This is a genomic window from Sphaerospermopsis sp. LEGE 00249 (assembly GCF_014299995.1).
GTDB classification, from domain to species: Bacteria; Cyanobacteriota; Cyanobacteriia; order Cyanobacteriales; family Nostocaceae; genus Sphaerospermopsis; species Sphaerospermopsis kisseleviana.
In genome coordinates this window covers 1-57,671 of the sequence record NZ_JACJUZ010000006.1, presented here as the reverse complement: position 1 = coordinate 57,671, position 57,671 = coordinate 1, and the positions used below count along the sequence as shown (strand labels likewise).

The following is a 57,671-nucleotide window of genomic DNA, read 5'->3' as shown; positions in this document are numbered from 1 at the left end:
ATATCTACCCAAAGGAACGTTAAATTTACCTTGAGAATTGACTCGATATAAACCATTAAAACAGGTTTTATTCAAATAAATAAACCTAGCTGCTTTCTGTAAATCTGTTCCTTCCGAATTAGAACGTATTTTATAATAATAATCTCCATGATTTTTATGATGTTTTTCCTTGTGTTTTTGTAGACGTTCAATTAATTCGTCAACATGATCTCTAACACAGCAATAGGTCGTAATTAAATCAGTATTAATATCAGTTAAAACAGCTTGGGAAAATATGTTTTGTGCTTGGAGATGAAAAAAAACCGCCCCTCCACCTAAAAAGGGTTCATAATAATGCTGGTAATTTGTGGGAAAATATTTTTGATATTGAGAAATCAACCTACCTTTACCTCCCGCCCACTTTAAAAAAGGACGCGGGTAAGTTGTTTGAGAAACTTTACTAATCATATATATTTCTATATTTCTATTAAAATAAAAATTACTAATTACCAATTACCCATTACCAATTACCTATTACCAATTAGTTATTTTATATGAATTGAGCAATTTTCAACCCTATAGACTACAATTAAATTAAATAAGCACCTGAAAACAAACTATAGTTTATAACAAGGCAGTCTATATTCAAATGTTTGATGGATTTTGGGATAACGTATTTCGCTACCCCCGGTACTTGGTTACTATCGTCTTAGGTCTTTTGCTGAATACCTTTCAGCCATTGATGCCTTTTTTAAAACGCCCAGGTACTCTAATAGCAGTGCTTGGTTTATTAGTAGGAGGGTTCTTTTTCGTAACTTTGACTCTCCGGGCGATGCTGGGTTTGAGTACAATCTAAACTAAAACCTGAATAGGGTTTAAACATCAGGACAATTGCTGTAAGTTTTACAGCTATTATCCTGAATTTGCATCTATATCATATCGTAAAACCTCTGTGAGAAGGCGGAATTTATATGGCTACAAATCGCCGCGTTTCCCGCGTTGCTGAATTAATTAAACGGGAAGTTAGCCAAATGTTGCTCAACGGTATTAAAGATGACCGTGTGGGTACAGGAATGGTGAGTGTCACCGATGTAGATGTTTCCGGTGACTTGCAACACGCTAAAATTTTCGTCAGTATTTATGGGACCCAGGAAGCTAAAGCTGAAACAATGGAGGGTTTAAAATCAGCAACTGGTTATGTCCGTAGTGAACTAGGTGCTAGAGTAAGGCTGCGTCGTACTCCAGAAGTGATCTTTGTTGAGGATCGCTCTCTTGAACGTGGTACTAAAGTGCTGAGTTTATTAAACCAACTTCAGCAGGAGCGTCAAACAGAAAGCATTGCAGAAGATGAGGAAAATTTTTCCCAATAGTTAACTTAAATAAGCTGTTGTGCATTTAATTTGTATAAGTGGAACAGGCAAGATGCCTGTTCCACAAGAGTTCAGAATATTAGGATTATACAATTTAGCTGTGTAACAGCTTATCCAGATCCCCGACTTCTTTAAAAAATCGGGGTTCTATCATCTATTTTACGTTTAATTATAGCAGAAGGCAGAAGGCAGGAGGCAGGAGGCAGAAGGCAGAAGGCAGAAGGCAGGAGGTGAAACATCCTTGCGGCTTGGGTTTTGCTTGTTCCGTTTGTACCTCATGGATGTGCAATCTGCTGTATGTTGATGTAATTAAAAATAAGAAACTTAAAAATACTTAATGGAATGATATGATGAATTGTTGGTTAATTAAATTTTGTATCACTGATTACGAAGAGTCACAAATAGAAAGCAGCACAGTTTAAAAATGTTTAAAGAATGTTTAAAAAATGTTTAAAAAATTGTTAACAAATGCTGGCTATAAAATTTAGTGGTGTAACTTAGCCATTGGGATCAGATTTCAAATTTTTAGATGTTGGATTGGCAATAGCCTGATGGATCTAAATTTTGCAAATCTATTGGTCGCACCTGTATGGTATAATGTATAAAAAAGGACAAACCATAACCAATTTCCGGTACAAGATACCAGATATATTTTTTGGTAAAAATCCATGACGGTGTAGCTAGAAAAGGCTTTACAAGGGCTAAAAGTGATTATTGGGAATCTCAATAATAATTTTTTGATACATAATTTTAGAAAATACTAGATTAAATTGTAACCATAGGTATATAGATATTAAAGTGTAAACCTGTTAATAGTAGCTGCAAGGCATTACCAATCAGCCAAATTCTAAATGTTGGGATGCACAATTGGAAATGGAGTTAATATTAATGTTGTGCTTCCTTGACAAACTTAACATTTCTTTAGATAATTTATAGGTGTATAGCGTCAAAATGATAATAGTTCCGTATAGCAAACTACAAAACCTAGCCAAAGGTCTAAATTATTGCCATTTTCTTTCCTGATGAAAATTGGGAATACTATCTAAATGTAAATTTGTGAGTAAAAACAATGAGTGTGAATACGGTGCCTTCTATCAATTACTACTCTCTCGACGTAATCCAGGACGAAGCACGCCAACTGGTGCAGAAGGGAATGGTGAGCCGTCAACAGCCAATATATACACTCTGCCAATACATCCCTGCTAGAGAGTGGGTTTGTGTTGAATATGAATTGGAGAAGTGTGACTTTTTATTGCGCGATCGCATTGGGGATTTAATTGGTCGTGAAGAATGGGAAAACGACTAATTAGAATCAAAGGTTGGTTTTAAATTGGGTGTTGATTTTTGATGTGTGGATCTAACAGGAAATATTTCCCTGTCCATCATCTATTCTCAACTATGAACACAGAACAATTAAAGTCTGAATTTATACTACTTTTCCAGTGAGCGATATTGACGATGGACTGAGCCTCCCCATCGTGATTTTGAATAAGTAGTCATTATTTTATTTATACTTGTCCAGAGTTCATGACTTTGGGCAAGTATATTTTTTGTCAGGAGATCAAGGAGTCAGGAGTCAGGAGTCAGGAGTCAGGAGATCAAGGAGTCAGGAGTCAGAAGGTAAATATTTCTCCCCAATCACCAGTCACCAGTCACCAGTCACCAGTCACCAGTCACCAGTCACCAGTCACCAGTCACCAGTCACCAGTCACCAGTCCCCAGTCACCAGTCCCCAGTCACCAGTCCCCAGTCACCAGTCCCCAGTCCCCAGTCCCCAATCACCTATCCCACCTGTTCTAAATACTGGTTAATATCCTCAATCATGCGAGTGAGTTCAGCTTCTGTGGTTAAGCGAATACCAACATTACGAACTGTTAACAGCACTTTTGCTGCAAAGGGAGTAGGCCAGATATTGGGATTACAAAAAACTTCTAAAAATACCTCTCCTGTGTAGCGATACTCTAAAGGAGGTTGGGGAGTAACTTTACTACCAGGTGTAGGTTTAGCTGCAACAGCTTTGAGACTGAGCATTAATTGATCTATTGCTGCTTTTAATTCTCTTGCTGCTGCGGGTGAGAAACTGAAAGATATAGAACCATCTCCTAGATTTAATGTTAAAGGGGTAGAAGACATAGGGCTTTTTGATTAAAACTTCTTAGTAATTACATATATTATCAATTGAAAATTGAAAATTGACAATTGACAATTTTTTTATGGGTATGGGATTTTAGCTGACTTTATTTAAAATTAATCTCAATAATTGGGCGAAAAATTGAGAGTTTATGGAGAAGAATATTCGTTACTGCGTAAGACTTTGATACATTTTATTTGTGTTTATTTTTGCTTTAGGTCTTAAAGTAGAAATTATAGATCGTGATATGATCAATGTGCTATGACTTACGATAACCGTGCGGAAGTTAAAAAGGTTTTAATTATTACTCTGCTCCTCAATTTATTCGTAATGGGACTCAAAGCATTTGTGGGGTACTCAACAGGTTCTCTGAGTTTGTTGGCTGACGCATTGCATAGTGTGACAGATAGCGCCAATAATGTTTTAGGATTAGTTGCTAGTAAATTTTCTTCCCCCCGTCCAGATCGAGAGCATCCCTACGGACATCATAAATTTGAAGCTGTGGGAGCTTTAGGAATAGCGGCTTTTTTAGGTATAGCTTGTTTTGAAATTCTCCAAGGAGCTATTGAGAGAATTATTAAAGGTGGTTCACCTGTGAAAATATCGGGTTCTGAGTTGTGGTTATTGCTAATTGTATTAGGAGTAAATATATTTGTGGCGTTCTATGAACGTAATGTTGGTAGGCGGGTAGGTAGTTCAATTTTAATTGCTGATGCTACACATACCATGAGTGATGTGTGGGTGACTATTTCTGTGTTGGGGGGGTTAATAGGAATTTGGTGGTTAAATTTTCAATGGTTAGATGTGGTGTTAGCTTTTCCCGTAGCTTTGTTAGTATTTTGGAGTGGATGGTCAGTTTTAAAAGAGAATTTACCTTGGTTGGTGGATCAGATAGCGATCGCACCTGAAGCTATTCATGAGATCGCAATTTCTGTTCCCGGAGTAATTAATTGCCATGATATCGCTTCTCGTGGTGTTTTGGGTCGTCAAGTTTTTATAGAAATGCACTTAATAGTAGATGCACCAGATGTAGAAACTGCTCATAATATTACCGAAGAAGTAGAAAGTCAACTACAACAACGCTTTAGTCCAGTGAGAATTTTAATTCATGTTGAGCCACCAGCATACAAATCTGAAAGTATTACCTTTGAAAATGGAGCAACTTAACGAAGGCAGGGGGCAGGAGGCAGAAGGCAGGAGGCTTATTGTACGGAGATTTAAACCCTGCTCCAAAAACACAAAATTTTTGCCTTGATTCGGTATAATATTAATATGGTTCAATAGATTTTCCATAAACAAAGATTGTAAAAAATTGTGTAAAAAAAATAAATTTCTAAATTCTCTACCAATGTATTTGATTACGTCCTGTGTTTGTAGATAATTTATACATTGATTTTTCCATACTTATCAGTAAGTATAATCATAAATTATGAATCAAATAAATCAGAACAATATCATTAGTAATCATCTCATTAGTAATTTACTGCCCTCGATTACCTATATCATAATGGCATATATGGTGACATCCAAACTTATCCCCATCCAGCAATTATTTTACTGGATCTGAATTTACCAGGAACTGATGGTAGAGAAGTTTTACAACAAATTAAACAGGATGAAAATTTAAAAAAAATTCCTGTCGTTATATTCACCACTTCTTCTAATCCCAAGGATATTGATATATGTTACCAATACTCGGTTGCTAGTTATATCTTGAAACCTATAGATATCAAAAGACTAATTAAAACTATTCAAGTTTTTTTAACCTATTGGCTAGATATTGTCATTCTTCCTGAGACTTTTAACTAATAACTATGGTGCAACCACGAACTGTTTTAATTGTTGATGATTCCCCTGAAGATCGCCAAGTTTATCGTCGTTATCTCCAGCAGGATCAGGAATATATCTACACAATTTTTGAAGAAGAATTGGGACAGGAAGCATTAGCTTTATGTCGGCAGTTTCAACCAGATGGAATTTTATTAGATTTTGTGTTACCCGACTTAAATGGATTAGAATTTATCACCGAATTAAAACAGCAAACTCAGGGCAATATACCAGCAGTAATTATGTTAACAGGGTATGGTAATGAAGCGGTTGCTGTGCAAGCTATAAAAAGTGGTGTTCAAGATTATTTAGTCAAAGGTAAAACAACAGCAGAACTCTTATGTTCAACCGTCAATTCAGCTATTAAAAACGTTAATTTAAGTCAGGAATTACAACGCAGTGAGGAGCGTTTTCGTACTTCTGTAGAAAATATGCTCGATTGCTTTGGCATTTATTCGGCCATTCGCAACCAAAACGGTGAAATAATTGATTTCCGCATTGATTATGTAAATGCAGCAGCTTGTGAATGTCACAGACTCACAAAAGAAGAAATAATAGATAAAAGACTGTGTGAAATACTCCCTGCTTATCGAACTAGTGGTATATTTAATGAATATTGCCGAGTTATAGAAACAGGCAATCCTGTAATGAAAGAATCACAACAATTTATCTGCAAATCTAAACAGAAGCAATTAGCTAGATATTTTGATTTTCGTATTGCCAAAATGAAAGATGGCTGTGTGGTTTCTTGGCGAGATGTCACTGAAAAAAAACAAGCAGAGGAACGGTTGCGACAAAGTGAAGCCAAATTCCGCAGAATTGTCGAATCTAATATAGTTGGTATCTATTTTGGTGACATCGGTGGGCAAATTTATGAAGCTAATGATGCCTTTCTGAAAATATTGGGCTACACCCGTGAAGAATTTGCAAATGGCAGTATTCGTTGGGATATGATGACACCTTCAGAATACAAAAATCTAGACCAACAAAAAATTCAAGAACTACAAACTTTGGGAATTTGCACTCCCTTTGAAAAACAGTATTTTCACAAAAATGGTTCTCGTATACCAGTGCTATTAGCAATTGCCTTGATAGAAGGTGAAAAAAATGGCTATAGTGTCTGCTTTGTTCTGGATTTAACCCAACACAAACAAACTGAAGAGGCATTGCGCCAAAGTGAACAATCATACCGTTACTTATCTGATGCCATACCTCAATTGGTGTGGATAGCGAATACTCAGGGTGAATGCGTTCATGTCAATCAAAGGTGGCTAGATTTTACAGGACAAACCCTTGAGCAAGTGATAGGATTTGGCTGGACTAAAATAGTGCATCCAGATGATATTCCCATTGCGATGGAAGCATGGTTAACAGCTTTACAAACAGGGAAACCTTATGAATTTGAAAAGCGTTTGAGAAGATATGATGGCGTTTATCGCTGGTATTTAGTGAGAGCAGTACCCATTAAGGATGAGTGGGGAAGGGTTGTCAAGTGGTTTGGGACGAGTACAGATATTGAAGATAGCAAGCAGTTGGAGGCAGAAAGGGTCCGGCTTTTAGAAATGGAAAAAGCTGCCCGTCTGGAAGCTGAACAAGCGAACCAAGCAAAAGATGACTTTGTGGCCATGGTATCCCATGATTTGCGATCGCCACTCAATGCAATTTTAGGTTGGGCAAACTTACTGCGAACTCGGTCTTTAGATACACATACTATCAATCGTGCCTTAGAAATTATTGAACGAAATGCTCACTCCCAAGCCAAACTTTTGGAAGACTTGCTGAATATTTCCCGCATCCTACGGGGCAAGCTACAGCTTGAAGTCAGTCAAGTTGATCTGGTGTCTATTGTGAATACAGCTATAGAAACTGCTTATCCCACAGCAAAAGCTGAAAATATTTTCCTAGAATCAGTAATTGCTGAGTCAATTCCACTTATTAGGGGAGATGCTCACCGCTTACTGCAAGTTTTGGGTAATTTAATTGCCAATGCTATTAAATTCACTCCTTCCGGGGGAAGGGTGAAAGTGAAACTGTCACTGGTTGACGATCAAGTTACAAAACTCAAATATACTCAAATTACGGTTAGTGATACAGGAATTGGTATTAGTCCAGAGTTTTTACCCTTCGTATTTGAACGCTATCATCAATGCGATGGGCTATCCCCCACCATAGGTGAACGCAATCATAAAAAAGGCGGTTTAGGACTAGGTTTAGCGATCGCTCGTCATTTAGTAGAATTACACGGAGGTACAATTGAAGCCTCTAGTCCTGGTGTGGATAAGGGCGCTACTTTCACCATTAAATTGCCAATTTCTAGTTAAATGATGGTTGTTAAATTAATATCACCGTCATCATCACTTTCACGAGAAAGCAGTAAATTCAAACTTTCACCAGAATTTAACCAGCCTGATCTGCGATTTTTAGAATACAAACAGATAGATGTACAAGTTTCATCAATTCTCACTGCTGTTAATCCTGGTAATCCCGCTTCCTCTAATTTATCATATATCCAAGCCGCAATTGCTTCACTGGTTGGTGATTCCAAACCCGTAGATTCATTTAAATAATAATGATCTAAATAATTATCTAGTAAGGGTTGGAGATATTTTTTAAGATCTGAATAGTCCATCACCATTCCTTGTTTAGCACCTGCTTGCACTAAGGTATTAGCAGATATATAAACGACTCCACGCCAACTATGTCCATGCAACCGGGCGCATTTGCCGTCATGATAAGGTAACTTATGTGCTGCCTCAAAGCGAAATTCTTTACCTATTAACCATTGATTATTAGTCATTCTACTCCTGTATATTTGATTTTTTCGGTTTTATAAAAGTTTTTCTCCTTGATATTCTGTCCATGCTAAAACTCGTCTTAAACCAATTTTTAAATATTCTTCTTGCAGTTCAATACTAATAGATTTTCTTCCTAAACGTTTAGCTACAGCAGCAGTTGTAAAAGTCCCCGCAAAGGGATCAAGTATTAAATCTCCTTCATTACTACTTGCTAACATCATTCTTTCTATTAATGATTCTGGTTTTTGTGAAGGATGATTTTCATATTCTTTCATTTTATATCTCACACGAGAAAAATACCAAACATTCCCAGGAACTTTTTCTGTATTATAAGCAGTGGGAACAGATTTTCTGTAATCAATCAATTGACGTTGTGAACCAGTTTTTGCTTCAATTTTGATATCATCTGCGTTAAAAGTATAGTTATTTTTATCTTTCACACAATGTAAAATGGGTTCATACATTGACCCAAAGTATTTTTTAGCTTGAACTCCCGAACTATCATAATGCCATATTATCCGACTGAGAATAGTTAATTTTTTTCTCAAGTAAATATCAAAACAAGGCATTGCTTGGGTACTAGACATTACATAAATTGTGCCATTTGGTTTGAGAATACGAACACACTCATCTAACCATTGATAGGACCAATTTAAATATTCTGCTTCAGATTCCCATTTATCATGAAAATCACCAAACTTTTTACCTATATTATAAGGCGGATCAATAATAATTAAATCTACTGATTCTGAGGAAATATGATTCTTTAAAACGTTAATTGTGTCACCATGAAATATGATATTTCCTTGTTGTTCATAAGATTGAATCATACTTGAAATCATACATAATTAGGGGTTGCTGAAAAAGTATTTTTTAGGAGGTAGGAAATAGTTAATCAAATATTCTTCAAGTTCTATCAGGTCTTGATATGATTAAACCGCAAATAACGCAAAGATAAGAGAGTTAATTTTATTTTTTTCCTAATTTCCAATTTTCACCACCTGGTAATTGAGTTAAATAATTATCAATGACTGCTGGCAACTCTTTAACTGAGTAATTATAAGTGAGTCTTAATAAATTTTCTGCTTGTTCAATTATTTGTTCTTTATCTACCATTTCTGTCAGTTGAAAGGGGCTGTAAATACCATTTATTACTTCTTCACTGGCATCTCTAATGGCTTCTTCAAATTCATCTTCTAAGATTGGTTGCCATTCATCTATTTTCACATAATAGGAGGTTTTATTATCCTGTAAATTTATTTTTTTTATTTCTCTAACTGAACCACGAATTGAATTTGCCCAAGAATTAGTTAAGCGTTTTTCTATTTGATTTTTAATCAAATGAATTATTAATCTTACTAGGAATGATTGGATATTCCTAAAAATTGCTTGTCTACTCATTCCCTCTAATTCGTCTACTATAGCTAACGCATCTGTATAACGCTGTTCTAAAATACTATTTCTGAGGTCTATTAATTCTTGTGTCATATTTATACTAGCCTCAATTTACATTCTTGATAATTTCATTTTCACTAGATTTAATATTACCAAGTTTCTTATATTATAGCAGGAGGCAGGAGGCAGGAGTTATGTATTTTGGATTTTGGATTTTGGATTTTGGATTGTTTTTGTTAACTCCAATCTAAAATCTAAAATCTAAAATCTAAAATTTTCTTCCCCTGTCACCTGTCAACTGTCACCTATTCCCATTCTATAGTTCCAGGTGGTTTGGAGGTGATATCAAACACCACACGGTTAACACCTTTCACTTCATTAACGATCCTGGTAGAAATTGCCTCTAACACATCATAAGGTACACGCGCCCAGTCTGCTGTCATCCCATCTTCACTGGTGACTATCCGTAAAACTATGGGGTAAGCATAGGTTCTTTTATCACCCATTACACCCACACTACGAATAGGTAATAATACGGCGAAGGCTTGCCAATAGTCGTGATATAAGCCTCTTTGGTTGATTTCTTGACGGACAATTAAATCAGCATCACGTAAAATATTTAACCTTTCGGCTGTCACTTCGCCTAAAATCCGAATCGCTAAACCAGGACCGGGGAAAGGTTGTCTTTGAACAATTTCTTCTGGTAAACCAATGGAACGGCCTACTTTACGAACTTCATCTTTAAAGAGTTTCCGCAAAGGTTCAACAAGTTTAAATCTCAAGTCTTTGGGTAAACCACCAACGTTGTGATGACTCTTAATTTTCACTGCTACTCGTTCACCGGTTTTCGGGTCAACGTTAGTGTCAGCAGATTCAATCACGTCTGGGTAAAGTGTACCCTGTGCTAAATAGTCAAAGTGACCAAGCTTTTTGGATGTTTCCTCAAAAACGCGAATAAATTCATGACCGATAATACGGCGTTTTTCTTCTGGATCGGTAATACCTGCAATAGCAGAAATAAAGCGATCGCGTGCATTGACATACTCTACGTGAATATGAAACTGTTCTTCAAACAATTTTAACAACCTTTCTGGTTCTAATTTCCGCATAAAGCCTTGATCAATAAACACACAGGTTAATTGATCACCTATAGCTTTATGTAGCAAAAATGCCAAAGTAGAAGAATCTACACCGCCAGAAAGTGCCAATAATACCCGTTTATCTCCCACCCTAGCGCGAATTTCCCGAATTGCTTCTTCTACAAAAGCCGCAGTCGTCCAAGTAGGTTCACAGTCGCAGATGTGGTAAACAAAGTTACGAATTAATGCTAAACCACCCAGGGAATGTACTACTTCAGGATGAAACTGTACACCATAAAATTTTTTATCATGGTCAGCAATGGCCGCACAGGGAGTATTTTCTGTATGTGCTAATAATTCAAACCCTGGTGGCATTTTTGTCACTGAGTCACCATGACTCATCCACATGGTTGTACCATCTTCGACGTTGGTTAACAAGTCCGTGGGATCATCTATATATAATGATGCTTTACCATATTCACCCCGATCCGCTTTGGTGACTTCTCCTCCCAGTTGGTTTACCATCAACTGCATCCCATAGCATACACCTAAGATGGGGATGCCTAATTTCCAAATTTCTGGATCACAATGGGGCGCGTTTTCGCTATAAACTGAATTTGGACCACCAGATAAAATTATCCCTTTGGGGTTGAGTTTCTGTAAATGTTCTGCTGTGGTGCGATAGGATAGCACTTCAGAATATACTTGAGTCTCGCGGATACGTCTAGCGATTAGTTCTGAATATTGAGAACCAAAGTCTAGAATAACAATCATTTGGCGATTTAACTGCCCCAAATTTTCCTGAGTTTGGGGTGCTGCTTCGGTTGGTAGAGTCACCGCTGTATTCATGATGGTGAGAGTGTGTCTTTGATAGTAAAAACGTCAGTTACCATTTTCGGCTTTTTGGGCTAATAGCTTTTTAGGCTAATAATGGTCGAGAAACCTAAAATACAGCAAATTTCATGTTGATGAGGTACACAAGGTTGGGTAAGGATATCCAACCCACATAAGTAAATATTATGAAAGTGTGTACTACATTATACTGATATATTACTGTATATAGATACGACTATGGCCGCACCTATTGAGCCGATAAATTTGGCTTATTATTAACCGCGAAAAATCACTCTGGAGTAGGTATACAAAAAATTATTTATTTGCTTTATTTATGATTATTCATATTAAGTTAACATAATTTTTCCATTAAGACACAACCAGTTTTACTCTTGATGATAATTTCTCGGTTGCGGTCGAAAAGCACAGAACCGCATACTGTGGTGTTAATATCTCGGTCACAATGACTTTTGATATATTCTTGAGAGCGAGTATCAATGGTTTCGGCAATGCTGCCATAAACTTGATCAGTCCAATTACTAGCAGTTTTGCTATCTAAGTCTCGGAGATGTTTTAAAGCTGCTTCTGCGGTGGGACTGTGAAATACTCTATGTATCTCTGAAGTTGGTAAACTGGCGATCGCACAATGGGCAGCTAAAATTTCCCGTCGGCCATCTGCTAGGTGGTGATGGGTGTGAAAAATTCCCCCTGCTAATTTCATTAGTTTACCGTGATAACCAAATAATAAGATTTCTTGGACTCCTAAAAGATTTGCTTCTACTAATAAAGGTCCTAACCAGTTGGCGGTTTTTACCAGTTGTTGCGGGTTTATTCCCTGTTTTTGTGCTAAGTCTAAGCCATTTTCGCCAATACAAAAAACTAAACTTTGAAACTCACTAGCTTTTTTTTGTAAATCACTGCGAAAAGCTGTTAGTTGATCTGGTGTGCTTAAAGGTTGGGAAATACCGCTTGTTCCTAATAAAGATAGTCCTTCAACTACTCCAAAAGCAGCGTTAGAAGTTCTCTCCGCCAGCGATCGCCCTTCTGGTAAAATAATTGTGACGATGATTTTTTCCCCTGGTGCTAAAAGTCGCTGCAAGTTTTCCGTTAACAACTTTTGAGCATAAGTATAAATTGCAGCTTTTTGTTCACCATTAATTTGCTTGCCAACTCCTTCTCCACCTTTAATAACAACACTTTCACCTTCTCCGTGATACCATTCTACTGTTGCCCAAATTGGTGTATTTTTTGTTAAGTCTAGATTATCACCCGGATCACTGCGAGTAATAGCTAAAGCTGCATTTTCCGATATTCCCGCTACTTGTTCAATTGGTATTTCTGCTATTTCAGCAGGTGTAATTAAATCAATATTAATTACATTTAATGGTTGACGATGACGCAACCAATGTAAAGCCGCAATAGCAGCAGCACCAGCAAAAACGGGGAGAGTGTAACCAGAACGGGACATGATAATTGATAATTGATAGTTGATAATTGATAGTTGATAGTTAATAGTTGACAGTTGATTAGGTTATACTAAAAACGGGTTACAGCCTTACTATTTAAATCGCTAAGAGTATTGCTATACAAAGATTTTTGCCTGGGCAAAAGTCTAGCAATCATCCGTTTTTAGTATATTTACTTGCCCTGCTACCCCTGACTTCTCCATCTCCCCATCTCCCCACCTGCTGTCACCTGTCACCTGTCACCTGTCACCTAAACTAAACACCTACTTCTAACAATAAAGCTTCCATAGCTTCCCAAGAAATACCTTGTTGTATATAACGGGGAGATTCAGAATTATAAGGACTGGCTATGCGGTCAATAGCCACAATTATGGCATCATCAGGTAAGACAGGCACATCTGGATCAAAAGCTGTGGGGCGCATCAAAGAACTAGAAAAACCCTTAAACACGGCAATTTTATCTTGTTCATCAGCAATATTGATGGTTACTAATAGAACCTCTTGAGGTCGTTTGACGGTGTATTGTTCTAGCCTTTTACCAATGGAATTATTCATCAAAATGATATTTTACAAGTTAATTGAGTATTTGCATTATTTTGCTACTGTGTGGCGTTTCTGCCATGTTTACCTAGTTTCACTAATACAAAATAGCTGAGATAAACTACATAAATTACTAAGCCAATTATACCCAAAAACCCAAGAAAAGCTGGTTTGCTATTATAATGGAAATAATCTTTAAACATTAATGGTGCTTCTAACCAAACTCTACAGTAGTTAGATTTGAGGGCATTTTCTGAAAAAGCACAGGTTAAGAAAGGTGCAAAACTAATTACACCTAACAGGGAATAAATCGTCATTGCCCAACGCCAAGATGTGAAAATGAATTTCAAAATACTTTTCGGTTGATACTCAATTTCATCGTTGATATCAACCCAAAACCAAAGAGAAATGGGAATGAGAATACGAGCCATTAAACCAGTGATAAAACTGACTGCCAACCCACCAATCATTAAGTAAACTGTGATGGCCAATAAACTGGCAACCCGCCAGTAAATTATTAGCAAGCGTTGTATACCATCTGCTTTTTGTACAAATGCCCAAATCAGAAGAATCAGGGGAATAATTAAGCTAAATAATAATGCTAATCTATAATCCATCCAGACATAGGGGCGAAACCAAAGTTGTGGCATAGTTTTTATTAGTTAATACCGTAGAATTAAGGTTGATTTTGTAAGCATTCATCCGTCAGCTATCAGTATCCTGCCTCCTACCTTCGCTAAAGGAGGCAACAAGCAAAAGACAAAAGACAGAAGTTTTATAATTTTGACTTTTGACTTTTGACTTTTGACTTTTGACTTGATTTGTCTCCTGATCAGGTTTATAACCAGTGATTTGAGAGATGATCAAAACAATCGGGTCTAAAACCGGACTTCGTGCGGCTACGCTAATGCTATTGAAGGACAAAAGTTTTTGGAGGGGGTATAAACCCCATGACAATAACGGACTCCTGCCTCCTGCCTTAGTTAAGAGTGATTAGCTAAATCTCTAGTCCTCGTAAAGCCGACACTCATCTGCTTCTGGGTTAGCATCACAATATGTTTCTAAAGAGGTTTTGGGTTTATTTTGACGCTGGTGAGCAGCTTCCGCTTGCAATTCTTCGACTGCATCCCAAGCAGCAGCACATTCTGCGGAGTTGCTGCCGGAAATATCACAGACAACACGAGCTTGTTCAACTTCAGCTTGAATTGTTTCTTGAATGGTTTTGGTTGTTTCTTGAGTGTTTGTCATTGCGTTAATCTCGCTGGGTTTTGTTTATACTAAGTAGAGAAAATCAAAAATTGCGGTTTTTGCTTTAATGTTCGCTTACTATTCTAACCACTGAGTTGCTCAGTTAGACTGCGATGGTGATTATCGCCTACTAATACAGCAAATTACCACAACTATACCCGGATTTCTCTTAATGTTTTCAGATTTGGCAGGGTATAACTACCGAAAAAGAAGCATACAATATATTTAATATTTAAATGAATATAGGAGTAAACGCCCCATTCAGCTTGTCAATTCTGATAAGATGCAATATCTCCCTCGATAACACAAACTACTAGCCTCAACACAAAAACAAGTCCAGCAATCATGGCAGACCAAATGCAGTGGGCAAATGCCCTATCAACCCGTCATTCTTTGGAAGCAGCTGTTTCAGATGTGGTAGAACAAGCTGTTTCATCTTTAACAGCACCTGCGGATCTGGGGCTGGTATTCATTTCGTCTGCTTTTGCGAGTGAGTATTCCCGACTTCTACCATTGCTGGCAGAAAAGCTGTCTGTACCAGTGCTGATTGGTTGTGGTGCTGCGGGTGTGGTGGGGACGAACTCAGAAAACCAAATTCAGGAAATAGAAGGGGAAGCGGCGATTAGTTTGACGTTGGCGCATCTTCCTGGTGTCGATGTTCGCCCTTTTCATATTTTGGGCGATCAGTTACCTGATTTGGATAGCTCACCAGATGCTTGGATTGATTTAGTGGGTGTGCCACCATCATCTGTACCCCAGTTTATTTTGTTGTCTAGTGCTTTTTCTTCAGGAACTAATGATTTGTTGCAGGGCTTGGATTTTGCTTACCCTGGTTCGGTGGTTGTGGGGGGACAGGTCGGCGGAGGTTTTGGCAGCGATCGCATCGGCTTATTTTGCAATGATCGCCTATATCGTCAAGGTACTGTGGGTGTGGCTTTGAGTGGTGATATTGTGCTGGAAAGTGTTGTCGCTCAAGGATGCCGTCCCATTGGTGAACCATTACAGGTGACTAAAGCTGAACGCAATATTATTTTGGAGTTGGATGAACAAGTTCCTTTGACGGTGTTGCGGAATTTAATTGATCGCCTCAGTGATGAGGAAAAAATGCTGGCGCAGCATTCTTTGTTTGTGGGGTTGGCAATGAATGAATTTAAGCTTTCTTTAAAGCAAGGTGATTTTCTCATTCGCAACTTACTAGGAGTAGATCCAGCCGCTGGGGCGATCGCTATTGGCGATCGTGTCCGTCCTGGTCAAAGGTTACAATTTCACCTGCGGGATGCTCAAGCTTCTGCTGAAGAATTAGAATTTCTCTTGCAAGAATATCAAGCTGAAAATAGCAATCCATCCTCTGCTTTAGGGGCGTTAATGTTTAGTTGTGTGGGACGTGGTACAGGACTTTACGGAAAACCCAATTTTGATTCCCAGTTATTTAGTAGTTATTTCCATGACATTCCTATGGGTGGTTGTTTCTGTAGTGGTGAAATTGGTCCTGTGAGTGGTAGAACTTTCCTCCACGGTTATACTTCAGTTTTTGCAATTTGTAGAAGAAGGTGACTGGTGACTGGGGAAAAATTTTTAGATTTTAGATTTTAGATTGAAGTTAATGAAATACAATCCAAAATCCAAAATCCAAAATCCAAAATTGAATCACCAATTCCCAAGCAATAGCTTACTGTTATTATCTATGGGGCTGGGATGTCCAGTGTGAGTAACTGCACTATATTTTTGAATGTAACGACGGACTTCTAAAGGAAAGTTGGGATAGTCTATTACTGCATCCCCATCGGCGATAGTTGCCCAAAAATCCCGTAAATCTGGGGCTAGTTGCTGTGCTTGGACTAATGGTAGATTTAAGGGAGGTAAAGTTAGTAATTTGATTAAAAAAGGGAAAGAGCGATCGCCCATCCATTGTTTTGATGATTCTTGCAAGTTAGGAAAATCTGGAACTGATTCCACGCGATGAGAAACTATTTGTAACCATTCTTTACCTAGATGATCTCGTTCAAATTCTAAAACACGGTAAGGATGGGGATAACTAACTAATGAACCAGTGGTAATATCATAGACTCCATCACTACAAGCTACATCTTGAACGTGCAAATGTCCTGTAAAGACTAATCTCACTCCATGTTTACGCAGTAACTTTAAAAGTTCTGGAGCATTTTCTAGCATATAACGATTTGCCATTGGATGATTTGATTGATCTGGTAAATGTTCGACAACGTTGTGATGCACCATCACCAAAACTAAATCATTGTTAATTTTTGCTAGTTCTGTTTCTAACCACTGAAACTGCTGCTGATCTAAACGTCCTATTTGTTTACCATCCTCATCAAAGGTGTTAGAATTTAAACCTATTAGCCGCACTCCGGGCAAGATTTGACAATTGTAGTAAGGTTGGTGTGGGTTTTCATAACCAAACTTGTGGTAATAATGGGGAAAATCTACAAAAGCGATTGATTGTTTGTTTGCTGATAATACAGGAACATCATGATTACCAGGAATAACATACACCGGAAAAGGTAGTTGAGCAAGTCTGTTTGCTAACCACGCATGATTTTCTGGTTCACCGTGTTGGGTTAAGTCTCCGGGAATCAGAAGAAAATCTAAATCAAGTTGTGTTAAATGTTCTAGTACACTTTCAAAGGCGGGAATACTGACTTCCACTAAATGAAATCGGCTGGGATGATCCCAAATTGTATGGGGTAGTGCAATGTGTAAGTCACTAACTATAGCAAAACGAAAGTTGATATCCATTGATTTAAAAAAATGTTAAAGCCGAAAGAGTAAATATACCCTTTTTACAAAAGTATAACTCTTGCCTTGTCTAGTTACGTACTAGCAACCAGACTTAATATTTGTATGTTTAACTTTTATTAGCGAAATTTTAGTGACAGGAGTAGTCAGAAGTAGTCAAAGGAGTATTTATTATGGCTGTGATTCGAGTTCGTCAGCACGTTAACCCCCTAGCGAGAAAATTTCAAACCCCTGTTGATCCCCCAGCATGGGAAAAAATCTATGCACAGTATCAACAACCCTTACATTTAGATATTGGATGTGCGAGGGGTAGGTTTTTATTACAGATGGCACAGGTAGAAACAAACTGGAATTTTTTGGGTTTGGAAATTAGAGAACCTTTAGTTATAGAAGCAAATAGGATAGTTTCTGAGTTGGGTTTAACAAATTTACATTATTTATTTTGTAATGTGAATAATTCTTTGAGTCCAATTTTATCTACTTTAAAACCAGGAATTTTACAACGGGTATCAATTCAATTTCCTGATCCTTGGTTTAAAACTCGTCATGCTAAACGGAGAGTAGTACAACCAGAGTTAGTTGAAGAATTAGCTAGTTATTTGGCTGTGGGTGGGGTGGTATTTTTGCAATCTGATCAGGAATTTATTGCCGTGGAAATGTGCGATCGCTTCCAAGAACACCCAGCATTTGAGAAAATGGGTACAGAAAAATGGTTAGCAGAAAACCCGCTTCCTGTGGCTACAGAAAGGGAAATTGCAACGCAAAATAAAGGTGAACCTGTGTATCGAGCAATGTTTGTCAAGCGTTAAATTTCAATTTAAATTACAGGTAAAGTAACTGTGAAAGTTGTTCCCACATCAATTTGACTTTCAAATTTAATTTCACCACCATGCGCTTCCACACATTTTTTCACAATTGCTAAACCCATACCTGTACCGGAAATACCGCTGACATTTTCACCACGATGAAAGGGAATAAATAGTTGATTTTGATCTTTTGTAGAAATACCAATTCCCCAATCTTGAATTTTGAAGGTTGCTGTTTTTTCTTGTCTGGTTAATTCAAATTTTACCTTGCTATCAGGGTAGGAATATTTAATAGCATTACTAAGGATATTTCCTAAAATATGCCGTAATAAATTTTCATCCCAAAGAGTTGAGCTAAAGTCACCAGAACTGGTAAATTCTATAGTTACTTGTTTCTCTAAAGCAGTTAAATGAGTATCTTCTAATATTTGATGACAAAAAGCTTCTAAATTTAAAGGATAAAGTTGACATTGTAATTTGCCAGAATCAGCTTTACCAATAAAGGAAACTTCATCCAATAATTGTGCCATGTTTTTAATTGCGGAGCGAATTATTTTTAGATGATTTAATTTTTTCTCTTGGGTTAATTTTTCATCGTTGTTTTGTAGCAATCCCGCAGCTAAAAGTATCGTATTCAAAGGATTACGAATGTCATGGGAAAGCATGGACACAAATTCAGTTTTAAACTGATATAGTTCCTGGGCTTTTTCCAGTTCAGCAGTTCTTTCTTCAACTGTGATTTCTAATGTTTGATTGACTGTGCGTAATTGTTCTAAAACTTGTTTTCTGGCGATCGCATACTGAACTGAACGCACTAAAACATCTGGCTTTACTTGTCTTTTGACTAAATAATCTTGCGCTCCCTGTCTCACAGCTTCTATTGCTAATTCTTCATCATTGATATTAGTAAGAACAACAATAGGTGTGCTGGGTGCTTGACTTATTAGTAAGGGTAGGGATGATAATCCTTGACTATCAGGTAAGGTTAAATCTAACAAAATTACGTCATAGTTTTGTTGGCTTAATTCATGAAATGCATCTCGTAATCTTTGAACATGAACTAAACTAAACTCTTTTGATGGGGATTGCTTCAAAAACTCTTGTAACAACCTAGCTTCCGCCAAGTTGTCTTCAATTAACAAGATTTTTACCAAGCAAGTTGCAGTCATTATTTTCCAGGAGTCAGGAGTCAGGAGTTCAGGAGTTCAGGAGTCGTAAGGGCGAAGCATTCGGGCGATAAATTATCAATTTTTATCACAGGTTATTTTCCTGTAAGGGCGAAGCATTCGGGCGATAAATTATCAATTTTTATCACAGGTTATTTTCCGAATGCTTCGCCCCTACTTCGCCCCTACTGCGCCCGTACAGGAGGTAGGAGGCAGAAGTTTTTGAATTACAAATTATGAATTATAAATTTATTTTTACCCAATCACCAATCACCAATCACCAATATTATTCTGTTGGTAAAGTGGCGGTACCAAACCAAAATTCCTCAATACCTTTGACAATTTGAAATAATTGGGCGAGGTTGCGAGATTTGGTAATGTAACAGTTTACGTGCAAGTCGTAGCTGTGGTAAATGTCATCTTCGTTTTTGGAAGTTGTTAACACTACCACAGGAATGCGTTTTAATTTGGGGTCAGATTTAATTTCTGCTAATACTTCTCGTCCATCTTTTCTGGGTAAATTTAAATCAAGAAGAATCAGATCGGGGCGTATGGCATCGGCATATTCACCTTCTTGACGCAGATAGGCCATTGCGTCTATTCCATCCCTAACTGTTACTACTTCATGGGGTAGTGAACTGGTTTTTAATGCTTCTTGGATGAGGCGAATGTCGGCTTTGTTATCCTCAACTAAAAAGATTATTTTGTGTATTTCTTCCGTTTCTACGCTCACGATCACGTCCTCCTGCTGGAATGGTAAAGTAGAAGGTTGCACCTTGTCCGAGTTGTGACTCTACCCAAATTCGCCCCCGATGACATTCAATGATTTTTTTACAAATTGCTAAACCCATACCAGTACCGGGGTATTCATCCCTGGTGTGGAGACGTTGAAAGATGACAAAAATGCGATCGCTAAAATGCGGATCTATGCCTATTCCATTATCGCGTACTGAGAATAACCATTCATCTTCTAGCCTTTCTGCACCTATATGAATTTCCGGTGGTTTGTTACTGCGGAATTTGATGGCATTACCGATCAAGTTCAAAAATAGTTGCATTATTTGTGTACTATCAGCCATGACAGTGGGTAACGGATCATGGGTAATGGTCGCGCCAGTTTCGGAAATGCGTTTGCGGAGGTTACTTAATGCTTTTTCTAAGGCTGTTTCTACTTCTGTAACTTGAAATGCGATCGCTTGAGTATCAACTTTGGAATATGCTAATACATCATCAATCAAGGTTTGCATTAAGCTGACTCCCTCGACTGCAAAATTAATAAATTCTTTTGCATCTTCATCCAGAGCAGCTTCATAGCGCATTTCTAATAATTGCACATAATTGGCTACTTGATTCAATGGTTCTTGTAAATCATGGGAAGCAACATAGGCAAATTTTTTCAATTCCGCATTTGATCTTTCTAAATCATGCGCTAGTTGTGCTAATTCATCAGCTTGACGTAATACAATATTTACTATTGCTTTCCGCAATTCTAAAGCTGCTTTGATTTCTACATATTGCCAAGGTAAGGATGTTAATCTAACTGTTTCTTTCCACAGTTCAAATGATTTCCGGGGACATAAACGTAAATTTCCCTGAGTTTGATTAACTTCATAAGCTTTATTCGGATCTCCACCCCAATTAACAGTTTGAATCACCTCCGGTCTAAACCATAATACATAATTCCTTTGAGAAATAGGAATAGCTAATAAACCACTAGCGACATTTTTAAAACTAATCGCATCTGGGTAAATATTAGCCAAAGAATCCGTATAAAAGACTTCATCTTCTATATTATTCTTTAACCATTCTACTAAAAAATTCAGTTCTTCTTCTCTGGGAGTTTCACCAATCAGGGTGTAATTTCCCCCAAAACAAACTGCTGCTCCTGTGGCACTGGTTAAGTCTAAAAGATTAGGTTGGTTTTTCACTAAACCATCAATAAAATTATCTTCTTGAGACATATATTCAACTAAAAGTGATTGAATATAGGTCAAATTCATGCGATAATCATAATCTTCGGTTTCTTCTCTAGCGGAAATTTCAGAAAATATCACTCTCCCTAAAAATTCGCAAGCTTTCCGCAATTCATAGGAAACATATTTGGGTGTTTTATGATGACAAGCAATCAATCCCCAAAGTTTTTGATCTTTAATCAAAGAGATGGTTAAAGAAGCACCAACCCCCATATTATGTAAATATTCTATATGACAAGGTGCGGGACTTCTGAGAATAGAGTTAGTTAAATCAACTGGACGATTTGTAACAGGATTATCAACAGGAAAAATTATCACCGATTCTATATTAGTATCGGGAATTAACCTGATAGAATTATCAATAAATAATTTTCTCGCTGGTTTGGGAATGTCTGATTCTGGATAATGTAAACCCAAGTAAGATTCTAACTCGTCTATTTTTTCTTCCGCAATAACTGAACCATGTCCATCATCATCGAATTTATATAGCATGACTCTATCAAATCCGGTGACTTTCCGCACTTCTTGAACAATTATTTGACAAAATTCTCTGAGGTTTTTTGTGTTTTCTAAGCGATTTATGGATGCTCTAGCTAAATGATAAAAGCTTAAAAAGGGAATATTTTCTTGAGAAATTGCTGGTTCTAATTCTAGAATTAAAAAACCTTCAGAATTACGGTGAAATACAGCATCAAATACTGTGTATTCATCACCTTTTCTCTTAATCCAAAGTTTGGTAGGATTGATAAAATTTAGATTCTGATCTAATAACCCAGATTTAATTCTCTCAAACTGGAATGGATCGATTAAATCTTCTAATTTTTTCTGCACCATATTTTCGGGAGAAATGCCGAAAACATTTAAGGTATTATTACTAACCTGTAATACATTTAATTCTGGTTCTTCTAATATTAACAGAATACCATAGGGCTGAATTTGGCTAGAAAGATGAATTGGTGCTTCTTTCAAGCTCTTGATCTTAATATCTGAAACATTTTGTTCTTGTAAGCTTTGTTCTTGTAAGCTTTGTATTTGTAAGCTGATATCCATCACGATTCCCCTCTATTATCTAGGTGCATCAAGAGTAGAGTTAGCGATAGATGTTTTCACTTGTCAGGTTTATTAACCTACCCAGATGTAACTCTCTTAGCACTTTTCAATTTTCTGTTCAACTAACTTGCAGATGATTATGTAGCGAAGAAACTGAATGAGATGTTAAATTCTAATTTGCTGTTTTCAGACTTTGTGATTACTGCGTTAATTTTTTTTCTGCCTCTTATCATTTCTTGACTTTTTTGTCATTGGGTTTTTGTCATTGGGTAGATTTACCCTAATCTTTAACTGATTAAAGTTTAACAGGTATTTATCCTAACTACAGATAATAAATGTGAAATGAAAGTGATTAAGTAACCACTTTTTATATAGATATATTAAGAAAATATCATAAGAAAATATCAAAGGTTTGATTCTGATTCCATTGAAAATCTTTCCAGATCCGCGACTTCTAAACATTGATCATATTTGATTGAAAGTATCAAAATAAGAAGTTAGGGATCGTGTGCTATGGAAAATCTTTTTAGATCCCCGTTTAATTTTTATATCCAACTTCTAAACCACATCCGTAGGTGATAATCTTCCATAGAAAGAGGTAAACCTAAATAAATAGGTAGCCAAAAAACAAAAGCAACTATAATAGTGAAGGTGATTGTTAGACCAAGTATACGCATTCCTCTATAATAACTGCGAAGACATTGATCAACAAACCAAGCAAGTGCAATAAATGTAAATATCACTGCACTCATATAATGGTAGATGAACACACAGCGAGTTACCTTTACCCAAGGTAATAAATTAGCAGCATAATTGATAACAATATATAAACTAATCCAAGTATCAACGCCTAGATTTTTAGGAATAAATAATCGTTTTTGCTGTATTCCCGGTAGTAAGATTTTTACAAATAACATTCCTACTAAAAATATAATTGTCGCTAAACCAAACCACCATAAAAAAGGATTACCCATTGCATGAACATCATAAACCACTTTCCCCGCACCAGGAGGTAAGGGTGGTCCAAATACAGGAATGGGATCTTGAAAACTTTGAGTGATTTGATAATAATAAGCCATTGGGCGAGTCATTAATGGCCATTTGTACCATGCAGCACAGTAGGGATGTACACTAGAATCATTACCACCTAACTGAAGATGAAACTGTAAAATTTGTTTATGAACTTCTATAAATCCATAACTTGTGTCTAGCTGGAGATGAGGAATCCAAATTAAACTGTACATTAATATAGGGATAATTCCGAGAAAAAATCCCATTTGTAAAATATTGATTTGCGTAATTTTTTGCAGTGGTATTTGTGGGGTATTTTCTTGATTTTTAATTTGATTATGATTGGCTGAAAAGGAGTTGCGTAAATAAGAAAATAAAGGTGATCGTGGTGAAGGTGCTAAAGATTGCAACCAACGAATTATCCAAGCTGCTATCCACATTCCATAAGCACCAGCAAGAAACCATAAACCGTTCCATTTTGTCCCAATGGAAGCACCAAAACTAATTCCAGCTATGAATAAAGCAAACCAACGTTGTTTATTTTGTTTCTCCAAAGCTAATAATAAAAACCAGTGTCCGATTAATCCAAAAATCACTATATAGATATTACTTAAAGCATAGCGAGATTCTACCAAAAATAAACCATCCAAAGCTGTAAATAAACCTGCTAATAAAGCGAAACCACGACGATAACTTAATTGATAAGTGAGGAAAATAACTATTAAGGGAATTAATGAACCTGTAAAAGCATTTGCCCACCGATAACTCCAAGGAGATAATAAAGAACCTGTTGCACCGTTGACAGGATTTTGCCAAAAGGGAATATGATTACCAATCCAAATTCCTAAACCAATGATATATTGACTCAGGGGAGGATGGGCATTAAAAAAGGGAGTGTTGGTAAGATAATTATTACCAAATTGGGCAAAATAAACCTCATCAAATACGAGGGTGTTAAATCTTCCTAATCCCCAAAATCGTAAGATCAATGATAGGATAAATATTGCTGTTGTACAGATTCTAAACCATTTTTTAGTCATTGGTAATTGGTGATTGGTGACTGGGCAATACTGTTAAATGTTAACTATCATCTATGTCCTAAATTTTATCGAAATAATCGGGTCTAAAACCGGACTTGATGCCGCTACGCTAACGCATTTTAAGGCGAAAATTTGTTGGTGTAAATACCAACCCATCCACAAGACAGGGGAAGCGATCGCTCAATTGAACTTTTGATTGAACTTTTGATTGAACTGTTGCAATAAATTCAGTCTCCATCCACCCTGGGCATTAGTACCATCATAGATGACACAAACACCTTGAGTTTCAAAATTTGCCACTGCTAACATAGTCTGTAAAACCGAATCAGGATTCAAACTAATAGTATCAATTCCGACAATATTGAGATCACCTTCTTGCTGTCCTGCAAAACTCGCATCAGGTAAGTCTTCCGCAGTGGAGCTAGAACAGACTACAACATCTGTAGCTGCGTTGTATTCTTGACAAAGAATTTGGTATGCAGTGGCGATCGCATCTCGCAGATCCTTGGGAAAAGGGAATATCACCAATACCATGAGGTTATCGGGGTGATTATAATACTCTAGTCAAGAAAAATGAACAATTATTAGAGATAATAACTGTACATAAAACAGCGGATAGATGCACCATGTCACAATTAGAAAAATTCTTGAAAATGGCAGAAGATGAACTAACCGAGTACAGCACTGATGCCAGGAAGATAGAAAAACTACGCAGGAAGATAAGTTTATCCTTATCACTAGTACAACAACGGCAAATGAAATCGGAATTATTAGCTACAATGCAATCTAGTAAAATTGCAGAAATAGTAGAGGAACAAAGACAAGCCGCAGCCTTACCATTTTGGGGTATTGCTGGCTTGGGTTTATTATTAGGAATTTCTCTGAATCAACCTATCGGTTTATTAGCAGCCATAGTGGGGACTGTAGCAGCTTTTAGAATCCAAAAATGGGGTTGGCAGTTACAGGCAAAACGTCTATTGTTACGCACCTTGGAAGATATAGAGGAACGTATTACTCAACCGAGTAAATAAGGTTACATAGGTTTGTGTATGAATGAAACTCAAAAATCAGAGTCAGAAACCTGATCTATACGGAAAAAACAGTAATCAGGAAAAGTGGCGACTGGTTTTTGGTATCCTTTACTGATTACATAGATTACCAAAACACTAGATAAAATCTAGACAAGGCTTATGTCCTTGCTAAACTAACAATTGTTACTTTGAGACAACGGTTATTACTAAAAGAGTATTGATGGAGCTATTATGACCAAGTATGATAAAATATTTCAGTCAAAAAAAATCTCACAAGAATCATTGAGTCCAGAAGAAGCGGTAGCAGCTATAGGTGTAATTACCGGAATAGTTGATTCTTCCATTAAAGACTTAGATGCAGAAAGTTTAGCAGGTATTCTCTGGGAATTTGAGGTTTTTAATGAATACTCAGCCGAGGAAATGCTAGAAATAGTTGATAGACTGGTAGCGATCGCCGAAAATGAAGGACTAGGGGCATTATTTAACACCGCCAACGCCAGCCTCGTAGATGAAATAGTATTAGATGCCTTTGCTGCTGGGGTAGTATTGCTTTTAGACGACGAAACCCTAACTATTCCCACACCAAAACAGCCGTACATCCAACAACTACAACAAGCCTTAGAACTAGAAGATATAGAAGCAGAAGAAATGATCAAAGAAATCATAGCTGCAATAGAAGAAGCAGAATATCAAGAAGAATATGTAGACATAGAACAGGAAACAATATTATTAGATGAATTTGGGCAAGAAATATATCAATCACCTTTGGGTAATTTTATTGTTCCCATACCAGTTACCCCAGAACAGGGAGGAAAAATTCAAAGTCAAGAAGGAATAGTTGGCTTTTCTGATGATGTTGGAACTTTACTGAGAATTGATTATTATCCTCTTCCAACCGAACATTTAGCAACAATGGAATCTCAGGGACAGGAAACATATCTCCACTCTATTTTAATCGAAAAATATTTACCACAAGCCATTTTTGTTAATGTCCCAGGTGCAGAAATCAAGTATACAGAATATTTACAAGATACCTTAAAAGGTTATTATTATGTATTAGTTGATATGCCCAAAGGTTCAACAATTTCCAAACAAGAAACTAACGGCAATGCCATTAGATTAGATGCTTATCGGGGTTTGTTAGCTTTCATCAATGGTGACTTTTTGTATATAGTTAGCAGTCAGCGGACATTTTTCAATGGTGATAGTCCTGGTCCTATTTTGGATGAAGCGGAGGATATTAAACAGAATATTTTAGAGTTTATCGAGACGATGGAGTTTAGTGAGTAGGTGACAGGTGACAGGCTTCGCCGTGAGCGTCAGCCGAACAGTGACAAATATTACAAAATGCCTTTCCCTAGTACCCTACGCTTTAATGCTACTATTCGAGGTCTTGCACCTTGACCAGAAAAACCTAAACCTTCTCGAAAAATTTCCGGCATATAAAATCGCGCTATTTCCTCTTTTTCTTTATCTTCATAAATTACCCCCATTTCTTCTAACATTCTTACAGTTTGCTGATCCATGTTGAACTGCTCGACAGCAAAAGGTATTTTTCTTTCAGAAGCAGGAGGAAGTTGTTCATCTACCCATTTTTTAAAAGCTGGATATTCTTCTGTAGCTTCTCTCACCTTTTCTTCACTACATGGTTTTAAAGCTCGGCGAATAGCTTGAGGAGGTAATAGTCGATTTGTATACCACTTTTCAAAGTTTACATCTTTAGCATTATCTAATGTAATCTTAGCTGCATAATGCAAAAAGCGCACAATATCTCTCGCCTGAAGTTTACCCTTAAAATCAGTTAAAGCTGCAAATACCCAAGAAGCTGTATATGCTTCTTTAGATTTTTCAGTACCCAGAGTTTTACCCCATAAATTTTCTAATTCAGTAATCAGATTTTCTTTAGTTATACTATAAATATTACCTTTTTCTGCGCCAATAACATTAGATTCACTACAAATCCAATAAGCTAACCTCAAGAAAGATTCGTGATTCCAATATAAATCATAGGAACGGTAAAGATTTTCAAATTGTCCTAAGTTTTGAGTAATTGTATATCTGAGAAAATCACGACGCAAGAAAATGATTATACCCAGGTGAGATTGCCTAATTTCTGATAATTTCTTCGGTAAATCATCAATCAACGCTTTTAAAGCTATACGCTGTTTTTCATTAGCAGCAATATCAGAGAAAATATCTTCTAATCCATCAAACAAAAAGATAATTTTTAATTCTTTATTTCTTAAATATTGATTTATATTACTCAAAGTATGAGGATTATCTATATTTTCACTCATGCCAATTGATTTGGCAATTTCACCAACCCAGAATTGAGTCCATCGTGGTTCATTCCAATCTTCAATATCTAGTGTGTTCTTGATCCTATCTACATATTCGGAATGTTTAAATTCAGGAACATGATTATCTAATGCTATTCTTGTCTCATTTCTAGCTTCACTGATGACAGTATTAGCATTTTCTTTGAGTGTACGTGATTCCAAAAAAGGAAAAATATGTGTTTGAGTAACAGTTTCATTAATTATTTCATGAGAAAGTTTACTAATTTTATTAATAAACTTTTCCCAATATTTAAACCGTGCAAGCTGAATATAATTAAATGTTTTTCCTGCTCCTTTTGCTCCAATTGATATTACATGAGGTAATTCATCTTGAAAATTAGTTGCCAAATTTTGCAAAGGTTCTGTGATTAATAAATCTTCCCCTTCTCCCGATTCAGCATATTCATACTTTTGACATAAATCTCTTAGTTTGGTTACTTCTTGTTTTTGACGTGATTTTATTTCTTCTATATTTTCCGTAATTTCTTGATCCTCAATGACTAATTGCTGATTTGCCCAATTTAGAGCATTTTCTCTTACCGTAGTTCCTCTTTCTAACTTTGATCTTGCATCATCCCAATTATTGATATACAATAGTTCCTCAGCAAAATAGGCTTCTTTAATTTCTAGTCTTTTCTCATTTGATAATTTATCATCTTTATCTTGCCCATAAGCATAAACTAAGTCTGTCACAGCATTGTTAAAATTTGGTAATTCTTTAAATTCTTCTTTTAACATACTAATAATTATAGTTGGATCATAGTATGTTTTATTTTGAACTTCTGCTTCTGGTGGTGCAACTTTACCAATTTGTTTTAAAACCAGACTTGTACCTTGAATAGATTGATCATTAATAGTTGTCACCAAAAAACGCTGTATTCGAGGATCAAAAATTATCGGACTTGAGATTTCACTTAAACCTGCTCTCAAATCAATAAAAATATAATCTACTGCCAAAATTGCACCTAAACTATAAAGAGCATTCCCATATTCCCAAACTCCATCTATACCTCTTACCAAATGTTCAGGTAAAATAGGAGTATCTAATAAGTCTTCGTGTTTAAGAAATGCTGGTAGGAAATATATACTAGATTGTCCTTCATTTTTAGCTGATTTTTTTACCTCTTTGGCAAATAATGACAGAGCTTCTTCTCTATCAATCGGTGAATAATGATAAACCTCTAAAAAATTAATAAATGAAACTTCTGGTTTTTGGCTTTCCGAAGCATTCCAATATGTAAGGCCAGGAGCTTCTAAATCAGCATCTATGACAAGTATTTTGATCGGTTGATTTAACTCTTTAGCTCTATCTAGTAAAGCGAAAAGATGCGCTGCTAAATTTAAAGTTCTCCCCACACCACCTTTAAAAGAATAGAAGGCTATTAAATTACAGTTATTAGGGGACATTTCTGGCAGTTTAACAACCTGCTGAATGGCATTTTCTGTTTCTGATTCACTTTTCAAATATGCAATTTCTTCCCAAAAAGGACGAATTTCAACATCAGTTATATAAGGTTCTTCACCAATGATAAATTCTACAGGTAATGTTGCATCTCCAATATCTAGAAAAATCAAGGATTCTTCTTCTTGATACCAGTCTTTAAACCAATTCTTTAAATGATGAATAACTGTATCTTGATCTTCTTCTGTGGAAAGATATATTTCCAAGCTATCCGAGTAACAACGTATTTTTAATATTCCTTTTGGTAGATTAGTAACGTAGCTGGTTTTTTGACGAATAATTCTTCTGACATCAAGCCAAGTAAATAATTTTATTTTTTTTAGTTCATTCATAATTTGTCAATTTCCTTTGCAATCCATTTTGATATTTCTAACAGTTTATTTTCTATATATTCATCGGTTTGTGGTTTTTCTTCTTTTTTAGTAATTATACCAATAATATTTGCGCCATATCTCCATATTTGGTTAATTTGTCCACTATCTAATCTTCTCTTTTCTTGTTTATTCTTTTTATTATTCCTTTTATCGGGTATATCCTCTATCCGTATTTCAGGTAGTTTTAAGTCGCCTTGTGCTTCTACACAATCTAACATATCATTGATATTATGTCCGCATTCAATAATTTCTTGGCATAAATCCAAATCCGTGCGAGGACAACGCTTTTTTTTCATGAAAATTGCTTTAAGACCACATTCGACGGCATAAAATAATAATAACCGATGGGCATTGGTATGAGGTTGAGGTGTTTTGTAATAAGCAGATATATTTCTCAGCCAAGCTTTCTCCATTTCCTTGTCTGTAAAAGGTATTTTTGCCATTAAGTTATTTTGATTTCCTGTAATTAAAGAATTTCCTCAATTATTCTAAGTCAAAATTGCTCCCCCCATTAACCGCGTATACCTATACTGCAACTCATCCCGCATCAGAGTCCAACGCGCTAAACTCGCATCCATATCAATCACCTTCTCTGCTGCTTGTCGCGCTAACAGCAACACATCCTCATCTTCTACCAAACTAGCTAAAGTAAAATCCGCTACTCCAGATTGTCTAGTCCCCATCACTTCCCCAGGACCACGAAAACGCATATCCATTTCCGAAATAAAAAACCCATCCTGAGACTGTACCAGCACCATCAACCGTTGTTGTGCATCAGGACTTCTGGAACTACTCATCAATAAACAATAGGACTGCGCTGCACCCCGTCCCACACGCCCCCGTAATTGATGTAACTGTGATAACCCAAATCTCTCCGCGTGTTCAATTAACATCACCGTCGCGTTAGGAACATCCACACCCACCTCTACCACCGTAGTAGAAACTAAAATCTGAGTTTCATTATCCCGAAATTTATTAATAGCTTCCTCTTTTTCTGCTGAAGTCATTCTTCCATGCAATAACCCCACTTGAAACTCAGGAAAAACGCTTTCTTGTAATTTTTGATGTTCATCTATTGCTGAACGCAAATCTAATTTTTCCGACTCTTCCACCAAAGGCAAAACTACATAAATCTGCCTACCTTGGGCAATTTCTCTTCTTATTAAATCATAAGCTTGGGGTCTTTGTTGACCAGTTAACAAAGATGTTTTAATTGCTTGTCTTCCTGGTGGTAATTCATCAATTTGACTCACATCTAAATCACCATGAACTGTTAAAGCTAATGTTCTAGGAATAGGAGTTGCAGTCATGGTTAAAACGTGGGGTTGTTCACCTTTTTGCTGTAATTTTGCCCTTTGTTCTACCCCAAAACGATGCTGTTCATCAATGACAACTAAACCCAAACGTTGAAAATTTACCTTATCTTGAATTAACGCATGAGTTCCCACTAAAAGAGGTAATTTACCTGTTTCTAACTGAGAATGAATTTCTCTTCTTTTTGCTGTTTTTGTTGAACCTGTTAATAATTCAACTGGTAAATGTAACAGGTTAAACCAACTAACTAACTTTCTATAATGTTGTTCTGCTAATACTTCAGTGGGAGCCATCAAAGCTGCTTGATAACCAGATTGAATTGCTGCTAAAATCGCAACTACAGCTACCACAGTTTTACCCGAACCTACATCACCTTGAACTAAACGATTCATGGGTGTAGGTTTTTGTAAATCATTGAGAATATCGTTAATAACTCTTTGTTGAGCATTAGTAAATTTAAAAGGTAAAATCTCGTTAAATTGTTCTAATAATTTGCCTTTTGTTGCTAAAACGGCACTTGTTTGAATTGCCTTGGCTTGTTTCTGACGTTGTAATAAACCCAGTTGTAAATAGAAAAATTCATCAAATACTAAACGCCGACGAGCATATTTTAAAGTATCACTATCTTTAGGAAAATGAATATTAGGAATTGCATCTTTTAATTCCATTAATTCATATTTTTTTCTTAAACCAACTGGTAAGGGATCTTTTAAATTTGCTGCCGCAGGTAAAGCTGCCATTACCGCTTGTCTGACGGTATTTGCAACAACTCCTTCCGTTAAACCATAAATCGGTACAACCCGCCCAATAGTAAAAGATTCTATCGCATCACCAGGATTTGCTAATACTTCTATTTCGGGATTATCTAAGGTTAAACCATATTTACTGGCTTTCACTAAACCACAAGCAGCCACCACACTACCCACAGCATAACGTCGTTTTAAACTTTCTTGCCAACCACGACTACTAAATCTAGCACCGGCATAAAATCTACTAACTTTTATTTGTCCACTTTTATCTTTTAATAATAGTTCTAAAATTGATAACTTTTGATTTTTAGGACTGGTAAAACAATTACAACGCTTAACTTCGGCGATGATAGTTACTGTTTCACCTCCTTGTAATTCTTGAATGTTAACTTGACGAGCATAATCAATATAATCACGAGGATAATAAAACAGTAAATCTCTCACTGTTGATAAATCTAAACGAGATAAATTTTCTGCTCTCTTGATGCCAATTTCTGGTAAATCGCTGAGTTTTTGCTCAATTTTTGGCGCTAGTCTCCGACTGGTTTCAGTCACAATAGGAGTTGTTTTAACTGTTTTTGTTGAATAATTTTTTTCCTGGGTTTTAATTTCCTGGGTTTTAATTTCCTGAGTTTTAATTTCCTGTTTTTTGATTTCTTGTTTTTTTATGTCTTGATGTTGCTGTTCACCCGATTCTAATTGTTGTTGTAATTGATAAAGATAGGTTTTAACTTCAGCAACTAACTGCTGTCTAATTTCTACTGCTAAATCTGGATATTCAGCAAATTGAAAGGCGATATGATGCCAGCGCGATCGCTCTTTTGCTGGTAAACTTTGAGGAAACTTCCCAAAGGTTAAACTGAGAAATTCACTGAAGCGATATTGTCTACCCATCAAATCTACAAACCCATTTTCAGCCTCTACCGCCAAGGCTTTATCCAATCTTATCCAATCGGGAGTATCATTAGTCATTAGTTGTTAGTCATTAGTTGTTAGTCATTAGTTGTTAGTTGTTAGTCATTAGTCATTAGTCATTAGTTGTTAGTTAATTCTACCCAATCACCAGTCACCAGTCACCAATCACCTATAAGTTAGTCCTCAAACCAACTCGCACGCCAAGCCGCTTCCGCTTCCGCAATTTTCAATTCTCTGTGTTTCTTTTGATATTCTTTTCCTAATTTATTCAGTTGCAGTAAAATATTACGAATTTGTTTGCGTGCTGACAAGAGTGTGTTATCAGCAAATTCAATGTCTCCTAGTCGCAAGTTCAGGGTTATCAGCTGTGTCAAGCTAGAATCTTCTGATTCATCGTCACTACTGATTTCAATTACTAAATTTAATAGATTAGGCGGACCCGGTATTACTTCCCCAGAAGCTTCTGAAACTGCTGCTGCAGCTGCTGCTAAAATCGGTTCTGGTAGTTTTTTCGGTAAAATTCCCACTTTTTGAATTAAAGAATTGGCATCCTGGGAAACTTTTATCAGGGTATTCTGAATTCCTTCCTCTAAATCTTGATGCCATTGTGCCACTTCTATGGGGTTGGAAGGATCTAAATATTTTTGCTTTTCTATTTTCGATTGAGGATCGTTTTTACTGTCTTCAGTTTCTTCAGTTTCTTCAGTTTCTTCAGTTTCCTCAGTTTCCTCAAATTCCTCGGTTTCTTCAGCTTCTTCCGTATCTCCACCTTGAAGATAAACAAGCAACTGTTGTGCGCCTTTTTGTCCTAATTTACGAATGCCTTGTTGCAATTGTTGTCGCTGATTCAGTGACAATTTGAGAAATTTATCAGGATATCCTTGAGTACAAACGTGATAAACTGCCAAAATTAACTGTTTTTGTAAAGCTTCACCCAGGATAGTTAAATAATTGACATAATTGCTGTGGAGTTCTGTGGCGATCGCTCTAATCGCTTGTTTTATGGCTGTGATATCCCCTTCTATTCGCTCAATTGCTCTGGCCATATCTTCCTTTTTTTCTCCACCTGAATTGTATTTTGCAGTGAAAATAATTATCCAGATTATCTAGAGTTTTGAATTACTCCAATTGTAATAATAATTGTCAATAAAATACAGGTCAGCAAAATTTGCCAGACCTGTGATTTTACAAATATCAGTTATCAGTTATCAGTGTCATCAACATTCATTTTACCATAAACTGTCTGACCTGTCTACTGTGTACTGATTTAATCATTAGTCAAAAATCTTTAGTCCAGCAGCTTCAGTTAATAACATACTATTAATAACTAACTACTGACTACTGACTCATAACTAAATTACTTAGCGCCATTACTTAGCGCCCATTTGAGCAGCTACTTCTTCAGCAAAGTTACTTTCTTGTTTTTCAATGCCTTCACCCAGTACATATCGCACAAAGCCATGCACTGTAATGTCTTCACCGACTTTAGACTGAACTTGCTTCACTAAGTCTGCTACAGAAATGCTTTGATCACGGATATAAGGTTGATCCAACAAAGTTAATTCTTTTAGGCGTTTTTCAATCCGTCCTTGAACAATTTTTTCTCTGATGTTCTCTGGTTTATTCGCCAAGTCTTCCTTACCCATTTCAATGTCCTTTTCTTTTTGGACAGTTTCGGCAGGAATTTGGTCTACACTAACATACTCAACATTGGGGCAAGCGGCAACTTGCATTGCTGCATTTTTAGCAAATTTTTTAAACTCTTCGTTACCAGCAGCATCGTCTGTTTTAGCGATTACTTGCAGTAACACACCTACTCTACCACCAGTGTGAATGTAGCTGTCTACTACTCCTGGTGTGTCACCAAGAGAGAAGTTTACAAAGCGTCGCACCTGGATATTTTCACCCAAGGTAGCAATACTTTCTTTGATAAATTCATCTACAGTTACTTCTGCCTTTTCAATGTAGGGTTGAGCCAGCAAAGACTCAACACTATCCGCAGTCGCAGCTTGTTGTGCTAGATTCTTAACTAAAGTTTTAAAAGCGTCGTTACGGGCAACAAAATCAGTTTGACAGTTGACTTCTATCAGTACACCCACCTTACCATCAGGTTGAATGTAGGTGTCTACTAAACCTTCTGCTGCCACGCGATCGCTCTTTTTACCCGCTGAAGCGATGCCTTTTTTACGTAGCCAGTCTATAGCTGCGTCGATATTGCCATCATTTTCCTTCAGCGCCTTTTTGCAGTCCATCATGCCGGCACCAGTTTTTTGGCGTAGCTCTTGGACGAGTTTTGCAGATATTTCCGCCATGTTGCCTCAATTCCTATCCTAACTTGACCTAGAGTTATAATCGCTCACGGGTGTTGAGTATTTCTATCTTACTCAGGGCTATTGACATTCCCCACGGCTAGAAGCCGGGGGATTCTTGCTTCAAAGTAATTCCAAGAAATTTACCCTCAGCAAGCATCACCGTCTGCCCGACGGCTGCAAGTCCTCTGATGAGAACTACGTACAGAAAAGCGATGAATTTTAAATTTAGCCTCTGCCAATTTTAGATTTTCGATTGGCTGCACCACAAACAGATGCAGCTTAGACATTGGAAATGAACGATTTGAGATTTGTTGCACCCAAAACAACGGACTTTTCCCAAAAAATCCAAAATCCAAAATCCAAAATTGTTTAGTCCTTATTCTTCGTCGTCATCGCTCATCATTGAGTCAGTGTACTCACTTTCATCGTAGTCGTACTCTTCCTCAGCGCCTTCGTAATCTTCGTAATCTTCTTCTACTTCCAGCTGACCATGACGGCCTTCATAAATAGCATCTGCTAATTTACCAACAATCAGTTTAATCGATCTGATTGCATCATCATTAGCTGGAATGGGAATATCTACAACATCTGGGTCACAGTTTGTATCTAACATAGACACAATGGGAATACCCAGTTTTTGGCATTCTTGAACAGCGTTATATTCCCGACGTTGGTCAACAATTACCACAATGTCAGGCACTTTCCGCATATTTTTAATGCCGCCCAAGTATTTTTGTAGCTTCGCCATTTCCCGACGCAGCATTGAAGCTTCTTTCTTAGGCAATAAGTCTAATGCGCCGTTTTCTTCCCGACGTTCTAAATCTTTTAGACGTTCTGCTCTGGTTTTAATGGTAGCCCAGTTGGTGAGCATTCCACCCAACCAACGCTGGTTAATGTAGTGAGAACCACAACGGTTAGCTTCTTGTGCAATAATTCCTGCTGCTTGGCGCTTTGTACCCACAAACAAGAATTTTTTACCTTGTTCTGCTTGTGTCCGCATATAGTTGTATGCGTCATCCATCAACTGTGCGGTTTGCACTAAGTCAATGATGTGTACACCATTGCGAGCAGTGTAGATGTAAGGAGACATCTTCGGGTTCCAACGTCGGGTTTGATGCCCAAAGTGAACACCTGACTCCATCATCTGAGCCAAAGAAACGACTGGCATATTTTATAGCTCCTATTCGGGTTAAACCTCCATCCAGGTGTATTTCCACAGTGGAAACACCCGAATTCCCGGATGTGCGGAATTTAGACAACCATACTAGGGTAGCACAATTGTGGCAATTTTGCAGAAATATTTTGAAATGTCGGGAGTCAGGAGTCAGTAGGGGCGAAGCATTCGGACAGGTCTATTGGGTAAAAATCGAAAATTTATCAACCGAATGCTGATGCTTCCAGCACGCTTCGCGAACGCCCGTACAGGAGTCAGGAGTCAGAATTTTTAAGAAATTGGTTAATTATCAAATAGCTGTTTTTGGCACAAGTCTGAAAAAACTGACTAATAACAACAAAAATCAGCAAATAAAAGAAACTATGTGAATAAAATTCAAACAATAAAATTCAAACAATAAAATTCAAACAATAAATATTTCTGTATTTAGATATAGTGAAGTTGAGTTATAATAACAATGTCAATCATCTTAAATCAACAGGTAAAAATCCATGAGCATAATTAAACCACCCACAGCAATTGATTTTGATCCTGCTATTCTTGTCAAAGATAAAGATGAACAACCTATTTTGATGATAGATGTAAGATTTTCCGCCATGTATGCTTCCCCAGAACTGGATATATTAAAAATGGAACAATACCAAAATATTCCTTTTTTAATGTTTGCTAACTCCGATGTGATCAGAATCTTTAAAAGTCCGAATTTTGCAGAAGTTTCCAGATTAGAAACCAAAAAAGTTTTAGGATTTTATAGTCCAAAAAGTATTGAAGTAATCATTTATCAATTTACTTTAATCACTTTGCTTCAATCCTGGTTAAGAGATTTAGATTATCATTGGAAAAGTGAAAATCCTCCTTACATTGAAGAAATGAAAGAAATTGGTTTATTTGCTCTTTTGGATGATATAACTACAGAGGAGCTACAATTATTATGATAATTATTTATTTGGAAACTAATTCCATTATGGCAATTGCCAAAGGAAGAAATAAAGAATTAGAAGATTTTGTTTATCAGTCTTCAGATAAACTCAAGTTTGTGATACCGAGTATTTGCTTGATGGAAACCCTAGTAGCAATAGAAAGAGAAGACAAACGTAGTCAATCTTTTTCTCAAACTCTTCAAATAGAGATGAATGAAGCAAAAAGAAATAAAGAATTATCTAACTCTACCTCTTTTGTCAACTACTTAGAAAGTTCCTTAATTGATTATGATGACATATTAACTGATTTTAGAAACCTATTTTTGAAGATTCTCGAATATCTGAAAAATCATGGTGAATTGATTGAACCCAGAATTGAAATGTTGGAAAGTACCTTAAATACTCCTTTAATACCTGGTAAAAATCAAAAGCGAGATGATTTTATTTTACAGGTGATTTTAGCTCATGCTCAGAATAATTTATCAATGTCGAAGGTATTTTTTAGTGAAAATACTAAGGATTTTGGTAATACTAATATTCAACAGGTATTAGCTAATGTGGGAATTAATTATTTTAGTAAAGTATCTAATTTACAGGGATGGTTAAATCAACAATAATAAATGTTATAAGGGTGAAAATGTCAAACAAGATTAAGTTTCACCTTGATGATAATTTTACACACATAATAGTTATGTGACAAAAAATAGGAGTTTGATTTATGACTAATTCTAGCATTATTCGTCAAGAAATATTAAAACAAATCAGCCTCATTCCTGATGAAAAATTGAGTTATGTATTAGAGTTTATTCAGAAAATAAATGTTGCTGATCAACAGACTAATGACAATGATGAAGATGTAGATGATGAATTGTTAGATATGAGTGCATCTGCATTACAAGATTATCTTACAGGAAAAGATAAAGGAATTTCATCTCAGGAGTTAAAGCGTCAATTACTAGGAGAAGATTTTGCTTGATTATATTATCTTAAAACCTGCCCAAAATATCTTGAACGATTAAGAGTTGAAGATCAAGTAAGAATTATTCGTGCGTTGGATGGTTTAATCACAGGAACAGAAAATCTTGATATTAAACCATTGAAGGGTAGAGAAGAAAGTCGTTTAAGAGTTGGTAAATATAGGATTTTGTTTATTGAGAATACTGTTAATCAATTATATGTGATCATGGCTATTGGTGCGCGGTGAGATGTTTATAAATAAAGGGTTTTTATGGTTGATAAAAATTATTAGCTATGGAAAGAGGAGGAAGTTGTAATTTATATTTAAGTGTAGTTAGTTGGGTTTTCTAACGTCAACCCAACCTACAAATGATCACAGCAATAGAAAATCAAAGCTGTGTAATTTTGATTAGTCAAGAAAAATGCCAAGAACTGATATCCTTAGATGATGAAATTTACCCCATTCATTCCTTAGAATTATCAGGTTTAGGTAATGCAGCTACAGAAATATTAAAAAATCAAAGATTGCAAAATCAAGAACATTGGTTAAACCTAATAAACTTATACGAAACTCATCCTCGATATTTACAATATATCAGCATTTTAATAAAAGATGTATTTCAAGGTGAAATTGCAGAATTTATCCAAGAAAACAATTTAATCTTAACAGAAGATATCAAATCAAACATCCTCTTAACCTGGGAGAGATTAACCAATATTGAAAAACAAACACTATTAAAAATCAGTCAAAATGATCAACCTCTATCCAGAGAAGAAATCAAAAAGCTATTATCCCTCTCATCTCTAGAAATAATCAACAGTATACAATCATTAACACGACGATTTTTATTAACCAAATCAGAAAACGACGAAAGATTATTTCATCTCACCCCCGTATTGAGAGAATATCTAAAAAATGTATGTTAAAATATTAAATATCACAACTCTTAAACAAATAGGTCGGAAAGATGTCTAACACCCTATATGATCAAGACTTACAATTATGGATAGATGCAACAATTCAACAATTACAAAATCATGAATTTGCATCCCTGGATATTGATCATTTGATAGAGGAGTTAATAGAGTTGGGTAAATCAGAAAAAAATGCACTAAAAAGCAACCTAAAAATCTTATTAACTCACCTCCTTAAATTAAAAGTTCAACATAATGTACCAGAGACAATGAAAGCAAGTTGGTATAGTTCCGTCGTCGAACATCGTCAACGAGTGATTGATAATTTAACAGATACCCCATCTCTCAAAAATTACTTAACAGAAGCATTAGAAAAATCTTACCCCGATGCGCGTAAACTTGCCATAAAAGAAGGTAAACTGGCTAAATTTGGAATTACCATACCATCAGAAAATAAATATCCTCTAACTTCTCCCTTCTCAGTAGAGCAAATTTTAGATGAGGATTTCTACCCTTAGTAGAAAAATATCACACTTCTTCTATTATATCCCTTTTTCTCTTCTTTGCTCCTTTGACTCTTTGCGCGAAACAATCATTTATTCATCATCTCACCATAAGCCTGATAAACCCCCTTCACATTATACCAATTCAAAAAAATCCGCGCAATTTCCAAAGCTAACTGCGGCTTACCCAAATTAATCAACCATTGCAATAAAGGGGCGCTAGTTCTTTCATTAAACAACCCATTTAAAGAAAGTATCCCCCACAATAAACGATGAAACAAAGTCATTTGAATCATCATTTTCACTTCCCAAGTCGGATGTTTTTGATAAAACAAAACTCCCATCCTTCCCCGTTGAATTTCCTTATCAATTAAATTATCAATTTGTTGTAGACTAAAGGGTGGATGCCAATGATAACCCACAGCTTGAGGACATTTAATTAATTGCAAACCTAAATTTTTTAACCTCACACCTAATTCTAAATCTTCCCATCCATAAAGTTGAAATCCAGTATCAAATAAACCTGCTTTTTCTAACCAATGTTTAGGAATAGCCACATTACCCGTAGCAAAAAAAGCCGCAGAAAAATCTGTGATTTTATAAGGTTCAGAAGTGGGATTTTCAAAATTGCAAGTATTAATTACCGCACCGTAGGTAAAAAAAGCGTCGTTTCCTAATTTCTCTCTTCCTTGCAATAAAGCATTACTATGAGCTTGGAAGAAATTAGACAAAACCACCAAATCACTATCAATAAAAATAATCGTATCACCCGCAGCTTTTTCTACACCCAAATTTCGCGCCGCCGCAGGACCAGCATGATCCTGTTGAAAACACCGCACATGAGGAAACTGATCTTGATGTTCAGCTAACCAGTCTAAAGTCCCATCGGTAGAACCATCATCCACTAAAACAATCTCATACCCTTCTACAAGAGTTGTATCCTTGAAATTCTGTACTTCTAAAGCGCGGAGGCACTTCTGCAAAATTGGCAACCGATTATAAGTTGGTATAACAACACTAAAAAACACTGTTTCACCCATATCACTAAACAACTCAAAATTAAATGTTAAATAGAATTAATGTTAAATAGATTTTTGCCCATATTTTAGATATCTAGCATAGGACAAACCTGGAATTTTGAGCTTGGCATACTACATGAGAATTAGAGAAATATATGATACTTTACAGGGTTATTACAGAAAATTTACCCAAAAAACAACATTGTGGATGTTCAAAATAGCATAAATCCCAAATTCAGGAGGTTTTACAATTTACGCTAACTCAATTAGTATATAAAATGAATTTGGATAGAAAACAAATACTAAGGCTTAGTTTAGCATCTAAAAAACTAACGCTGAATTTGCATAAGTTTTTGTTCCTAGTTCCTTCTGGCAAAAAACAATGAATATACTAGAAACAATTGATACTCCTATCGGAAGCTACGCACCAGATTTTGAGTTGCCAGGAATTGATGGCAGTGTACACCATCTCAGCCGTTATCTAGATAATTTACGCTCAGTATGTGTAATTTCTATGTCTAACCACTGTCCTTATGTAAAAAAGTATATAGACAGGCTGAAAAAAATTCAAACAGAATTTTCACCTAGCAGCTTTACACTCATTGGACTAAATGGTAATGATGTGAATCCTGGGGAAGATATAAACCCTGGCTCAAACTTTGAAGATATGAAAGTTTTTGCCCAGCGCCATGAATTAAATTTCCCCTACCTATGGGACACAACACAAGATGTAACTCGTAGCTTTGGTGCTGTTAGCACACCAACGGCTTTTTTAATTGATAATGAAGGGATTGTGCGCTATAAAGGACAAATTGACGAACACCCTCAAGATCCATCAGCGACTGGGGAAGATTTTTTAAGAAATGCGATCGCCTCTTTATTTGAAGGTCAAGAAATCCAGCCAGCACAAACCCCACAACTGGGAACGCCATTAGTATGGCGAAAATAACGCAGAACTAGACACAGATTGCCACTGTACTGCTATCTTAAATTGGAGGCAATTGCAACTTATTTGATAAAATAAAACGTAACTTCATGGGAACGAATTACCGACGGGTTTTACTTAAACTGAGCGGTGAAGCCTTGATGGGCAACATGGGCTATGGCATTGATCCAGAAGTAGTCAAGGGAATAGCCGAAGAGTTGGCAGAGGTGGTAGCCACTGGCGTTCAAGTCGCTATCGTAGTTGGCGGTGGCAACATTTTCAGAGGCGTTAAGGCAGCATCAGCGGGAATGGACAGAGCAACCGCTGACTACATAGGAATGATTGCCACGGTAATGAATGCCATGACGCTACAAGACTCGCTAGAAAGGATAGGAATACAGACGCGGGTACAAACAGCGATCGCTATGCAAGAATTAGCAGAACCGTATATTCGTCGTCGTGCCATCCGTCATTTAGAAAAAGGACGGGTGGTAATTTTTGGTGCTGGTTCAGGAAATCCCTTCTTTACCACAGATACCACTGCGGCATTAAGAGCAGCAGAAATAGAAGCAGAAGTGATTTTTAAAGCCACCAAAGTAGACGGAATCTACGATGCTGACCCCACTATTTATCCTGAAGCCAAACGTTACACAACCCTCACTTACGCCCACGTTTTGGCTGAAGATTTGCGAGTCATGGATAGTACCGCAATTGCCTTATGTAAAGAAAATAATATTCCCATTCTGGTATTTGACCTAACAACGCGAGGAAATATTCACCGTGCAGTAATGGGAGAATCTATTGGCACTCTTGTGGGAGGTTCTTGTGAAATTAGCTGAAGCTGAAAGTACGATGCAAAAAACCGTTGAGGCTACTCAACGAGCTTTTAACACCATTCGCACTGGCCGCGCCAATGCGAGCCTACTCGATAAAGTACAGGTGGACTACTACGGTTCACCAACACCTCTAAAATCTCTGGCCAACATTTCCACACCAGATGCCTCAACCATTCTCATTCAGCCTTATGACAAGAAGAGTCTGAATATGGTGGAAAAGGCAATCTCCTTGTCAGATGTCGGTTTAACCCCCAGCAATGATGGTTCTGTAATTCGTTTGAACATCCCACCTTTGACATCTGACCGTCGTAGAGAATTTGCTAAACTCGCTGCTAAGTATGCCGAAGAAGGTCGAGTTGGTATTCGCAATATCCGTCGTGATGCTCTTGACTCAATTCGTAAACAAGAAAAAGCTGCGGAAATTTCCGAAGACGAATCACGAGATCAGCAAGATAAACTACAAAAACTAACCAACAAATATACAGCGAAAATCGACGACTTGCTGGCAGAGAAGGAAAAAGACATTACAACCGTCTAAATTGGGGACTGGGGACTGGGGACACTTCGACAAGCTCAGTGCATCGCTGGGGACTGGTGATGGGGTTATTAACCTCCCCTGCTCCCTGCTCCCTGCTCCCTGCCTCCTACCTATTCCCTATTCCCTTATTTATGTACGAATGTATCATTGTTGGTGCTGGTCCGGCGGGTGGATCAGCAGCTTATCATTTAGCCAAACAGGGACGCTCAGTATTAGTTTTAGAAAAAGCATCTCTGCCCAGATATAAACCTTGTGGTGGTGGTGTGTCACCAGCGATCGCTCAATGGTTTGATTTTGACTTTAGCCCTGCAATTTCCGTCAAAGCTGATTCTATACGTTTCACCTGGAAATTAGACGATTCTGTAGAAGCAAAAATTGCCACCAAAGAACCAGTCTGGATGGTGCGGCGAGATGTATTCGACCATTTTCTCGTTCAACAAGCTCAAAAACAAGGGGCAGAACTACGAGACAATACAGAAGTTACAGGTATTGAGTTTAAAAGTGATTATTGGCAAGTTAATACGGCTAACGGACAAGTCACAGGTCACTACTTAATTGCTGCGGATGGTGTTAAAGGTTCAATGCCCAAATGGCTAGGTTTCAAAGACCGGAAACGTCGTTTAGCAGGAGCATTAGAAGCAGAAATTCCGGCAAATGTAGAGAATAAATCCACAATTCACTTTGAGTTTGGTTTAGTCAAAAACGGTTATATCTGGAATTTTCCCAAAGCTGACGGTTACTCTCTCGGAGTCGGAACGTTTATTGGTGGCGAACCCCAGGACTTTAAAAAAATTTTGGATGAGTATGCCAAATATTTTAATGTAGATATTAAAACCAGCAAACAATATGGTTATCCCATATCCTTATGGGATGGTAATCAAAAACTGCATACCCAAAATGCTGTTTTAGCCGGTGAAGCTGCTTGTGTTGTTGACCCCTTTACCGCAGAAGGTATTCGCCCCTCAATTTTTAGCGGTGTCCTAGCCGCACAATTCATTAATGAGGCGCTTAGTGGTGATATCAACGCCTTGGAAAACTACACTGAGGCTATTCATGAACAATGGGGTTCAGAAATGGCTTGGGCGCAAAAATTAGCCGGCGCATTTTATCGCTTCCCTGGTATTGGCTACAAAGTCGGTGTTAAACGTCCCTCTGGCGCTCAAACTATGGGTAAAATCCTTTGTGGTGAATTGCGATATGGTGATGTAGCTGGTCGCGCTCTAAAACGTTTAATTCCTGGTTTTGGGGGTTAGGTAATTGGTAATTGGTGATTGGTGATTAGTTTTTTCCTACCCAATGCCTAAATCTCAACAAACCACCAAAGAATTATTCCTGTTACCAGAACACACAGAACCCCAGCTAATCCGGCTAGGGGTTTTTTGTTTTTACCTGTAACCCATTCTGAGACTTTCCCTGTATAAGTTATTAATCCTGCTGTATCTATGGTAGCGATCGCCCATACCCAACCCGCATGAAGTCCCCAAGCTATCCCCAAACTACCACCATCAGCTAACCTGGCCACTACCAACACCATTCCCATCAGCCATAAACCAGGTAGTTGCGGTATCGTTTCTTTTTGTTCCCAAACCAAATGCAGCAAGGCAAAAATCAAACTAGAAATAATCGCTGCTAACCAGATCGGGTAGTCTTTCTCCAGGGTTGTCAATAAAAAACCCCGAAATAATAACTCTTCTATCCCACCTACAAACAAAGCCACCAAAGAAATTGGTAGCAAAATTCCCGGAATTAATTTAATATTTGATTTTTCTAAATAGCACCAACCTAGCCAAAATTGACAGGTAAACACTATCACCAGTCCCAACACACCTAAACCCAAACCCAGCCACAAAGAACGCAAAATAGAAATATTCCCCACCAAGCCATAATTAGCAAAAGACCCCAGTCCTAACCAATTAATTCCCCAGAGAATTAAAGGTACTAATAGATAGAGAGATACCAATAAAGGAATTTTTTGCTCTGGCTGTAAAGGTTTATTAAGCTGCAAATTAAGTATGAAGGCGGATATCGCTGCTAATGGCAACCAACATACTACCCAAACCATAAAAAAAGCCATGACAAAAAATACTACTGGCGCATTTTTTAGCAACGCCAGTAATGTATTATTGACTGATGGCTCTATTAGTGAAAAGAAAACAGACGAAAAAATCACGATAGATTTCTAGCTCCCAGAGAGTTCTTGCTTATCCTTCAAAACTCTACTAGAATTCGTGACGCATACAAAATGTCAAATCTTATTTTGTTGTATGAACAAACCTTTAAACTACAAATACTATTTATTTGTAGGTGTAGGGAAGTGTAGGGATAAGAAAGCAAAGATTTATTTACAACTTACCCCTACTCTCAGAGAAATTTATTCCTCCTCTTCATTTTCTAAATCAGCTTCATCAGCTTCCACATCGGATGATGTCAATTTTTTATCACTTTCACCAAGTTGAATCAAATGAATATGCTTGTAACCTAACCGAATTTCAAACTCATCACCAGGTTTTAAACCCATTGCTTTGGTATAGGTAGCACCAATCACGATTTGACGATTTTGATGAACACTAACCCGGTATGTCGGTTCGCGACCACGTCCATCTTTAGGAGATTCTGGACTCAGAGGAATACCTCTAGCTGACAACAAAGCATCATAAAAATCGGTGAGATTTACACGCACCTGATTATTCTTGGTAACAGTGTAATAGCCGCACTGCTTCGCTCTTTCTCGACGTGGTAAATTAGAAAGCTCTTTTACTTTAGCCAGCAGTGCTTTTCCTGTTAATGGGGCGGTTGCAGTTTCTGTCATTATGTTCAAAATTTCCTTAATCTCTTGAAACAGTTCATCAATGTAGCCTGATTTTTACATTTGGCTTTTTAGCCAATGTCCAGAGCTACTGAAGACTTGAGGGTGAAGTGTGAATTCCTGCTGATATGATCAGCCCAAGTATCTCTATATATGGTTTTCCATATTCAATTAGAGATCATGGTTGTCACAGAATTTTATTCCGTTGATTGTACGGCATTTTTAACCATCATTCGCCATGAGAAAGAAAAATATTTTAATCTTTTGGCGCTAGTGTAGTGGTGTAATTTTAAGCCACCTTTACAAATCAGGTTAGTTCTACTCCTAAAAAGTTGTAGATACAATAAATTGCAGGTTTTTCACTTTCAGTGCTTGCCTTTCTTGCTCTTGAGTTGTAGGTTTGTACCCACTCGTCATTTCCAGCTTAGGACAGCATAGTATTTGCTGATGGTCTTAGAGACATACACCCTTGTGTCCAGCCGATAGAGACACAAATTTTCTTGTCTCTACATTACGAATCAACAAAGCAGTAGCAGCCGGACTTGTACGGACTTTGGTACTGGTTTTGTGACTTCGTAATTTCATATTAAATACTATCATGAACCAATAATAGCAAAATATTTGTTGAATTTAAAAAACAATTTGCAAATTATTTTTTTTTCAAATCACTGGAGTTGGGGACAGAAAAAGGAGTAAGGATTTTACTCTGGACTGATGGTCTCATGAGTATGGAGTCAAGACTTTTATAAAAGTTTATATAATTAGGCGAGACGTTTTGAGTGAGTGACTTAAATCTAGGTTTTCTTGATGGAGATCAGACAAAAAGCCTCTGGTATTTTTCACCCTGTTTATTAGGAGCAGGGAAAATATCGCCGATTATTCTCCACGTCTGTCTAGGGGAAGAATCAATTTACCACATCTATCCCTTGCTTGATAGCCATAACCAAATAATTGTCCGCCGCTTTAACACTTCTATATATTTAAAAAATTTTTATTTCGCTATTACTGGAAGACTTTTTACAAACAGGACTAAACTAAAGAAGTCTCAAGTGTAGAGGATAAACCAGTGAAGGGTACATCCCTCACCTCTTGTCAGAGAAAAGCAAAAAAATATTTGACAAATTGAACTTCCATGCCTAAGCTGCATTTGCTCAGGTAAACACATCGCTATGTTAAACACCTGCTAATACTGCTCAGTTCACAAAAGCAGGAGGTCGCTTTGCTGGAAGCAGTTTTTGTCACGGGGATTTATCACGCCTCCCACAACTTTGAATGAAGTCCGTTTTGAGACTCGATTGTTTCGATAAATTTCACTGACTGCACTTCTACAACTAAAATTTTAATGGTTATCCTTGAACTGGAATCATAAGCGCCTTCAGCATCAGCTTATTAGCCACTGAAGTTAAATAACGGGCTAATTTTTGACAACAACCTGCTTGTACTCATTATTTTGGCAGCAGGTAAGGCAATTTTTAGAATTTGGTTGGTAATATATGGAAGTTGTTTTTAAGATTATTCGCCAGCAGCAAAACTCTCACCCTGTTGTCCAAACTTATCCTTTACAGGTAGAACCAGGTAATACAATACTTGATTGCCTAAATCGGATCAAATGGGAACAAGATGGAACTTTAGCATTTCGCAAAAATTGCCGCAATACTATTTGTGGTAGCTGTGCTATGCGAATTAATGGACGTTCAGCTTTAGCCTGTAAAGAAAATGTTGGCAGCGAACTAGCTAGATTGCAAAAAATTTCATCATCTTCATTATCGACAAACCATAATCATACCATTAATGAAATCACGATCGCTCCTTTGGGAAATATGCCCGTGATTAAGGATTTGGTCGTAGATATGAGTAGTTTTTGGGATAATTTAGAAGCGGTTGCACCTTATGTCAGTACAGCAGCGCGACAAGTACCAGAAAAAGAATTTTTGCAAACACCACAAGAGCGATCGCTTCTCGATCAAACAGGTAATTGTATTATGTGTGGTGCTTGTTATTCAGAATGCAACGCCCGTGAAGTTAATTCCGATTTTGTAGGTCCCCACGCTCTCGCCAAAGCGTACCGCATGGTGGCAGATTCCCGCGATAGTAACCAAGAAAATCGCTTGGAAAATTACAACGAAGGAACTAAAGGTGTTTGGGGTTGTACTCGTTGTTTTTATTGCGACTCTGTTTGTCCAATGGAAGTTGCACCATTAGAACAAATTACCAAAATTAAACAAGAAATTCTTGACCGCAAAAAAGCCAGTGATAGCCGTTCCATTCGTCACCGCAAAGTATTGGTTGAGCTAGTTAAAGCAGGTGGTTGGATTGATGAACGTCAATTTGGTATCCAAGTAGTTGGTAATTATTTCCGTGATTTAAAAGGATTACTTAGTCTTGCACCTCTGGGTTTACGGATGTTAGTCAGGGGTAAATTTCCCCTCTCCTTTGAACCCTCAGAAGGTACTCAACAAGTGCGATCGCTCATTGAATCAGTTAAATCTGGTGATTGGTGATTGGTGATTGGTGATTGGTGATTGGGTAGTAATTTATAATTATGAATTATCAATTATCAATTATCAATTACCTTGGGTCTTGGGGGATATTCAATTTTTGTCCAAACCTGTCATACAGTAAAATATCCCATTGCCCATTATTGCTATACTCAAACGCAATTCTACTACCATCAGCACTAATTGTAGGATTGCGGACTTCTGCTTGCAGATTAGCAGTTAAATTTCTGGATTGTCGAGTTTCTCGATCATAAAGAAAAATAAAGGAGCGCCCCTGACGACTCCCAGCAAAAACCACAAAACGACCATCTTGAGTCACAGAAGGATGATCAGCAATAGTATCAAAAGAATTTAAACCTAGTAAATCTACTAGATTTTGTGTAACAGTATCAAACATATAAATATCCTGGCTACCGCGACGATTAGTAGTAAAAACAATATATCTGCCCGAAATTTGCGGATTTAACTCCGAAGCTGAACTGTTTAAACCGCGACCACCGGGATCAAAGGGATAACTTAATATACGCGGATAACCAAAACACCCAGTTAACAAAGTTGAACTTAATAATAAAAATAAAAGTAATTTGTCATTAGTCATTAGTTATTAGTCATTAGTTATTAGTTATTAGTTATTAGTTATTTTTCCCAGTCACCAGTCACCAGTCACCAGTCACCAGTCACCTATCACCAGTCACCGTTGCACCATTAGGAATATCTAATTCTACAGTGGGTCCTCGGTCTAAAACTTCAATATCCCATTGTCCACGACTGGCAGATTCAAACACTATATAACGTCCATCAGGACTGATATGAGGATTTCTGATCCAGCCGCGATAGGTAGGAGTAATGATTTGTGATTGTTTCATAGCGCGATCATAAAGTGCTATCACTGGTCTACCTTGGTCACTCGTGAGGTAACAAATATAACGACCTGTGTAGCTGAGACTGGGACTTTCAGCAACAGTTTCTCGTCGGTTTAAACTGGGAGTGGGAATAAAACTTTGGGTTTCCAAGTCGTACATCAACAATTGCTGATTACCATTACGATTAGAGACAAAGGCCAAAAAGCGTCCGTTGCCACTCAAAGCCGGTTGTTCCTCAGTATAACGACTGTTTAGAGAATAAACCCCAACCGGAATCTCACCAGCACCACAAGACACAAGCAACCCACTCAGGCTAAAAATTAGGCTCCAACGAATACGCTTTTGGAGCCACAATACAGATGTAAATTTTTTCACATCAACCGCTTTCCGTCGCCCTTGAAATTACCATCAGCTAAATGTTTTAAACATCATCAAAGTCATTGGTATTACCTGAATCCTCATTGGGAGTTTCCAGAGGTTTATATGGTACATAATCAGTAGGTATAGCCTCATCTTCATTCCTTTCTCTGCGAGAAGGTGAATCAGCAGATGGACGACGTTTTCTAGGTCTAGGTGTAACATCATCCTCACGGCTTTCTGGGCGTTGAGGTCTGTTATTACTGCGACGTGACGGTTTTCTTACTTCCTCTTGGGGACTTTCCCAGTCATCAACTTCCTTAGAAACAGAACCCCAATTTTCTTGTTCAAAACTATCACTCTTGAGACTTACGGAACGTCCAGAACTCGGACGACGTTTCCTTTCGGCTGTTTCTGGTTTTTCCCTGCTACTGCGGCGTTCTGTTCGTCGTGGGGGTTGTTCCTCATAATAATTATCACGGCTGGAACGATCATCTCGGCTACCACGAATCCTGGGACGTGGGGGACGTTCTTCTTCTTCCTCTTCGTAATAAGGTAGCGGTTCTAAATCGGCATCCATTTCCGCTTGATAATTACGGCGATCAGAGTAAGAATATTTTCTGCTGACTTCTCGCTCATCATCCACAATGGGAGTATTGCGTTTCGCTTGTTGAGTAGCAATACTTCGCAGACGAATACTTTCAACAGCAAAAAATACAGTAGAACCAACTAACAGCAACTGACCAAACTGCAAAATCGGGTCAAGTCGCCATCCTTGGAAGATCAGAATAAAACCACACAGTAAGCCAACCGCCGCAAAAAAGATATCTTGATCTCGTGACAGTTCCGGGCGCACGGTGCGAAGAAAATATAGTGCTGCCCCAGCCACAGCCAGGAAAATTCCTAGAACACTGGCTGAGTTAGCCCCAAAATTTACCTGAGCCAAAACACTGGCTGAGTTCAGCCCAAAATTTATCATTGCTCTTTTCCCAATATCACATCTATGTTAGCGAGTCATCTAATTTTGCATTTTAGATTTTGGATTTTGGATTTACCACACGGACTAATCCGGGGACTTGTAGCATCAATTATTGCTAACAATTAAAATTACTATTTTAACTATTGACAATATATTTAAGCTTCAAAGCATCTAGCAAATAAGCTCTGAAGCTGTTTACAATTTTTGGTGATAGGTGACTGGTGATTGGGGAAAAGGTGATTGGGCAAAAGGTGATAGTTGATAGTTGATAGTTGATAGTTGATAGTTGATTGGGAAATATCAAATTGATTACCCAGTCCCCAGTCCCCAGTCTCCAGTCACCATTCCCCATTCCCCAGTCCCCAATTGCTTAATTGCGTTGGATTTTATCTTTCTGGCTGATGAAAATTAAACCAACAGTAGCGGGGATGACCACAATAGCAGTACCCCAAAGGAGACTCCAAAGAAAATTTGCTAAAGAGGGTGTCATAGTTCTCAACCTTTTTTTTTACATAATTCATTTTAATTTTAATGGTGTATCAGTTCCTTGAGAAGCCAAGAAAACTTTTCAGCTATTATTTTCTGAGGCCAGAAAATGCCGGCATTTAGTTAAGATGGGAGTGAGAAGGCTTTACAAAGCTTAAAATTTTCTAGATTACACTACCACTTGTTGATTTTTGGAAAGACGGTAACTTAAAGCTATGACAGGTGTTAACTTAACTACTTGGATTCTTGGACCCTTGTTGGGTGTGATGATTTTTTTGTTTATTTTCCGCATTATTCTCACTTGGTATCCTCAAGCAAATCTTAACCGTTTACCTTTTAATCTCATTTCTTGGCCAACTGAACCATTTTTAATGCTGTTAAGAAAGGTAGTACCTCCTATTGGTGGGGTTGATATCACTCCGATTATTTGGGTGGGTATTTTCAGCTTAGTTAGGGAAATTTTATTGGGTCAGCAAGGATTACTAACCATGATGGCGCGTGTTAGTTAGGAGGCAGGAGGCAGGAGGCAGGAGAAATGAAAATTGTAACTTTTGCATTTTCCTATTCCCTATTCCCTATTCCCTATTCCCTATTCCCTATTCCCTGTTCCCTGTTCCCTGTTCCCTGTTCCCTAATCACTGTAATTTCATATCCTGGATAAAGCTGGTATAAACTTGACCTTGTAAAAATTGCGGGTTTTCCATGATTTTTTGATGAAAGGGGATAGTTGTAGGTAGTCCAGTGATTGCACACTCTCTTAATGCCCGTTTCATTCGGTTAATAGCTGTGGCGCGGTCGGGTCCCCAAACTATTAACTTACCGATGAGAGAGTCGTAATAAGGGGGAATTTGGTAATCTGTGTATACATGGGAATCAATTCTTACTCCTGGGCCTCCTGGTGGGAGATAACCGCTAATTTTACCGGGTGCTGGACGAAAATCATGATCTGGATCTTCGGCGTTGATACGGCATTCTATGGCATGACCCCTTAAAATTACCTGGTCTTGGGTTAATTTGAGTCTTTCACCTTGGGCAATGCGAATTTGTTCTACTAGCAGGTCTACACCCGTTACCATTTCTGTGACTGGATGCTCAACTTGGATACGGGTGTTCATTTCCATGAAGTAGAAATGACCAGATTTATCGAGGAGAAATTCTATAGTTCCTGCACCAGTGTAGTTGATAAACTGGGCGGCTCTGACGGCTGCTTGTCCCATTTTTTCTCGCAGTTCTTGGTCAAGGGCGGGACTGGGAGCTTCTTCTAACAACTTTTGGTTACGGCGTTGAATGGAACAGTCTCTTTCACCTAAATGAATTACATTACCGTAGTTATCCGCTAATATTTGAAATTCTATATGGCGCGGACGCTCGATAAATTTTTCTATATAAACGCCAGCATTACCAAAAGCTGCTCCTGCTTCTCCTTGGGCTGCATGGAAAAGTTTGACAAATTCATCTTGGGAACGGACAAGCCGCATTCCCCGACCTCCACCGCCAGCGGTGGCTTTAATCATGACAGGGTAGCCGATTTCTTTGGCGATCGCTAATCCTTCGGCTTCTGTCTCTACTAACCCATCACTTCCGGGTACTGTGGGAACTCCGGCTTTTTGCATGGTTTCTTTAGCAGTAGACTTATCCCCCATTAAGCGAATTGCTTCGGGAGTGGGTCCAATAAAGGCAATTTGATGATCTGCACAAATTTCCGCAAATCTGGCATTTTCCGCCAAAAACCCATAACCAGGATGAATCGCAGTAGCACCGCGTGTTAACGCAGCCGCAATAATATTGGGAATATTCAGATAACTTTTACCGCTTGCTGGTTCGCCAATACAAACCGCTTCATCAGCTAGTTGTACGTGCAAAGCATTTCGGTCAACAGTAGAGTGAATAGCAACTGTAGAAATTCCCATTTCTTCACAAGCGCGGAGAATGCGAAGAGCTATTTCTCCCCGATTAGCAATTAAAATTTTGTCAAACTTCATTTTCTAGCTGTGATATTAGTACCAGTAGATTGACATTTTCTCCCATCTCATTCAAATAAAGCTGTCGCATTACTGTAAATTCTCATAAATTTATCAGGTGACTGGTGATTGGTGACTGGTGATAGGTGATTGGTGATTGGTGATTGGTGACTGGGAATATGAATCACCTAATCCCGCATTTCTCACAAACAATGCGATCACAATCTATATAATCCTTATAGGAAAACGGTTTCTGGTATTTTTCACCGGGTTGATTTTTGACGCAGTGTAAAAACCCAGAATCCATATTTTATAAGGGTTTGAGGATTTTGCTGAGAAATCCGGGCTAATTACCCATTACCAATTACCCATTCCCTGATTAAAACATTTGGAAAAAATTTTGGAAAATATCTTTCATTATTGATTTTTTATGCTATAGTAGTTTTCTAGGCAACCGTGCGGATGTGGCGGAATTGGTATACGCGCACGCTTGAGGTGCGTGTGGCTTTGCCTTGCGAGTTCGAGTCTCGCCATCCGCATTAATATTTTTCAAAATTGAATAAATTGATGACAAGAGTTGAAGCGTAATTTGAGATTTATTTGAGTATCCCACAGAGGAGGAATAACGAAGCGATCGCAAAAACCACAGGATTATGTGATTACTTGCGCTCGTAATGACAATTTCAGGGGTCTATAACGCCTGAAACCCTTGCAGATACCACTTGTGTGTACACCGTAGGCCTTTAGGCAGGGGATTGTCAATGTCCCTGATTATCGCCTACCGAAACCTTGACCCCTGCTGCCTGGTGACCAAATAATTAATTCACCGTTCTTACCTCCAGCTGCTAATTTAGATTCATGAGGATGCCAAGAAAGGCAGGAAAATCCGTTGTTAGCACCATAAAGAACTTGTAGCAATCGTTTACTTTGATTCCATAAACAAACGCTACCATCTTCAGAAGCAGAAGCTAATAAATGGGTATTGGGTTGAAATTGAATTGATAGGATATTACCTTCATGTCTGGGTAATACTCTACTATCCCAGTTATCAGCATTTTTTTCCCAGATTACTATCCCTTCTACACTGGAAGCAGCTAATAAAGGTGCGCCTGATTTTGTCGATGTATCTGACCATGCTAAATTGCGAACTTTACCAGGAAAACCACGCATTACCCAAGGATTTGGGTCATTCCACTCCAAAACCGTGATCGAGCGATCCATATTCCCAGAAGCAATATATTTACCATCTGTTGACCACAGTATCACCAAACTGGTTGAATCTACTGGTATAACAGAAGGGTCATCATCCCAATTTGCGGACATCCAAAATTTCACACTCTGATAACCCGCAATGGCTAAACTTTCACCATTGGGATGCCAAGTAATATGTTGGACAGAGGAGGTATCAAAATTCAGGGTGGTTTCTATGTTACCTGTGTCTGCGTTCCATACCTGGACATAGCGACCACAGCTAAAAGCTAGTTGATTTTTGGTGGGACTCCAGTCCATGCGGTCTACCCAGGTACGGTTATTTTCTAGAACTGTGATTAGTTCTGCTTCCTCTGACTGTAAACGCCAAATTTTTACTTGGCCATTTTGTCCACCTGCGGCTAAAAATTGTCCATCTTTGGAAAAAACCAGGCTATTTATAGATTCTCCGTCAGAGGTTTGTAAATATTTGACTAAATATTTAACTAAATATTTAACTAATTGCTGTTCTGGACTACGGTATAAAACTACTTCTCCTGCTGCTGAACTCGCTGCCAGAATTTTACCTTGGGATGACCAGGCGATCGCTGTTACATAATCTGACAACATCCCCTCCCAAATCTGCTCAAACTCACCCTGTATCTTTGTTTTTAAGGACATAATTAATACTTGGTTATATTTGTACTATTTTTTGTAATGTCTAATAATTTACTTGTGATTTATTTTTACAGCCTAGCAGCAATAAGAATCATTCTCATGATAGCGCAAATAGTCTCATAACACAAGATTTTCTTATATTGAGTTTTAAAGCGTTAAAAAGATTACTATTTTTATGAATGTTATTTAGGAATCAACATGGAAAGGGTTATTTCGGCACTTGGTATTTTAGTATTTATTGGTATATCCTATGCAATTTCTGTTAACCGTCATGCTGTGCGTTGGCGAACAATTGCTTGGGGTTTGGGTTTAGAATTTATTTTAGCATTGGTAATTCTTAAAACTTCTTGGGGTTTAAAAGTCTTTAAATCTTTGGGGGATATTATCGGTAATTTCTTAGCTTTTTCTGATGTCGGTGCTAAATTTGTCTTTGGTGAAAATTTCAAAGATCATTTTTTTGCTTTTCAAGTTTTACCAACGATCATCTTTTTCTCTTCATTCATTGGTGTTTTATATCACTATGGTATTTTACAGAGGGTAGTCAGTACCTTGGCCTGGGTAATGATGAAAACCATGAAAACATCGGGTTCTGAATCTTTATCCTGCGCTGGTAATATCTTTTTAGGTCCGACAGAAGCGGCGTTAATGGTTAAGCCTTATGTAGCAAACATGACTCAATCAGAACTATTTGCGGTGATGACTGGTGGTTTTGCGACTATCGCCGGTGGTGTACTGGGTGCTTACCTTTCTTTCGGTATTCCCGCAGAACATTTAGTAGCTGCTTTTTTTATGACTGCTCCTACTTCTTTGATAGTATCAAAGTTAATCTATCCAGAAACAGAAGTATCGGAAACTGCTGGTAAAGTCAATGTGGAAACAAAGAGTAATTCTGTCAATGTCATTGACGCAGCAACCACTGGGGCGCTTGATGGTGTTAAGTTAGCGGTGAATGTGGGTGTAATGATTATTGCCTTTTTGGGTTTACTGGCTGCTGTAAATGCCTTGTTAGGATGGTTGGGAACGCTTGTAGGTTTACCGCAATTATCCTTAGAATGGATGTTATCTTTTATTATGTTTCCCGTTGCTTGGTTGATGGGTATACCTTGGGCTGATTGTGGTAAAATCGGGGCTTTATTGGGGAAAAAGACGATTTTAAATGAATTTTTGGCATATTTAGATTTAAGTGAACTGATTAAGCAAGAGCAAATTTCCCAACGTTCTATAATTATTGCTACTTATGCTTTATGTAATTTTGCTAATATTGGCACAATTGGGATTACTATTGGTAGTATGACTGGTATGGCTCCTAAGCGTCAACATGATTTAGCGCGGATGGGTGTTAAATCTATGATTGGGGGATTACTTTCAGGTTTTATTACTGCTGGTATTGCAGGGATGTTGATTTAAGTGAACATTTAGGTTTTCTGTGCAGATCAAATTTTTCAATTGATTTGTTAGGCTGATGGATGTAAAGGTATTGTAAATTGTTAGTTTCTTAATAATGCTCGAAACCCTGCCTGATGAAAATGGATATCAGCAGTTAGTGCATCAGTAATTCCTCGATTCTGCATCACAATGAACGATATGCAATCAACCAAACCCCATTCTTTATCTTCTCGTTGTTTGAACAAATTAAATGCCGCTGTATATAACTCCTTCGTTAATAACACTACTTCAATATTAGGATCAGCTTCGAGAGATTCCAAAAGTTGAATGGCCGCTATTCTGTATTTTTGTTTAGAAAGTGCATTACCAATTTCTAGTAATATTGGTTGAGTGGTTACTAAACGAGTTTTGTTAGCCTCAAGCTGATTGGCAATTTGCACAGCCATGAGATGATTTTGATCTGTAAGAGAAGATAAAGCAATAGCAAAAGAAGTATCTAAAAAAACCTCAATCATGAACAGAAACCGTTTCTTCATACAAATACTGGTCAATTTTTTCTGACCAATCTGGTTCACCTTGCAACTGCAAAGATTGAGCAGTTTGAAGAAAGGTTTTAGGTTGTTTTTGTTCGTTGGGTAAAATAGTTTCAACAATAATCCGCACCCTCGTACCTACTGCTAGATTTAAAGGTGCTTCTAGTTGCAGGGCTGTACCATCAAATATGCCTTCGAGTTCTTGGATCATGGTTTTGTAAAAACTATGGAATGTTTTCAGTATAGCTTAAAATTTATCTTCGTTGCATCAACCCAACCTACTAGAGCGATATAAAATTTGGGAATTAAACACCAGATTTAAATTATTTTTGAAATTCTTTTTGAAATTATTTGCTCTCATCCCCTTGAAATCCTTTTTTATTCCCATAATAAACAGTTTTAAATTCCACTTGATTATTGTTAGGATTATAAAGAGTATAAGTTGCTTGACCAGGAATACGTCCCACATTTCCCACACCAATCACTTGACGGGGTGAAACTGTTACCGTTTGCGGAGAAATTTTACTGTCAAGAGTGGTAATTTCACTCATAACAGAACCCCCTTGTAACTGATATTGAAAAGTTAAACCAGAACGACCACAAAACAAATTATTTGCTTGCATTCTTGAGAGTCTATCTAACATTTGAACCGGGGCAGTTTCTGGAGTCAGTTCATCACTCACACCAAGAGATGAACCATGAATTAATAAACAATCTAATTCAAAAAAACCAAAATCCAAACTTCTCAACCATTGTACAGTTGAACGAGAAACACAGTCCCATAACATCTTGACTGCATCACCCCCATATTTTGCTAATAACTCAGGACTATCCCCAGAGGGTCCTAAACCATGTAAATTTAAACATTGTTCTTCCCACCAACCTTTACAAATCATTGGTTCTAACTCACCACGACGGGGAGATTTTACCCTTTCTACCAGTTGTTCAGATTCTTTAGTTGGTCCAACTAAATCACCCAAAATATATAAAGCATCTACATAACGTTGACGCTTAATATCAGCCATCACAGCTTCATAAGCTGCTAAATTACCTTCAATTCCACTCAAAATAACCCACATAGTTTGATTTTAGATTTTAGATTTTAGATTTTAGATTTTAGATTTTAGATTAGGAGTCAGGAGTCAGAAGGCAGAAGGGAAATATTTTTCCCCAGTCCCCAGTCCCC

General features: G+C 37.4%; 58 protein-coding genes, 1 tRNA gene and 2 pseudogenes (1 of these 61 running past the window's edge). 26 read left to right on the top strand and 35 right to left on the bottom strand.

Annotation, left to right across the window (positions count from 1 at the left end):
- Window positions 1-447: the 5' portion of a DNA adenine methylase gene (locus H5968_RS03745; protein ID WP_187038865.1), read on the bottom strand. 402 nt of this gene lie to the left of the window's left edge; 447 of the gene's 849 nt are visible here — the first part of the coding sequence; its start codon is at window positions 445-447; the stop codon falls past the left edge of the window.
- Window positions 448-628: 181 nt separating this feature from the next.
- On the opposite strand from H5968_RS03745, the gene H5968_RS03740 reads away from it, so the two are divergent.
- The 4 genes from H5968_RS03740 to H5968_RS03725 all read left to right on the top strand — a co-directional run bounded on the left by H5968_RS03740 (window position 629) and on the right by H5968_RS03725 (window position 3,149).
- Window positions 629-835 (top strand): DUF751 family protein, encoded by a 207-nt coding sequence (locus H5968_RS03740; RefSeq protein ID WP_096568315.1) that lies wholly within the window; start codon window positions 629-631, stop codon window positions 833-835.
- 115 nt (window positions 836-950) lie between these two features.
- On the top strand, window positions 951-1,349 hold the full coding sequence (gene rbfA, locus H5968_RS03735; RefSeq protein WP_187038864.1) for a 30S ribosome-binding factor RbfA: 399 nt from the start codon (window positions 951-953) through the stop codon (window positions 1,347-1,349).
- A 1,069-nt stretch (window positions 1,350-2,418) separates the two neighbouring features.
- Complete coding sequence (locus tag H5968_RS03730) at window positions 2,419-2,655, top strand: DUF4327 family protein (protein WP_096568309.1); 237 nt, start codon at window positions 2,419-2,421, stop codon at window positions 2,653-2,655.
- A gap of 221 nt (window positions 2,656-2,876) precedes the next feature.
- Window positions 2,877-3,149, top strand: a complete 273-nt coding sequence (locus H5968_RS03725; protein ID WP_222620542.1) for a hypothetical protein — start codon at window positions 2,877-2,879, stop codon at window positions 3,147-3,149.
- On the opposite strand, the gene H5968_RS03720 is transcribed toward H5968_RS03725, so the two are convergent.
- Window positions 3,132-3,482 carry a hypothetical protein gene (locus tag H5968_RS03720; protein ID WP_096568307.1) on the bottom strand — a complete coding sequence of 117 codons (351 nt, stop codon included), beginning with the start codon at window positions 3,480-3,482 and terminating at the stop codon, window positions 3,132-3,134. The genes H5968_RS03725 and H5968_RS03720 overlap by 18 nt on opposite strands.
- A gap of 259 nt (window positions 3,483-3,741) precedes the next feature.
- Between H5968_RS03720 and H5968_RS03715 the strand changes: the two genes are divergently transcribed.
- From H5968_RS03715 to H5968_RS03705, 3 genes and pseudogenes are all read left to right on the top strand, one after another.
- Window positions 3,742-4,647, top strand: coding sequence for a cation diffusion facilitator family transporter (locus H5968_RS03715; RefSeq protein ID WP_187038862.1), 906 nt, complete (start codon window positions 3,742-3,744; stop codon window positions 4,645-4,647).
- A gap of 318 nt (window positions 4,648-4,965) precedes the next feature.
- A pseudogene (locus tag H5968_RS03710) lies at window positions 4,966-5,289 on the top strand (response regulator); the annotation flags it as partial.
- A gap of 5 nt (window positions 5,290-5,294) precedes the next feature.
- Entirely contained in the window at window positions 5,295-7,628 is a 2,334-nt protein-coding gene (locus tag H5968_RS03705) for a PAS domain S-box protein (RefSeq protein ID WP_187038861.1), read from the top strand.
- On the opposite strand, the gene queD is transcribed toward H5968_RS03705, so the two are convergent.
- The 8 genes from queD to H5968_RS03665 all read right to left on the bottom strand — a co-directional run bounded on the left by queD (window position 7,625) and on the right by H5968_RS03665 (window position 14,664).
- Window positions 7,625-8,104 (bottom strand): 6-carboxytetrahydropterin synthase QueD, encoded by a 480-nt coding sequence (gene queD, locus H5968_RS03700; RefSeq protein WP_187038860.1) that lies wholly within the window; start codon window positions 8,102-8,104, stop codon window positions 7,625-7,627. The two genes, H5968_RS03705 and queD, sit on opposite strands and share 4 nt — an antisense overlap.
- Before the next feature lie 30 nt (window positions 8,105-8,134).
- Window positions 8,135-8,944, bottom strand: a complete 810-nt coding sequence (yhdJ, locus tag H5968_RS03695) for an adenine-specific DNA-methyltransferase (protein WP_255427040.1) — start codon at window positions 8,942-8,944, stop codon at window positions 8,135-8,137.
- 127 nt (window positions 8,945-9,071) lie between these two features.
- Window positions 9,072-9,590, bottom strand: a complete 519-nt coding sequence (locus H5968_RS03690; protein WP_137669061.1) for a DUF29 family protein — start codon at window positions 9,588-9,590, stop codon at window positions 9,072-9,074.
- Between the two features lie 212 nt (window positions 9,591-9,802).
- Window positions 9,803-11,425, bottom strand: a complete 1,623-nt coding sequence (gene guaA, locus H5968_RS03685; RefSeq protein ID WP_187038858.1) for a glutamine-hydrolyzing GMP synthase — start codon at window positions 11,423-11,425, stop codon at window positions 9,803-9,805.
- Window positions 11,426-11,762: 337 nt separating this feature from the next.
- On the bottom strand, window positions 11,763-12,878 hold the full coding sequence (gene cbiD, locus H5968_RS03680; RefSeq protein WP_187038857.1) for a cobalt-precorrin-5B (C(1))-methyltransferase CbiD: 1,116 nt from the start codon (window positions 12,876-12,878) through the stop codon (window positions 11,763-11,765).
- Window positions 12,879-13,131: 253 nt separating this feature from the next.
- Window positions 13,132-13,431 (bottom strand): hypothetical protein, encoded by a 300-nt coding sequence (locus H5968_RS03675; RefSeq protein WP_187038856.1) that lies wholly within the window; start codon window positions 13,429-13,431, stop codon window positions 13,132-13,134.
- A gap of 44 nt (window positions 13,432-13,475) precedes the next feature.
- Complete coding sequence (locus tag H5968_RS03670) at window positions 13,476-14,066, bottom strand: DUF3177 family protein (protein WP_187038855.1); 591 nt, start codon at window positions 14,064-14,066, stop codon at window positions 13,476-13,478.
- Window positions 14,067-14,421: 355 nt separating this feature from the next.
- Entirely contained in the window at window positions 14,422-14,664 is a 243-nt protein-coding gene (locus H5968_RS03665) for a Calvin cycle protein CP12 (RefSeq protein ID WP_096568284.1), read from the bottom strand.
- Window positions 14,665-15,009: 345 nt separating this feature from the next.
- On the opposite strand from H5968_RS03665, the gene H5968_RS03660 reads away from it, so the two are divergent.
- Window positions 15,010-16,218, top strand: coding sequence for an FIST N-terminal domain-containing protein (locus H5968_RS03660; protein ID WP_187038854.1), 1,209 nt, complete (start codon window positions 15,010-15,012; stop codon window positions 16,216-16,218).
- A gap of 93 nt (window positions 16,219-16,311) precedes the next feature.
- On the opposite strand, the gene H5968_RS03655 is transcribed toward H5968_RS03660, so the two are convergent.
- Window positions 16,312-17,421 (bottom strand): metallophosphoesterase, encoded by a 1,110-nt coding sequence (locus H5968_RS03655; protein ID WP_187038853.1) that lies wholly within the window; start codon window positions 17,419-17,421, stop codon window positions 16,312-16,314.
- A gap of 173 nt (window positions 17,422-17,594) precedes the next feature.
- Between H5968_RS03655 and trmB the strand changes: the two genes are divergently transcribed.
- Window positions 17,595-18,230, top strand: coding sequence for a tRNA (guanosine(46)-N7)-methyltransferase TrmB (trmB, locus tag H5968_RS03650; protein WP_187038852.1), 636 nt, complete (start codon window positions 17,595-17,597; stop codon window positions 18,228-18,230).
- Window positions 18,231-18,238: 8 nt separating this feature from the next.
- Here the strand turns inward: trmB and H5968_RS03645 are convergent, their stop codons facing one another.
- From H5968_RS03645 to H5968_RS25445, 5 genes and pseudogenes are all read right to left on the bottom strand, one after another.
- Entirely contained in the window at window positions 18,239-19,396 is a 1,158-nt protein-coding gene (locus H5968_RS03645) for a hybrid sensor histidine kinase/response regulator (RefSeq protein ID WP_187038851.1), read from the bottom strand.
- Between the two features lie 283 nt (window positions 19,397-19,679).
- The gene (locus tag H5968_RS03640; RefSeq protein WP_096568274.1) at window positions 19,680-20,126 is read right to left on the bottom strand and encodes a response regulator; all 447 of its coding nucleotides are present in this window, start codon (window positions 20,124-20,126) and stop codon (window positions 19,680-19,682) included.
- The gene (locus H5968_RS03635; RefSeq protein WP_187038850.1) at window positions 20,080-22,416 is read right to left on the bottom strand and encodes an ATP-binding protein; all 2,337 of its coding nucleotides are present in this window, start codon (window positions 22,414-22,416) and stop codon (window positions 20,080-20,082) included. The genes H5968_RS03640 and H5968_RS03635 overlap by 47 nt, the downstream gene beginning before the upstream one ends.
- Window positions 22,417-22,961: 545 nt before the next feature.
- Window positions 22,962-24,467 (bottom strand): dolichyl-phosphate-mannose--protein mannosyltransferase, encoded by a 1,506-nt coding sequence (locus H5968_RS03630; RefSeq protein WP_187038849.1) that lies wholly within the window; start codon window positions 24,465-24,467, stop codon window positions 22,962-22,964.
- 339 nt (window positions 24,468-24,806) lie between these two features.
- Window positions 24,807-24,998: pseudogene (locus H5968_RS25445) on the bottom strand (PEP/pyruvate-binding domain-containing protein); the annotation flags it as partial.
- 95 nt (window positions 24,999-25,093) lie between these two features.
- Here H5968_RS25445 and H5968_RS03620 point away from each other — a divergent pair.
- Window positions 25,094-25,498, top strand: a complete 405-nt coding sequence (locus tag H5968_RS03620; protein WP_096568262.1) for a hypothetical protein — start codon at window positions 25,094-25,096, stop codon at window positions 25,496-25,498.
- Between the two features lie 231 nt (window positions 25,499-25,729).
- A complete protein-coding gene (locus H5968_RS03615; RefSeq protein ID WP_187038847.1) occupies window positions 25,730-26,788 on the top strand; it encodes a tellurite resistance TerB family protein in 1,059 nt (352 codons plus the stop codon).
- Between the two features lie 50 nt (window positions 26,789-26,838).
- On the opposite strand, the gene H5968_RS03610 is transcribed toward H5968_RS03615, so the two are convergent.
- From H5968_RS03610 to rpsB, 6 genes are all read right to left on the bottom strand, one after another.
- Window positions 26,839-29,631: a KGGVGR-motif variant AAA ATPase gene (locus H5968_RS03610; RefSeq protein WP_187038846.1), complete on the bottom strand. Its 2,793-nt coding sequence runs from the start codon at window positions 29,629-29,631 to the stop codon at window positions 26,839-26,841.
- The gene (locus tag H5968_RS03605) at window positions 29,628-30,116 is read right to left on the bottom strand and encodes a hypothetical protein (protein ID WP_187038845.1); all 489 of its coding nucleotides are present in this window, start codon (window positions 30,114-30,116) and stop codon (window positions 29,628-29,630) included. Before H5968_RS03605 ends, H5968_RS03610 begins: the two co-directional genes overlap by 4 nt.
- A gap of 45 nt (window positions 30,117-30,161) precedes the next feature.
- Window positions 30,162-32,708, bottom strand: a complete 2,547-nt coding sequence (gene recG, locus H5968_RS03600; protein ID WP_187038844.1) for an ATP-dependent DNA helicase RecG — start codon at window positions 32,706-32,708, stop codon at window positions 30,162-30,164.
- Window positions 32,709-32,827: 119 nt separating this feature from the next.
- On the bottom strand, window positions 32,828-33,697 hold the full coding sequence (locus H5968_RS03595; RefSeq protein WP_187038843.1) for a hypothetical protein: 870 nt from the start codon (window positions 33,695-33,697) through the stop codon (window positions 32,828-32,830).
- 324 nt (window positions 33,698-34,021) lie between these two features.
- Complete coding sequence (gene tsf / locus H5968_RS03590; RefSeq protein WP_096568254.1) at window positions 34,022-34,963, bottom strand: translation elongation factor Ts; 942 nt, start codon at window positions 34,961-34,963, stop codon at window positions 34,022-34,024.
- 376 nt (window positions 34,964-35,339) lie between these two features.
- Window positions 35,340-36,131, bottom strand: a complete 792-nt coding sequence (gene rpsB, locus H5968_RS03585) for a 30S ribosomal protein S2 (protein ID WP_096568251.1) — start codon at window positions 36,129-36,131, stop codon at window positions 35,340-35,342.
- 497 nt (window positions 36,132-36,628) lie between these two features.
- On the opposite strand from rpsB, the gene H5968_RS03580 reads away from it, so the two are divergent.
- From H5968_RS03580 to H5968_RS03555, 6 genes are all read left to right on the top strand, one after another.
- On the top strand, window positions 36,629-37,072 hold the full coding sequence (locus H5968_RS03580; RefSeq protein WP_187038842.1) for a hypothetical protein: 444 nt from the start codon (window positions 36,629-36,631) through the stop codon (window positions 37,070-37,072).
- The gene (locus H5968_RS03575; RefSeq protein WP_187038841.1) at window positions 37,069-37,674 is read left to right on the top strand and encodes a PIN domain-containing protein; all 606 of its coding nucleotides are present in this window, start codon (window positions 37,069-37,071) and stop codon (window positions 37,672-37,674) included. The genes H5968_RS03580 and H5968_RS03575 overlap by 4 nt, the downstream gene beginning before the upstream one ends.
- A gap of 101 nt (window positions 37,675-37,775) precedes the next feature.
- Complete coding sequence (locus H5968_RS03570) at window positions 37,776-38,033, top strand: hypothetical protein (RefSeq protein WP_187038840.1); 258 nt, start codon at window positions 37,776-37,778, stop codon at window positions 38,031-38,033.
- A gap of 75 nt (window positions 38,034-38,108) precedes the next feature.
- Window positions 38,109-38,261, top strand: a complete 153-nt coding sequence (locus H5968_RS03565) for a type II toxin-antitoxin system RelE/ParE family toxin (protein WP_222620541.1) — start codon at window positions 38,109-38,111, stop codon at window positions 38,259-38,261.
- Window positions 38,262-38,383: 122 nt separating this feature from the next.
- Window positions 38,384-38,941: a hypothetical protein gene (locus tag H5968_RS03560; protein WP_187038839.1), complete on the top strand. Its 558-nt coding sequence runs from the start codon at window positions 38,384-38,386 to the stop codon at window positions 38,939-38,941.
- Between the two features lie 41 nt (window positions 38,942-38,982).
- Complete coding sequence (locus H5968_RS03555; RefSeq protein ID WP_187038838.1) at window positions 38,983-39,447, top strand: DUF29 domain-containing protein; 465 nt, start codon at window positions 38,983-38,985, stop codon at window positions 39,445-39,447.
- A gap of 74 nt (window positions 39,448-39,521) precedes the next feature.
- Here H5968_RS03555 and H5968_RS03550 read toward each other — a convergent pair whose 3' ends face one another.
- Complete coding sequence (locus H5968_RS03550; RefSeq protein WP_187038837.1) at window positions 39,522-40,472, bottom strand: glycosyltransferase family 2 protein; 951 nt, start codon at window positions 40,470-40,472, stop codon at window positions 39,522-39,524.
- Window positions 40,473-40,833: 361 nt separating this feature from the next.
- On the opposite strand from H5968_RS03550, the gene H5968_RS03545 reads away from it, so the two are divergent.
- The 4 genes from H5968_RS03545 to H5968_RS03530 all read left to right on the top strand — a co-directional run bounded on the left by H5968_RS03545 (window position 40,834) and on the right by H5968_RS03530 (window position 44,003).
- Window positions 40,834-41,400, top strand: coding sequence for a thioredoxin family protein (locus H5968_RS03545; protein ID WP_187038836.1), 567 nt, complete (start codon window positions 40,834-40,836; stop codon window positions 41,398-41,400).
- Between the two features lie 86 nt (window positions 41,401-41,486).
- The gene (gene pyrH, locus H5968_RS03540) at window positions 41,487-42,215 is read left to right on the top strand and encodes a UMP kinase (protein WP_096568235.1); all 729 of its coding nucleotides are present in this window, start codon (window positions 41,487-41,489) and stop codon (window positions 42,213-42,215) included.
- Window positions 42,202-42,750: a ribosome recycling factor gene (frr, locus tag H5968_RS03535; RefSeq protein WP_187038835.1), complete on the top strand. Its 549-nt coding sequence runs from the start codon at window positions 42,202-42,204 to the stop codon at window positions 42,748-42,750. Before pyrH ends, frr begins: the two co-directional genes overlap by 14 nt.
- A 131-nt stretch (window positions 42,751-42,881) precedes the next feature.
- On the top strand, window positions 42,882-44,003 hold the full coding sequence (locus H5968_RS03530) for a geranylgeranyl reductase family protein (RefSeq protein WP_187038834.1): 1,122 nt from the start codon (window positions 42,882-42,884) through the stop codon (window positions 44,001-44,003).
- Window positions 44,004-44,050: 47 nt separating this feature from the next.
- Here the strand turns inward: H5968_RS03530 and H5968_RS03525 are convergent, their stop codons facing one another.
- The 3 genes from H5968_RS03525 to H5968_RS25440 all read right to left on the bottom strand — a co-directional run bounded on the left by H5968_RS03525 (window position 44,051) and on the right by H5968_RS25440 (window position 46,141).
- Entirely contained in the window at window positions 44,051-44,920 is an 870-nt protein-coding gene (locus tag H5968_RS03525) for a type II CAAX endopeptidase family protein (protein ID WP_187038833.1), read from the bottom strand.
- Window positions 44,921-45,121: 201 nt separating this feature from the next.
- On the bottom strand, window positions 45,122-45,559 hold the full coding sequence (locus H5968_RS03520; RefSeq protein ID WP_096568227.1) for an AbrB family transcriptional regulator: 438 nt from the start codon (window positions 45,557-45,559) through the stop codon (window positions 45,122-45,124).
- Between the two features lie 450 nt (window positions 45,560-46,009).
- Complete coding sequence (locus H5968_RS25440; protein ID WP_255427037.1) at window positions 46,010-46,141, bottom strand: hypothetical protein; 132 nt, start codon at window positions 46,139-46,141, stop codon at window positions 46,010-46,012.
- Between the two features lie 908 nt (window positions 46,142-47,049).
- Between H5968_RS25440 and H5968_RS03515 the strand changes: the two genes are divergently transcribed.
- On the top strand, window positions 47,050-48,057 hold the full coding sequence (locus H5968_RS03515) for a succinate dehydrogenase/fumarate reductase iron-sulfur subunit (protein ID WP_096568225.1): 1,008 nt from the start codon (window positions 47,050-47,052) through the stop codon (window positions 48,055-48,057).
- Window positions 48,058-48,124: 67 nt separating this feature from the next.
- Here the strand turns inward: H5968_RS03515 and H5968_RS03510 are convergent, their stop codons facing one another.
- From H5968_RS03510 to H5968_RS03500, 3 genes are all read right to left on the bottom strand, one after another.
- Window positions 48,125-48,652 carry a PD40 domain-containing protein gene (locus H5968_RS03510; protein WP_187038832.1) on the bottom strand — a complete coding sequence of 176 codons (528 nt, stop codon included), beginning with the start codon at window positions 48,650-48,652 and terminating at the stop codon, window positions 48,125-48,127.
- 79 nt (window positions 48,653-48,731) lie between these two features.
- Window positions 48,732-49,292 carry a TolB family protein gene (locus tag H5968_RS03505; protein ID WP_096568222.1) on the bottom strand — a complete coding sequence of 187 codons (561 nt, stop codon included), beginning with the start codon at window positions 49,290-49,292 and terminating at the stop codon, window positions 48,732-48,734.
- A gap of 46 nt (window positions 49,293-49,338) precedes the next feature.
- Window positions 49,339-50,253, bottom strand: coding sequence for a Ycf66 family protein (locus tag H5968_RS03500; protein ID WP_137669202.1), 915 nt, complete (start codon window positions 50,251-50,253; stop codon window positions 49,339-49,341).
- 286 nt (window positions 50,254-50,539) lie between these two features.
- Between H5968_RS03500 and H5968_RS25435 the strand changes: the two genes are divergently transcribed.
- Complete coding sequence (locus tag H5968_RS25435) at window positions 50,540-50,665, top strand: hypothetical protein (protein WP_255427042.1); 126 nt, start codon at window positions 50,540-50,542, stop codon at window positions 50,663-50,665.
- On the opposite strand, the gene psbX is transcribed toward H5968_RS25435, so the two are convergent.
- Window positions 50,624-50,743, bottom strand: a complete 120-nt coding sequence (gene psbX, locus H5968_RS03495; protein ID WP_096568218.1) for a photosystem II reaction center X protein — start codon at window positions 50,741-50,743, stop codon at window positions 50,624-50,626. The two genes, H5968_RS25435 and psbX, sit on opposite strands and share 42 nt — an antisense overlap.
- A 211-nt stretch (window positions 50,744-50,954) precedes the next feature.
- Between psbX and H5968_RS03490 the strand changes: the two genes are divergently transcribed.
- Window positions 50,955-51,248: a YggT family protein gene (locus H5968_RS03490; protein WP_187038831.1), complete on the top strand. Its 294-nt coding sequence runs from the start codon at window positions 50,955-50,957 to the stop codon at window positions 51,246-51,248.
- Window positions 51,249-51,374: 126 nt separating this feature from the next.
- Here the strand turns inward: H5968_RS03490 and accC are convergent, their stop codons facing one another.
- A complete protein-coding gene (accC, locus tag H5968_RS03485; RefSeq protein ID WP_187038830.1) occupies window positions 51,375-52,721 on the bottom strand; it encodes an acetyl-CoA carboxylase biotin carboxylase subunit in 1,347 nt (448 codons plus the stop codon).
- Window positions 52,722-53,158: 437 nt separating this feature from the next.
- Between accC and H5968_RS03480 the strand changes: the two genes are divergently transcribed.
- Window positions 53,159-53,239, top strand: a tRNA-Leu gene (locus H5968_RS03480).
- A 232-nt stretch (window positions 53,240-53,471) separates the two neighbouring features.
- On the opposite strand, the gene H5968_RS03475 is transcribed toward H5968_RS03480, so the two are convergent.
- On the bottom strand, window positions 53,472-54,569 hold the full coding sequence (locus H5968_RS03475; RefSeq protein WP_187038829.1) for a WD40 repeat domain-containing protein: 1,098 nt from the start codon (window positions 54,567-54,569) through the stop codon (window positions 53,472-53,474).
- Window positions 54,570-54,764: 195 nt separating this feature from the next.
- Between H5968_RS03475 and H5968_RS03470 the strand changes: the two genes are divergently transcribed.
- Window positions 54,765-55,973 carry a NupC/NupG family nucleoside CNT transporter gene (locus H5968_RS03470; RefSeq protein WP_187038828.1) on the top strand — a complete coding sequence of 403 codons (1,209 nt, stop codon included), beginning with the start codon at window positions 54,765-54,767 and terminating at the stop codon, window positions 55,971-55,973.
- A gap of 80 nt (window positions 55,974-56,053) precedes the next feature.
- On the opposite strand, the gene H5968_RS03465 is transcribed toward H5968_RS03470, so the two are convergent.
- The 3 genes from H5968_RS03465 to H5968_RS03455 all read right to left on the bottom strand — a co-directional run bounded on the left by H5968_RS03465 (window position 56,054) and on the right by H5968_RS03455 (window position 57,564).
- Window positions 56,054-56,488: a type II toxin-antitoxin system VapC family toxin gene (locus H5968_RS03465; protein ID WP_255427036.1), complete on the bottom strand. Its 435-nt coding sequence runs from the start codon at window positions 56,486-56,488 to the stop codon at window positions 56,054-56,056.
- Window positions 56,460-56,696: a hypothetical protein gene (locus tag H5968_RS03460; RefSeq protein ID WP_187038826.1), complete on the bottom strand. Its 237-nt coding sequence runs from the start codon at window positions 56,694-56,696 to the stop codon at window positions 56,460-56,462. Before H5968_RS03460 ends, H5968_RS03465 begins: the two co-directional genes overlap by 29 nt.
- Before the next feature lie 136 nt (window positions 56,697-56,832).
- The gene (locus H5968_RS03455) at window positions 56,833-57,564 is read right to left on the bottom strand and encodes a metallophosphatase (RefSeq protein WP_187038825.1); all 732 of its coding nucleotides are present in this window, start codon (window positions 57,562-57,564) and stop codon (window positions 56,833-56,835) included.
- Between the last annotated feature and the right edge of the window lie 107 nt (window positions 57,565-57,671).

Excerpts from the sequence above, each read along its gene's own strand:
- guaA (WP_187038858.1), bottom strand. The coding sequence starts at position 11,425 with ATGAATACAGCGGTGACTCTACCAACCGAAGCAGCACCCCAAACTCAG.
- cbiD (WP_187038857.1), bottom strand. The coding sequence starts at position 12,878 with ATGTCCCGTTCTGGTTACACTCTCCCCGTTTTTGCTGGTGCTGCTGCT.
- H5968_RS03580 (WP_187038842.1), top strand. The coding sequence starts at position 36,629 with ATGAGCATAATTAAACCACCCACAGCAATTGATTTTGATCCTGCTATT.
- pyrH (WP_096568235.1), top strand. The coding sequence starts at position 41,487 with ATGGGAACGAATTACCGACGGGTTTTACTTAAACTGAGCGGTGAAGCC.
- H5968_RS03655 (WP_187038853.1), bottom strand. The coding sequence starts at position 17,421 with ATGGATATCAACTTTCGTTTTGCTATAGTTAGTGACTTACACATTGCA.
- H5968_RS03520 (WP_096568227.1), bottom strand. The coding sequence starts at position 45,559 with ATGACAGAAACTGCAACCGCCCCATTAACAGGAAAAGCACTGCTGGCT.
- H5968_RS03730 (WP_096568309.1), top strand. The coding sequence starts at position 2,419 with ATGAGTGTGAATACGGTGCCTTCTATCAATTACTACTCTCTCGACGTA.
- H5968_RS03705 (WP_187038861.1), top strand. The coding sequence starts at position 5,295 with ATGGTGCAACCACGAACTGTTTTAATTGTTGATGATTCCCCTGAAGAT.
- H5968_RS03725 (WP_222620542.1), top strand. The coding sequence starts at position 2,877 with ATGACTTTGGGCAAGTATATTTTTTGTCAGGAGATCAAGGAGTCAGGA.
- H5968_RS03665 (WP_096568284.1), bottom strand. The coding sequence starts at position 14,664 with ATGACAAACACTCAAGAAACAACCAAAACCATTCAAGAAACAATTCAA.
- H5968_RS03635 (WP_187038850.1), bottom strand. The coding sequence starts at position 22,416 with ATGGATATCAGCTTACAAATACAAAGCTTACAAGAACAAAGCTTACAA.
- H5968_RS03490 (WP_187038831.1), top strand. The coding sequence starts at position 50,955 with ATGACAGGTGTTAACTTAACTACTTGGATTCTTGGACCCTTGTTGGGT.
- H5968_RS25440 (WP_255427037.1), bottom strand. The coding sequence starts at position 46,141 with ATGAAATTACGAAGTCACAAAACCAGTACCAAAGTCCGTACAAGTCCG.
- H5968_RS03455 (WP_187038825.1), bottom strand. The coding sequence starts at position 57,564 with ATGTGGGTTATTTTGAGTGGAATTGAAGGTAATTTAGCAGCTTATGAA.
- H5968_RS03555 (WP_187038838.1), top strand. The coding sequence starts at position 38,983 with ATGTCTAACACCCTATATGATCAAGACTTACAATTATGGATAGATGCA.
- H5968_RS03475 (WP_187038829.1), bottom strand. The coding sequence starts at position 54,569 with ATGTCCTTAAAAACAAAGATACAGGGTGAGTTTGAGCAGATTTGGGAG.
- H5968_RS03515 (WP_096568225.1), top strand. The coding sequence starts at position 47,050 with ATGGAAGTTGTTTTTAAGATTATTCGCCAGCAGCAAAACTCTCACCCT.
- H5968_RS03740 (WP_096568315.1), top strand. The coding sequence starts at position 629 with ATGTTTGATGGATTTTGGGATAACGTATTTCGCTACCCCCGGTACTTG.
- H5968_RS03670 (WP_187038855.1), bottom strand. The coding sequence starts at position 14,066 with ATGCCACAACTTTGGTTTCGCCCCTATGTCTGGATGGATTATAGATTA.
- H5968_RS03545 (WP_187038836.1), top strand. The coding sequence starts at position 40,834 with ATGAATATACTAGAAACAATTGATACTCCTATCGGAAGCTACGCACCA.
- H5968_RS03560 (WP_187038839.1), top strand. The coding sequence starts at position 38,384 with ATGATCACAGCAATAGAAAATCAAAGCTGTGTAATTTTGATTAGTCAA.
- psbX (WP_096568218.1), bottom strand. The coding sequence starts at position 50,743 with ATGACACCCTCTTTAGCAAATTTTCTTTGGAGTCTCCTTTGGGGTACT.
- queD (WP_187038860.1), bottom strand. The coding sequence starts at position 8,104 with ATGACTAATAATCAATGGTTAATAGGTAAAGAATTTCGCTTTGAGGCA.
- H5968_RS03660 (WP_187038854.1), top strand. The coding sequence starts at position 15,010 with ATGGCAGACCAAATGCAGTGGGCAAATGCCCTATCAACCCGTCATTCT.
- accC (WP_187038830.1), bottom strand. The coding sequence starts at position 52,721 with ATGAAGTTTGACAAAATTTTAATTGCTAATCGGGGAGAAATAGCTCTT.
- rbfA (WP_187038864.1), top strand. The coding sequence starts at position 951 with ATGGCTACAAATCGCCGCGTTTCCCGCGTTGCTGAATTAATTAAACGG.
- H5968_RS03715 (WP_187038862.1), top strand. The coding sequence starts at position 3,742 with ATGACTTACGATAACCGTGCGGAAGTTAAAAAGGTTTTAATTATTACT.
- H5968_RS03510 (WP_187038832.1), bottom strand. The coding sequence starts at position 48,652 with ATGACTAATGACAAATTACTTTTATTTTTATTATTAAGTTCAACTTTG.
- H5968_RS03615 (WP_187038847.1), top strand. The coding sequence starts at position 25,730 with ATGACCAAGTATGATAAAATATTTCAGTCAAAAAAAATCTCACAAGAA.
- H5968_RS03605 (WP_187038845.1), bottom strand. The coding sequence starts at position 30,116 with ATGGCAAAAATACCTTTTACAGACAAGGAAATGGAGAAAGCTTGGCTG.
- rpsB (WP_096568251.1), bottom strand. The coding sequence starts at position 36,131 with ATGCCAGTCGTTTCTTTGGCTCAGATGATGGAGTCAGGTGTTCACTTT.
- H5968_RS03675 (WP_187038856.1), bottom strand. The coding sequence starts at position 13,431 with ATGAATAATTCCATTGGTAAAAGGCTAGAACAATACACCGTCAAACGA.
- trmB (WP_187038852.1), top strand. The coding sequence starts at position 17,595 with ATGGCTGTGATTCGAGTTCGTCAGCACGTTAACCCCCTAGCGAGAAAA.
- H5968_RS03610 (WP_187038846.1), bottom strand. The coding sequence starts at position 29,631 with ATGAATGAACTAAAAAAAATAAAATTATTTACTTGGCTTGATGTCAGA.
- yhdJ (WP_255427040.1), bottom strand. The coding sequence starts at position 8,944 with ATGATTTCAAGTATGATTCAATCTTATGAACAACAAGGAAATATCATA.
- recG (WP_187038844.1), bottom strand. The coding sequence starts at position 32,708 with ATGACTAATGATACTCCCGATTGGATAAGATTGGATAAAGCCTTGGCG.
- H5968_RS03550 (WP_187038837.1), bottom strand. The coding sequence starts at position 40,472 with ATGGGTGAAACAGTGTTTTTTAGTGTTGTTATACCAACTTATAATCGG.
- H5968_RS03460 (WP_187038826.1), bottom strand. The coding sequence starts at position 56,696 with ATGATCCAAGAACTCGAAGGCATATTTGATGGTACAGCCCTGCAACTA.
- H5968_RS03690 (WP_137669061.1), bottom strand. The coding sequence starts at position 9,590 with ATGACACAAGAATTAATAGACCTCAGAAATAGTATTTTAGAACAGCGT.
- H5968_RS03570 (WP_187038840.1), top strand. The coding sequence starts at position 37,776 with ATGACTAATTCTAGCATTATTCGTCAAGAAATATTAAAACAAATCAGC.
- H5968_RS03720 (WP_096568307.1), bottom strand. The coding sequence starts at position 3,482 with ATGTCTTCTACCCCTTTAACATTAAATCTAGGAGATGGTTCTATATCT.
- H5968_RS03530 (WP_187038834.1), top strand. The coding sequence starts at position 42,882 with ATGTACGAATGTATCATTGTTGGTGCTGGTCCGGCGGGTGGATCAGCA.
- H5968_RS03595 (WP_187038843.1), bottom strand. The coding sequence starts at position 33,697 with ATGGCCAGAGCAATTGAGCGAATAGAAGGGGATATCACAGCCATAAAA.
- H5968_RS03620 (WP_096568262.1), top strand. The coding sequence starts at position 25,094 with ATGTCACAATTAGAAAAATTCTTGAAAATGGCAGAAGATGAACTAACC.
- tsf (WP_096568254.1), bottom strand. The coding sequence starts at position 34,963 with ATGGCGGAAATATCTGCAAAACTCGTCCAAGAGCTACGCCAAAAAACT.
- H5968_RS03500 (WP_137669202.1), bottom strand. The coding sequence starts at position 50,253 with ATGATAAATTTTGGGCTGAACTCAGCCAGTGTTTTGGCTCAGGTAAAT.
- H5968_RS03645 (WP_187038851.1), bottom strand. The coding sequence starts at position 19,396 with ATGACTGCAACTTGCTTGGTAAAAATCTTGTTAATTGAAGACAACTTG.
- H5968_RS03630 (WP_187038849.1), bottom strand. The coding sequence starts at position 24,467 with ATGACTAAAAAATGGTTTAGAATCTGTACAACAGCAATATTTATCCTA.
- H5968_RS03465 (WP_255427036.1), bottom strand. The coding sequence starts at position 56,488 with ATGAAGAAACGGTTTCTGTTCATGATTGAGGTTTTTTTAGATACTTCT.
- H5968_RS03575 (WP_187038841.1), top strand. The coding sequence starts at position 37,069 with ATGATAATTATTTATTTGGAAACTAATTCCATTATGGCAATTGCCAAA.
- H5968_RS03470 (WP_187038828.1), top strand. The coding sequence starts at position 54,765 with ATGGAAAGGGTTATTTCGGCACTTGGTATTTTAGTATTTATTGGTATA.